This is a genomic window from Pseudonocardia yuanmonensis (genome assembly GCF_039542425.1).
GTDB lineage: Bacteria > Actinomycetota > Actinomycetes > Mycobacteriales > Pseudonocardiaceae > Pseudonocardia > Pseudonocardia yuanmonensis.
The window spans coordinates 285813-342294 of the sequence record NZ_BAABIC010000001.1; the positions used below are offsets into that span (position 1 = coordinate 285813).

The window sequence follows — 56482 nt, forward strand, 5'->3', positions numbered from 1 at the left end:
CCGGAGCGGAACGTCCCCCCAGGAGCTCAACGGCCGCGCGGAGCCGCGCCGCACCCGCACGGTGGAGCACACCGAACCCGCGGTGCGGAAGGCCCGCACCCCACGCCCCCGCTACGGCGAGGTGCGGCTCCGCGACGCCCGACAGCTGGACCTGTTGATCCTCGCCGTCGTCGAGGACCGGCCGGAGAACGGGCGCGTGGTGCACCGGATGCTCCGCGAGCGCAGCGACGGCGTGTTCCAGCCCTCGCTGCAGGGCACCTACCACCGGCTGCACCGGCTGAAGAACGACCGGCTGATCACGCTGGGTCCCGCCCGGCGCAACTACCGGCTCACCCCGCTCGGCGAGCGCATCCTGGCCTCCCGTCGTCGCGAGTGGGCGGCCTTCGCGCACGGCGTCGACCGCGTCGTGGGGCGCCCCGACTCCTGACCCGGCCCGGGGTCCTGACGCACCACCCGCGAGGACCCGCCCGACTCCCGAGGCGGTGATCCACCGTTCGGAAGCGGAGCGTCCAGATCGAGCGTCCTGCTGCCGGGCCGTGGATCTTGGACGTCGGCCGACCGCGCCGACGTCGGCCCGACGCGCCCGGTGACCACCGCCCCCTCCGCGGCGTAATCTTCCGACCATGCCGCGTTACGAGTTCCGCTGCCGCGAGTGCACCACGACCTTCGAGGTCGACCGCCCCATGGCCGCGGCCTCGGATCCCGCCGACTGCCCGCACGGTCACAGCGACACCGTCAAGCTGCTCTCGACCGTCTCGCTCGGCGGGCGCGCCGGCGCCGCCCCGGCCATGGCCCCGATGGGCGGCGGAGGCGGCTGCTGCGGCGGGGCCTGCGGCTGCGGCTGACCGCGGCGCCGCCCCGCGCGGCGTCGACCACGGCCGTCCGACGCCCACCCACCGCGCCCACACCGGCCTCATTGCACCGCGAGATCAGCGCGGGCTCACCGCGGGATCAGCGTGTTCTGCCGCGCCACGATCCACCACCGCCCCTGCTCCCGCACGAGCACGTACAGCGCCGACATCGTGTGGTCGAGGTCGATCGGCGTGCCCTCGGCGTCCACGGCGCGGGCCAGCTTGCGCACGAGCGCGACGTCCGGGCGCACGAACGTGACGTCGTCGATCTCGTAGCGGGCGTACTGGTCCTTCAGGAACCCGCGCACGGCCTGCGTGTGCACCTCGCGCAGCGCGTCGAGGCCGGCGGTCGCCCTTCCGTTCACGCCGACCGCCACGGCGTCGGCGGCGAAGTGTCGGGTCATCAGCTCGGCGTCGTTGGTGTTCAGCCCCGTCTCGACGTCCGCGATCACCTGCCGGAGCGCGGCCAGGTCGGCGGAGTGGTCGGCGTCGTCGGAGACCGTCGGAGCGGTGGTCACGGAAGTCATGACGACACCCTCGGACCTCGACCCGACTCGAGGTCAAGACCTTCCCACATGCACGAACGGCACCCTCGCTCACTAGGTATGAGCGAGAGTGCCGTTCGTGCAGGGGAAGCGGCTAGGCCAGGACGATCTTGCCCAGCTCGGCGGGCGAGGCCAGCAGCGGGTGCTGCGGGAGGACCCGGACCGTGTAGCCCGCGAGCCCCGCGTGCGGCAGCGGGACCACGGCCTCGAACCGGTCAGCGCCGTCCGTGGCGCCCACGTGCTTCATCGCGACCCGTACTGTGTCGTCGAGCTCGTCCGCCTCGTCCACCCGGCCGACGATCGTCTCGACGGTCACGTCGTCCGGCGAGAGGCCACCGAGGTCGACGGCCGCGCGCACGGTCATCGGTGCCCCGACGACCGGGGTGTCCGGCAGCCCGGACGCGTCGACCCCCGTGACCTGGACCTTCGTCCACGCGGTGTTCAGCTTCTCCCGGTAGGACGCGATCTCCTTCGCCCCGCCGAAGTCCGAGGCCGTGACGGTCCGGGCGGCCTCGGCGGCGGGCGCGTACCAGTTCTCGACGTACTCGCGCACCATCCGGGTCGCCTGCACCTGCGGGCGCAAGGTCTCCAAGGTGTGCCGGACCAGGGCGGTCCACTTCGGCGGCACCCCGGCGTCGCGCTCGTAGAAGGCGGGCGCGACCTGGGTGGCGAGCAGCTCGTAGAGCGCCTGGGCCTCGAGGTCGTCGCGCTTGTGCGGGTCGTCGATGCCGTCCGCGGTCGGGATGGCCCAGCCGTTCCGGCCGTCGTAGAGCTCGTCCCACCAGCCGTCCCGGATGGAGAGGTTGAGCCCGCCGTTGAGCGCCGACTTCATCCCGGACGTGCCGCAGGCCTCCAGCGGGCGCAGCGGGTTGTTCAACCAGACGTCGCAGCCCCAGTACAGGTAGCGGGCCATCGACATGTCGTAGTCCGGCAGGAACACGATGCGGTGCCGCACGGCCGGGTCGTCGGCGAACCGGACGATCTGCTGGATGAGCGCCTTGCCGCCGTCGTCGGCCGGGTGGGACTTGCCCGCGACGATCAGCTGCACCGGCCGGTGCGGGTCGAGCAGCAGGTCGCGCAGCCGGCTCGGGTCGCGCAGCATCAGGGTGAGCCGCTTGTAGGTCGGCACCCGGCGGGCGAAGCCGACGGTGAGCACGTCCGGGTCGAAGACGTGGTCGGTCCAGCCCAGCTCGGGGGTCGACGCGCCGCGCTCCAGCCAGGCGGCCCGGACGCGGCGGCGGACCTCGTCGACCAGCCGGGCGCGCAGGGCGTTGCGCAGGCCCCACAGCTCGGCGTCGCCGACGTGGTCGAGGGCGGCGGCGGAGCGTGCGGAGCCGATCCCGGACGCAGGCCCGGGCTCGCCGATCAGGGCGGCCACGTCCGGGGACTCCCAGGTGTGCCCGTGCACGCCGTTGGTGACCGAGCCGATCGGCACCTCCTCGGCGTCGAACCCGCGCCAGAGGCCGCCGAACATGCCGCGCGAGACCTCGCCGTGCAGCTTCGAGACGCCGTTGGCGCGCTGCGCGAGCCGCAGCCCCATGTGCGCCATGTTGAACATGGCCGGGTCGTCCTCGGCGCCCATCGCGAGCAGCCGGTCGGTCGGCAGGCCGGGCAGCAGCGCGTCCGTGAGGTAGCGGCGCACCAGGTCGACGGGGAAGCGGTCGATGCCCGCGGGCACCGGCGTGTGCGTGGTGAAGACCGTGCCGGCCCGCACCGCGGAGAGCGCCTGGTCGAAGTCCAGGCCCTTCGCGGACCGCAGCTCGCGGATGCGCTCGAGGCCGAGGAAACCGGCGTGGCCCTCGTTGGTGTGGAAGACCTCCGGCTCCGGGTGGCCGGTCGCGGCGCAGTAGGCCCGCACCGCCCGGACGCCGCCGACGCCGATCAGGATCTCCTGCTTGATGCGGTGGTCCTGGTCGCCGCCGTAGAGCCGGTCGGTGACGGTCCGCAGGTCGGCGTCGTTGGCCTCGATGTCGGCGTCGAGCAGCAGCAGCGGGACCCGGCCGACGGCCGCCTGCCACACGCGCGCGGCCAGCGTCCGGCCCTCGGGCATGGCGACCTCGACGATCACCGGCGCCCCGTCGGCGTCCGTGAGCAGCTGCAGCGGCAGGCCCTGCGGGTCGAGGACCGGGTAGTGCTCGAGCTGCCAGCCGTCGAGCGAGAGCGACTGGCGGAAGTACCCGGACTGGTAGAGCAGCCCGACGCCGATCAACGGCACCCCGAGGTCCGACGCCGCCTTGAGGTGGTCGCCGGCCAGCACGCCCAGGCCGCCCGAGTAGTTCGGCAGCACCTCGGACACGCCGAACTCCATGGAGAAGTAGGCGATCGCGTCCGGTCTCCCCGCCCGCCCGAGCCCCTCCTCGCCCTGGTACCAGCGGTCCTCGCCGAGGTACCGCTCCAGGTCGGCGGCGAGCCCGGCGACGGTGCCGACGAGGTCCGCGTCCTCGGCCAGCTCGGTCAGCCGGGCGGTCGGGATCTCGCCCAGCAGCCGGACCGGGTCCTCCCCCGCGCGCTCCCACGCCGCGGGGTCGAGCGAGGCGAACAGCTCGCGGGTGGCCGGGTGCCAGCTCCACCGCAGATTGGTCGCCAGGGTCTGCAGCGGGGCCAGCCGCTCGGGCAGCTGGGCACGGACGGTGAAGCGGCGGAGGGCTCTCACGGGGCCGCACAGTAGTACGGGATCGGTTCGGTGACCGATCCAGCTCCAGGTCAGGTGGCCTGCTGATCCAGTCGGTCGAGCACCGGCGCGGCACTGAACCGGTCGTGCCGGAAGGACTCCGGACCCAGCGGTGGACCCGGTTCTCGGCGAAGGCCGGCAGTGCCGCGAGCACCGGCTGGGCGCTCCGGTATCCGGCGACGTCCTCCTCCGTCGCGTCGACGAAGGAGAACGACGCGTCGCCGGAGGCGCTCGCGTTCTCCGCCGCCACCTCGGCTGGACCTGCCGGCGCTGGGTCCTGCCCCGGCTGGGCCGGCGAGCAGCGCGCCCTGACCGCGGCACCGGGCACCTGCCGAGGCCGTGCTCGCCCGCGTCGGGGCCCGGCTCGCCGCCGCCGCACCGCTGACCCGGGCGCTCGATCGGGTGGAGCGTGAGCGGCTCGCGGAGCTCCTCGAACGGGTGATCATGCACCCCGACGCACCAGCGGCCGGACACGCAGCGCAGCCGCGCCGACCGCTCACCGACGGGCGCTCGCCGGGCGGTCGCGACGGGTCGGTGAAGAGCATGTGAACCTGTGTCGCCACGCCCGGTCCCGTTACGCGCAGCGGTGGACGGGGTAGGTACGGTTGTGACGCACGCGATGCCGGGCGTCCGCGTGCGAATCCGACCAACGAACTGCGGGGGTGGACGTCGATGACGGGTCGGCTGGGGATCGATGACGTCAGTCCCGCGGTGGGCGACGGCCGTCATCCCAGCAAGGCCGTGGTCGGCGAGGTGATCCCGGTCCGCGCCACCGTCTGGCGCGAGGGGCACGACGCCGTCGCCGCCAACGTGGTCTGGAAGCGGCTCGGCGCCACCGCGCAGGCCGAGCACGTGCGGATGCTGCCGGACGGGGTCGGCACGGACCGCTTCGTCGCCACCGTGGTGCCGGACGAGCCCGGGCTGTGGACCTTCCGGGTGGACGCCTGGAGCGACCCGTGGGCCACCTGGCGGCACGCCGTCGAGGCCAAGCTGAGGGCGAACCAGAGCGCGGACGAGCTGGCCAACGACTTGGAGACCGGCGCTCGGCTGCTGCAGCGCGTGGGCCGCCGCCCCAGCGAGCGCGCCAACCGCGACCTCCTCTTCGGCGCCGCGAACGCCCTCCGCGACACCGCGCTGCCGCTGCACGCCCGCGTGGCCCCGGCGCTGTTCCCGGCCGTGCACGCGATCATGACCGAGCGGCCGGTGCGCGAGCTGATCACCCGCGGCCGCACCCAGCAGGTCTACGTCGACCGCGAGCGGGCGCTGTTCGGTTCCTGGTACGAGTTCTTCCCCCGCTCCACCGGGGGGCGGGACGAGACCGGCCGGGCCGTGCACGGCTCGTTCGTCACCGCGGCCAAGGAGCTCGACCGGATCGCGGCCATGGGCTTCGACGTCGTGTACCTCCCGCCGATCCACCCCGTCGGCACGGTGCACCGCAAGGGCCGCAACAACTCCGTGCACGCCGAGCCGGGGGACGTCGGCTCCCCGTGGGCCATCGGCAGCAAGGACGGCGGGCACGACGCGATCGACCCCGAGCTCGGCACGATCGACGACTTCGACTCCTTCGTCGCCCGCGCCAAGGACCTCGGCATGGAGGTCGCGCTCGACTTCGCGCTGCAGTGCGCGCCGGACCATCCGTGGGTCGAGGCCCACCCGGAGTGGTTCACGGTGCGGCCGGACGGGTCGATCGCCTACGCGGAGAACCCGCCGAAGAAGTACCAGGACATCTACCCGATCAACTTCGACAACGACCCGGCCGGGCTCTACGCCGAGGCGCTGCGGGTCGTGCTGCACTGGGTCGAGCACGGGGTCCGGATCTTCCGGGTGGACAACCCGCACACCAAGCCGCCGAACTTCTGGCACTGGCTGATCTGGCAGGTCAAGGCGCGCTACCCCGACGTGCTGTTCCTGGCCGAGGCGTTCACCCGCCCGGCCCGGCTGTTCGGGCTCGCGCGGCTGGGCTTCACCCAGAGCTACACCTACTTCACCTGGCGCACGGAGAAGGAGGAGCTGGCCGAGTTCGCGCTCATGCACGCCGAGCGCGCGGACGAGTGCAGGCCCAACCTCTTCGTGAACACCCCGGACATCCTCCACGAGTCGCTGCAGACCGGCGGCCCGGCGATGTTCGCCATCCGCGCAGTCCTGGCCGCGACCATGTCCCCGACCTGGGGCGTGTACTCCGGCTTCGAGCTGTTCGAGGGCACCCCGGTCAAGCCGGGCAGCGAGGAGTACCTCGACTCGGAGAAGTACGAGCTGCGCCCGCGGGACTTCCAGGCCGCGCTCAACGAGGGCCGCTCGCTCGAGCCCTTCCTCGGCCGGCTCAACGAGATCCGCCGCGCGCACCCGGCGCTGCAGCAGCTGCGCGAGATCCACTTCCACGAGGTGGACAACCCCGACCTGCTCGTCTACTCGAAGCGGGACCCGGGCACCGGCGACACGGTGATCGTGGTCGTCACGCTCGACTCGCACGAGATGCGCGAGGGGTTCGTCCGGCTCGACATGCCCGAGCTGGGCCTGGACTGGCAGGACCAGTTCACGGTCACGGACGAGATCACCGGGGACATCTTCCGCTGGCAGGAGCGCAACTACGTGCGACTGCAGCCGCTGGAGAACGTCGCGCACATCCTGCGCGTGCACCGGGGCTGACCCCACCTCCTCCTCGACGACGCCGGTTCCGCTCCGCGGGGCCGGCGTCGTCGCGTTCTCGGGAACTCGTGGCGAAACGTGATATCACTTTGCTATGGTGAGCATGTCACGAAAGGAGCCCGCCGTGTCCGACTCCCCCGCCGCCCCGCCCGTCCTCCCCGCCCCCGACCTCCCCGACATGCCGCAGCCGCGCGTCGAGGAGCGCCCGCTCACCGGGGCCGGCGGCTTCGGCATGCTCGCCGTGGTGGTGGTGCTCGTCCTCGGCGGCATCGCCCTGCTGGCCCTGACCGCCGTGCTCGGCCCGCTCGCCACCGGGCTGGGTGCCACGGCACTCGTCATCGGCCTCGTCCTGGCCGGTGGCCTCACCGCCGTCGCGCCGGGCGAGGCGCGCGTGGTGCAGCTGTTCGGCCGCTACCTCGGCACGATCCGCACCAGCGGCTTCCGCTGGCTCAACCCGTTCACGCAGCGGCGCAAGATCTCCACCCGCATCCGCAACCACGAGACCGAGCTGGCCAAGGTCAACGACGCCGACGGGAACCCGATCGAGATCGCCGCGGTGGTCGTCTGGCAGGTCCGGGACACCGCGAAGGCGAGCTTCGAGGTCGACGACTTCGTCGAGTTCGTCGCCATCCAGTCCGAGACCGCGGTCCGGCACATCGCGACCAGCTACCCGTACGACAACCAGGGCGCGCCCGGCCTGTCCCTGCGCGACAACGCCGACGAGATCACCGGGCGGCTGTCCACGGAGATCGCGGCGCGGGTCGAGTCGGCCGGCGTCGCCGTGATCGAGTCCCGCATCACCCGGCTCTCCTACGCCCCGGAGATCGCCCAGGCGATGCTGCGCCGCCAGCAGGCCGGTGCCGTCGTCGCGGCGCGGGAGAAGATCGTCGACGGCGCGGTGGGCATGGTCAAGCAGGCCCTCGACCGGCTCAGCGAGCAGGACGTGGTGGACCTCGACGAGGAGCGCAAGGCCAGCATGGTCAGCAACCTGCTGGTGGTGCTCTGCGGCGACCGCGACACCCAGCCCGTCGTCAACACGGGCTCGCTCTACTCCTGAGCCGGATGCCCGCCGAGCGCAAGAAGATCCTGCTGCGCCTCGACCCGGCCGTGCACGACGCGCTCGTCCGCTGGGCCGACGACGAGCTGCGCAGCACCAACGCCCAGATCGAGTTCCTGCTCCGCCGGGCGTTGGCGGACGCCGGCCGGCTGCCGGGCGGCGCCGCGCCGATGCGCCGGCCCGGGCGACCCCGCCGGGAGGAGCGCGAGCCCGGGCCGGACGACTGAGCCCCATCGACCCCGGAGGAGACCCCGTGCCGACCACCCCGATCTCCCTGCCGGAGCGGCTCTACCTGCTGGGTTACGACCCGCAGCGGAAGCGGTTCACCGGCTCCGGCGAGCGCGGCTGCCTGCTCCGTGCCGCGGCCCTGACCGAGCTGCTCGCGGCCGGGGCGCTGCGCGACGAGGGCGGCAAGGCCGTCGCCGTCCCGCGCGCGACGCCGCCCGCGGACCCGCTGCTCGCGCAGGTGCTCGAGGAGGTCGCCGGGGACACCCGTCCGCGGTCCTGGCAGCACTGGGTGCGGCGCCGCGCCCGGCACGCCCCCGGCCTGGTGCGCGACCGGCTCGCGGCGGCCCGCTGGCTGCGCGTCGAACCGCACCGTGTCCTCGGGATCTTCCCCGGCCACAGCGTGACGGTGCGGGACACCCGGGCGGTCCGGAGGCTCGCCGACTCCGCCCGGGCGGCCCTGCACGGCACCCGGCCCGAGGAGGTGGCCGAGGCCGACGCGGCCGCCGTCGCCCTGGCCGCCGCCGCCCGCCTCCGCACGGTCGTGAGCCGGGCCGACGGGAAGCGGCGCCGGGACCGCATCGACGCCCTCACCGCCCGCACCGGCCCCGTCCCGAAGGTCCTGCGCAAGGTGGTCGACGCGAGCCGAGCCGCCACCGTCGCCGCGTCGTCCGGCGGCGGGTGAGGATCAGTTGACCCGCTTCTCCCGGCCCTTCCAGAAGGGCTCGCGCAGGGCGTACTTCTCGATCTTCCCCGTGGCCGTGCGCGGGAGCGCGTCCGTGAACTCCACGCGCCTCGGGCACTTGAACCCGGCCAGCCGCTCCCGGCAGTGGGCCACGAGGTCGTCGGCAGTGGCCGTGTCGTCCTCGAGGACCACGATCGCGGTGACGAGCTCGCCCCACGTGTCGTCGGGGATGCCGATGACCGCCGCCTCGCGTACCGCGGGGTGCGCGGTGAGGGCGTCCTCGACCTCGATGGAGGACACGTTCTCGCCCCCGCTGACGATCACGTCCTTCTTCCGGTCGGAGATCGTGAGGTAGCCGTCGGCGAGGCTGCCGCCGTCGCCGGTGTGGAACCAGCCACCCGCGAGGGCGCGCGCCGTCTCCTCCGGCTTGTCCCAGTAGCCGTCGAGGTTGTGGTTGGTCCGGGTGAGCACCTCGCCGTCGTCGGCGACCCGGAGCCGGACGCCCAACGCCGGGGCCCCGGCCCGGCCGAGCCGGCGGGCCCGGCGCAGCGGGTCGAGGTCGCGCCACTCCGCCCGCATCCGGTTCACGGTCAGCAGCGGGGAGGTCTCGGTGAGCCCGTAGATCTGGACGAACTCCCAGCCCAGCTCCTCGTCCGTCCGCTCGATCAACCGGGTCGGCGGCGGCGCCCCGGCCACGACCACCCGGACCCGGCCCCGCCCGGGCACGGGGCCGTCCCACGCCGACGCCGCGTCCAGGACCGCGGAGACGACGGCGGGCGCGCCGCACAGCAGGGTCACCCCGTGCCGGTCGATCCGGTGGAGGATCTCCGCGCCGTCGACCTTGCGGAGCACCACGTGCCGGCCGCCGACGCCGGTCAGCGCGTACGGCAGGCCCCACCCGTTGGCGTGGAACATCGGCAGCGTGTGCAGCAGGACGTCGTCGTCGGTCAGGGCGAGGTGCAGCCCGAAGACGACGGCGTTGAGCCACAGGTTGCGGTGGGTGAGCTGCACGCCCTTCGGGCGCGCGGTGGTGCCCGAGGTGTAGTTGAGCGTCGCGGTCGCCGACTCCGCGATCGGGTGCTCGATCGGCTCGTGGGCGCGGTCGAAGATCGTGTCGTCGTCCTCGCCGAGGACCAGGACGTGCTTCGCGGTCGTCGCCTCCCGCAGGTGTGCGAGCTCGGGGTCGAGGAGCAGGACCTCGGTCCCGCTGTCGCGGACGATGTGGTCCACCTCGGGCGCGGTGAGCCGGAAGTTGACCGGGACCAGGACGCGGCCCCACCCGGACACCCCGAAGAAGGAGACCAGCAGCCGCGCCGCGTTCTGGGACACGATCGCCACGCGGCCGCCGGCCGGCACACCGAGCCCGTCGAGTCCGGCCGCCTGGGCGCGGGCCAGCCGCGCCACGTCCCGGTAGGTCACCGCTCCCCAGGACGGCGCGGGCTGCCGGGGCTCGTCGACGATCCCGACCCGGTCGGGGTAGACGAGCTCGGCCCGGTCGAGGAAGTCCCGGACGGCCAGGTCGACGAACATCGCGATCACATCCCTCTCGTCGCGGACGGCCGCGACGCTCGCGCCCTCGCGCCCGACACGACCAGGGCCGGACGGCCCGGCGGTCGCGGCGCGCTCCGACCTGAGAAACCGGGCCGGCCCGGATAGAGTCCGCAACCGATGAGTGAGACGGTCGAGACGGACAGCGGCGAGGTCGTCGTCAACGAGCCCGGTGCCGAGGACTACGCACACGCGCGCGCCCTCGAGGTGGACTCGGAGTGGTTCAAGACCGCCGTGTTCTACGAGGTCCTCGTCCGGGCGTTCGCCGACTCGAACCGGGACGGCTTCGGCGACCTGCGCGGGCTCACCGAGAAGCTGGACTACCTCCATTGGCTCGGGGTGGACTGCCTCTGGCTCCCACCCTTCTACGACTCGCCGCTGCGGGACGGCGGGTACGACATCCGGGACTTCCGCGCGGTGCTGCCGGAGTTCGGCACCGTCGACGACTTCGTCGTGCTCCTCGACGAGGCGCACAAGCGCGGCATCCGGGTGATCACCGACCTCGTCATGAACCACACCTCGGACCAGCACCCCTGGTTCGAGGCCTCGCGGCGGGACCCCGAGGGCCCGTACGGCGACTTCTACGTCTGGTCGGACGACGACACCCGCTACCCCGAGGCGCGGATCATCTTCGTCGACACCGAGTCCTCGAACTGGACCTACGACCCGGTCCGCGGGCAGTTCTACTGGCACCGCTTCTTCTCCCACCAGCCGGACCTGAACTACGACAACCCGGCCGTGCAGGAGGCGATGATCGACGTCCTGCGGTTCTGGCTGGACCTCGGGATCGACGGCTTCCGGCTCGACGCCGTGCCCTACCTCTACGAGCGCGAGGGCACGAACTGCGAGAACCTCACCGAGACGCACGCGTTCCTCAAGCGCTGCCGCAAGGTGATGGACGACGAGTACCCGGGCCGGGTCATGCTCGCCGAGGCCAACCAGTGGCCGTCGGACGTCGTGGAGTACTTCGGCGACCCGGCCGTCGGCGGCGACGAGTGCCACATGGCGTTCCACTTCCCGCTGATGCCGCGCATCTTCATGGCGGTCCGCCGCGAGAACCGCTTCCCGATCTCCGAGATCCTGGCCCAGACGCCCGCGATCCCGTCCAACGCGCAGTGGGGCATCTTCCTGCGCAACCACGACGAGCTCACGCTCGAGATGGTCAGCGACGAGGAACGCGACTACATGTACGCGGAGTACGCCAAGGACCCGCGGATGAAGGCGAACATCGGCATCCGCCGCCGGCTCGCCCCGCTGCTGGAGAACGACCGCAACCAGCTCGAGCTGTTCACGGCGCTGCTGCTCTCGCTGCCCGGCTCCCCCGTCCTCTACTACGGCGACGAGATCGGCATGGGCGACAACATCTGGCTCGGCGACCGGGACGCGGTCCGCAGCCCGATGCAGTGGACCCCGGACCGCAACGCCGGGTTCTCGATGTGCGACCCGGGCCGGCTCTACCTGCCGATCATCATGGACCCGGTGTACGGCTACCAGGCGGTCAACGTCGAGGCGCAGTCGAACTCGTCGACGTCGCTGCTGCACTGGACCCGGCACATGATCGAGATCCGGAAGCGCCACCACGCCTTCGGCCTCGGCGACTTCCACGAGCTCGGCGGGTCCAACCCGTCCGTGCTGGCGTACACCCGCACGGACGGGGAGGACACCGTCCTGTGCGTGAACAACATGAGCCGGTTCCCGCAGCCGGTCGAGCTCGACCTCTCGGCCTGGGAGGGGCACGTGCCGTGGGAGCTCACCGGTGGGGTGCCCTTCCCGCGGATCGGCCAGCTGCCGTTCCTGCTGACCCTGCCGGGCCACGGGTTCTACTGGTTCGCGATCAAGCCCGCGGAGGACACCGCATGACGGCGCTCGCCGAGGAGCTCCCCACCCACCTGCCCGACTACCTGGCGCGCCAGCGCTGGTTCCCGGCGAAGGGCAGGCCGGTCGAGAACGTCGCCGTCGCCGGCGCGACCGGGCTGATCGACGAGGGGGAGCTGCTCCTCGACCTGTGCCTGGTGCGCGTCGCCTTCGCCGACGCGAGCGCGCCCGAGCACTACCAGCTGCTGGTCGGGCGGCGGCACCAGCCGGCGCCGGACCTGGAGTACGCCACGATCGGCACGGTGGGCGACCGGATCGCCTACGACGCGATGTGGGACCACGAGGCGACCGCCTTCCTGCTCGACGCGATCCGGGAGGGCCGCACCTACGGCGACGTCCGGTTCGTGCCCGAGCCCGGCGCCGACATCCCCGTCGGGGTCCCCGGGCGCATCCTCGGGGTGGAGCAGTCGAACACCTCGGTCGCCTACGGGGACCGGAGCATCTTCAAGCTGTTCCGCCGGGTCGCGCCCGGGCTGAACCCGGACCTGGAGCTGCACCGCGCGCTGCGGTCGGTGGGCAGCGAGCAGGTGGCGTCCCTGCAGGGCGCGATCGAGGGCACGCTCCCGCTCGACGGGAGCACCGAACCGGCCACGCTCGGCATGCTGCAGGACTTCAAGTCCAACTCGGCCGAGGGCTGGGCGATGGCCCTGACCAGCGTCCGGGACCTCTTCGCCGAGGGCGACCTGTACGCCAACGAGGTCGGCGGCGACTTCGCCGGCGAGGCGCGGCGGCTCGGCGAGACCGTCGCCGTCGTGCACAAGGAGCTGGCCGAGGCCCTGGGCACGAGCACCCGGGCGGCCGACGAGCTGCGGGCCGCGCTGACCGCCCGGCTCACCGAGGCCGCGGCACAGGTGCCGGCGCTGGGCGGGCACGTCGACGGCATCCGCGCCGTGTACGACGCGCTGACCGGCGAGATCCCCACCCAGCGGGTGCACGGCGACCTGCATCTCGGGCAGACGCTGCGCACCCCGCGCGGCTGGCTGCTGATCGACTTCGAGGGCGAGCCGTCGGCGCCGCTGACCGAGCGGACCCGGATGGACTCCCCGCTGCGGGACGTCGCCGGCATGCTGCGGTCCTTCGACTACGCCGTCTACCACCAGGTCACCCAGGCCGACACCGACGAGCACGAGCAGCAGCAGCTCTTCCACCGTGCCGACGAGTGGGCCGTGCGCAACCGCTCCGCGTTCTGCGACGGCTACGCGTTCGCCGCCGGCCGGGACCCGCGCGCGGAGGCCGCGGTGCTGCGGGCCTACGAGCTGGACAAGGCGGTCTACGAGGTCGTCTACGAGACCCGCTCCCGTCCGAGCTGGGCCACCATCCCGCTCACCTCGATCGCCCGGCTGGTCGAGGAGGCGCAGGAGAAGGGCGTGGACACCGCCGACCCGGAGTCGGACCCGCACATCTCGCTCTAGGGGACGAGATCGTTCCCGGGCCGCCCGAAAGCGGGCCGGACGAGGTTTAGCCAAGAGCCACAACCCGTTCGGCGGACCACAGTGGGCGCGTCCCGACCGTCCGCAATAGGGTTTCCGGGTGGCACACGAGGACACCCGCACGATCGACCCCTGCCCCCCGGACCAGGCGACGACCGACCGGCTCCTGGGTGGTGCCCACCACAATCCGCACGGGGTGCTGGGCGCGCACCCGATGGCCGGCGGCGGCACAGTCGTCCGCGTGCTGCGCCCCCACGCCGCCGAGGTGTGGGTGCTGCGGGGCGGCGACCCGGACGACGCGCACCCCCTGGTCAAGGTGCACGACGCCGGCCTGTTCTCCGGCGTCGTCGACGGGACCGGCTGGGACTACACGATCCGCGTCCGCTACGGCGACCGCGTCGACGTCACGGACGACCCGTACCGCTGGCTCCCGACCCTGGGCGAGGTCGACCTCCACCTGATCGGCGAGGGCCGCCACGAGCGGCTCTGGGACGTGCTCGGCGCGCACGTGCGCACCTACGACACCTCCTCCGGCCAGATCACCGGCACCAGCTTCGCGGTGTGGGCGCCGAACGCGCAGGGCGTGCGCGTGACCGGCGACTTCGACGGCTGGGCGGGCTGGGCGCACCCGATGCGCTCGCTCGGCGGCGCCGGCGTCTGGGAGATCTTCGTGCCCGGCGTGGGCGTCGGGACGCGGTACAAGTACCGGATCCTGGGTCGGGACGGGGTGTGGCGCGACAAGGCGGACCCGCTGGCGTTCGCCACCGAGGTCCCGCCCGCCACGGCGTCCGTGGTCACCACGCGGAGCCACGAGTGGGGCGACGAGGAGTGGATGGCCGCGCGGGCCGTCCGCCAGCCGCACGCCGAGCCCATGAGCGTCTACGAGCTGCACCTCGGCTCGTGGCGGCAGGGCAACGGCTACCGCGAGATCGCCGACCAGCTCGTCGAGTACCTGGGCGAGACGGGCTTCACGCACGTCGAGCTGCTCCCGGTGGCCGAGCACCCGTTCGGCGGCTCCTGGGGCTACCAGGTCTCCGGCTACTACGCGCCGACCTCCCGCTTCGGCACCCCGGACGACTTCCGGTACTTCGTCGACACGCTGCACCGCCACGGCTACGGCGTGATCGTCGACTGGGTGCCGGCGCACTTCCCGCGGGACGAGTGGGCGCTGGCCCGGTTCGACGGCTCGCCGCTCTACGAGCACGCCGACCCCCGCCGCGGCGAGCAGCCGGACTGGGGCACGCTCGTGTTCGACTTCGGCCGTCGCGAGGTGCGGAACTTCCTGGTCGCCAACGCGCTGTACTGGCTCGAGGAGTTCCACATCGACGGGCTGCGGGTCGACGCCGTCGCCTCGATGCTCTACCTCGACTACTCGCGGTCGGACGGGCAGTGGTTGCCCAACCAGTACGGCGGCCGGGAGAACCTCGACGCCGTCTCCTTCCTGCAGGAGATGAACGCGACCGTCTACCGCGAGCACCCGGGCGTGGTGACGATCGCCGAGGAGTCCACGGCCTGGCCGGGCGTCACGCGGCCCACCTACATGGGCGGGCTCGGCTTCGGGTTCAAGTGGAACATGGGCTGGATGCACGACACGCTCGACTACACCGGGCGCGACCCCATCCACCGCAGCTACCACCACAACCAGATGACCTTCTCGCTGATGTACGCGTTCAGCGAGAACTACGTCCTGCCGATCAGCCACGACGAGGTCGTGCACGGCAAGGGCTCGCTGTGGACCCGCATGCCGGGCGACGACTGGAACAAGGCCGCCAACGTCCGCGCGCTGCTCGCCTTCATGTGGGCGCACCCGGGCAAGCAGCTGCTGTTCATGGGCCAGGAGTTCGGCCAGGTCCGCGAGTGGTCCGAGGAGCGCTCGCTGGACTGGGACCTGCTGGCGGACCGGCTGCACGGCGGCATCAAGTCGCTGGTCGGCGACCTGAACCGCACCTACCGGGAGCACCCGGCGCTGTGGACGGCCGACCACTCGCCCGAGGGCTTCTCGTGGATCGACGCGAACGACGCCGCGGGCAACGTCCTGAGCTTCCTGCGGCAGGGCACCGACCACGACGGCCGCCCGGCGGTCCTGGCGTGCATCGCCAACTTCTCCGGCCAGCCGCACGAGAACTACCGGGTCGGGCTGCCGTTCGCGGGTCGCTGGCGGGAGCTGGTCAACACGGACGCGGAGAGCTACGGCGGCTCCGGGGTGGGCAACCTCGGCGCCGTCGAGGCGGAGCGGGTCGTGTGGCACGGGCGGCCCGCGTCGGCCGTGCTGCGGCTGCCCCCGGCGGGCGTGGTGTGGCTGGTGCCGGCGGAGACCGGCGGCCCGGTGCACCCGAAGCGGCCCGTCCGGTCCGCGGCGACCGAGCCGGCCGTCGAGGCGCCGCCCGCCGGCGCGGCGCACTCCCCCGACCTGGCGCGGGGCGTTCCGCCGGCACCGGAGATCGGCCCGGCGGACGAGGACTCCCGGGACATCTGAGCTCGTCGACGGCGAACGGCACTTTCGCTCACTAGGTATGAGCGGAAGTGCCGTTCGTGGGTCGTGAGCGAGGGTGCCGTTCGCTCAGTAGGTCTGAGCGAGGGTGCCGTTCGTCCGGGCGGGGGTCGGGGCGCTCGGGGCGGCGCGGAGCAGGGTGATCCAGTAGGCCAGGAGGATCGCGCAGTAGAGGCTGCGGCCCAGCGGCGTCCACGGGTCCGCCGGGGTCCAGAGGTCGCCCCAGGACACCGGGACCAGCGGCAACGCCAGCAGCGCGGCCACCCACGCCCGGCGCACGCTCCCCGCGGCAGAGGCCGACACCACCGCCAGGACGCCCGGCCACAGCAGCAGCACGTAGTTGTGCCAGGAGATCGGCGACATCAGCAGGCCCGCGGCGATCACCGCCCAGGGCGCGGTGCCGGCGGGGTCGACCGTTCCGGTCCGGGTGCGCCGTGCGAGCCAGACGAGCGTGCCGATCAGCACGGCCGCCCCCAGCACCGTGCCGACGGCCGACGGCAGGCCGAGCCGCAGCGCCTCACCGGGCAGGGCGGCGTTGTCCAGGACGTCCGGCACCGGCTCGCCGAACCCGATCCGCAGCCACTCCAGCGCGCTCGACGGGCCGGCCGCCAGCGCCCCCACGAGCGTGGCGACGACGGCGCCGCCGATCCCCGCCCAGAAGGGCCGCCAGCGCAGCTGGACGGCCGGGAGCAGCAGGACCGGCGCGAGCGAGGGCTTGAGCGCGACGGTGACGCCGTAGAGCGCCCCGGCGAGCAGCGGGTGCCCGCGGCGCTCGGCGACCCAGCCCGCGACCAGCCCGACCAGCAGCAGACCGTAGATCTGGCCGAGGTAGAGCGTGCCGTGCAAGGGCGAGGAGGCGAGCATCGCCAGCGTGGCGCCCGCCGTCCACCACCGGGACAGCCGCAGCTCGCGGCACACCACGAGCACGGCACCGACGACGAGCAGCAGGGTGAACCCGGCGAACACCCGGTAGGCCAGCACGACGTCGAGGCCCGCGAACGGGGCCAGCAGCAGGCTGAGCAGTGGCGGGTTGAGATTGCGCAGCTTCGCGGGCGTCGCGTAGATGTCGCCGCCCTGGGTCAGGGCGACCGCGGAGTGCCAGAAGGTGTCGAAGTCGGCGTGCAGCTCCCGCATGTCCGTCGACGCCAGACCGAGGACCAGCCAGTTGTGGTGCGTGGCGTGCAGGACGGCGGTCAGCGCGAGCGCCGCCGCCGCGAGCACGACCGCGCCGACGCGGGCCGCCGGCCACCGCCGGGCCGGGGGCCGCGGCGGATCCGCGACGGGCTGCGGGCTGGTCGTGGACACGGACGCCGACGGTAGTCGGCGGGCACCGCGTCCGGCCGCCCGCCCCGGCCGGCCCGGGAGCGCGCTCAGAAGAGCGCGCGGGCCAGGGCGCGACGGGCGGTGCTCACCCGCGGGTCGTCCGCCGGGAACAGCTCGAACAGTCCGACGAGGTGGCTGCGGACCTTCTCCCGGTCGTCGCCGAAGGTCCGGCCGACGGTGTCGACCAGGCGCCGGAAGGCCGACTCGGCCTTGTCCAGGGCGACCTCGGCGTCGGCCGCGGCGAGCTGGGCGTCGACGTCGTCCGGTGCGGCGTCCGCCCGGCCGATCGCGGACGGGTCCGCCTGCTCGGCGCGAGCCAGGAACCGGACCTGCGAGAGCGCGGCCTGGGCCATCTCGTTGGCGGGCTCCTGGTCGAGGATCTGCTGGTAGGCGGCCTCGGCCTCGGCGTAGTCGCCGCGCTCGAGGGCGTCCTCGGCCGCGGCGAACCGCGGGTCCTCCGGCTCCTCCTCGGGTTCCGCCCCGCCGCCCGCGGCCGCGCGGCGCTCGCCCTCGGCGATGGCGGGCATGCGGTCGCGCAGCGCGTCGAGGATCCGGGCGATCCAGTCCTTGACCTGCGGCTCGGACAGGGCGCCCTGGAACGCGTCGACCGGCTGGCCCGCGACGACCGCGACCACCATCGGGATCGACTGCACGCCGAAGGCCTGCGCGATCCGCGGATTGGCGTCGACGTCGACCTTGGCGAGGATCCAGGCGCCGCCGCTCGCGTTCGCCAGCCGCTCCAGCACCGGCGAGAGCTGCTTGCACGGCTCGCACCAGGTCGCCCACAGGTCGACGACCACCGGGACCTGCAGGGACGCCTCGAGCACGTCCCGCTGGAAGCCCTGCTCGGTGACGTCGACGACGTACCGGCCACCCCCGCCGTCCGGGGAGCCCGGGGAGCCCGGCGCGCCCTGGGCCGTGCTCCGGGCGCCGCCCGCCGCCTGCTGGCGGGCCGCGGCCTCGGAACGGGCCTTCAGCGCGGAGAGGTCGACGGCGCCCGCCAACGCGGACGACAGGGCCGCCGTCTGAGCTGCCTGACGAGGATCGGGTCGCGACACGCCGTCCATCCTGGCACGATCGCCACCCGGCCCGCCCGTCGCCCACCGCACGGACCGCCGGTCGGTCACGCGGGGCGTGTCGACACGAGCGGGCGCATCCCCATCGGGTTCTGCGGCAGGAAGTCGCCCGCGGCGAGGACCCGCTCGACCAGCGGGCCGGCCAGCGCGACCAGGCGCTCCGCCCGCGCGTCGCCGAGTGCCCGCCAGGCCTCGTCGGCGAGCGCGTCCGTGCGCGCCTCGACCTCGGCGCAGAGGGCCCGGCCGGCGCCGGTCAGCACGGTGTCGGCGACGTCCTCGCCGCCCGGCGCCGGCTCCACCAGCCCCCGGTCGGCGAGCCGGGCCCGCGCCGCCTCCCACTCCTCGACGGTCCAGCCGCGCCGCTCACGCAGCCAGTCCCCCGGCAGCTCCTGCGCCCCCGCGAACACCACGAGCGCCTCCACCGGGTCGATCCCCGCGGCGACCAGGGCCGCGACGTGCCCGTCGCCGCGCTGCTCGCGCAGGATCGTCTGCGCTTGCCAGAGCACGAGGTGCGGGGCGTCCGGCCAGGGCAGGGCCGCGTTGGCCGCGGCCAGCGCCCGCCCGGCCGTCGAGACCGAACCGGCCGCCTCGCGCGCCAGCTCCGCCGCCTCGGCCACCTCGCCGGACCCGGTGAGCTCGCCCAGCGAGCGCCGCAGGGCGGCGTCGACGGCCGCGAGCCGGGCGTCGAGGAGCTGCGCGGGCGACGCGACCGACCAGACCTCGGGCACGGACCGGGCCACGAAGCCCGGGGCGAAGTTGTAGAACAGCGCGGCCACGACCTCGGCCGGCACGGGGCCGAGCGGTGCGGCGCGCTGGCCGAAGTAGCCGCGCCAGAAGCCGCGCACACCCAGGGCCTCACCCGCCGCGCGGGCCTCCGGGGCGAAGTAGGTCACCGCGTGCAACGGCTCCAGGGCCCGCCACAGCCGCCGTGCCCGGTGCTCCCCCTCCGCGGCGTCCGTGCTGGTCGCAGGCCTCGTCCCGGTCGTCATCGCGCCTCCCGTGCTCGATCTCCCCGCGACCGTAGGACGCCCGACCATCGCGGGGCCAGGGCCGCGCGTTGGGCCGATCCGGTGGCGGCGCGCACCCGCGGTTCCCGGACCCGCGACCCCGATCACCGGACCGGCGGAGCACCAGCGGCGGCGCGCACTCGTTGATCCCGGCGAGAGGACGGCACGTCACCGGACGTGCACGCCGGACGGATCCGCCCCGGGCCCGTCCCCCGACCGGAGGATGCGATGAGCCAGGAGAACACCGTCGCCGACCGCCTGCTGGCGGAAGCGCGAAAGAAGACCGCCCGCCGGCAGAGCCCCGCGCTGGGCAAGGTGGCGCTGATCATCGGCATCGTCGCGCTGGTCGCGAGCCCGATCTCGATCGTCGGCTGGGTCGGCGGGCTCGCCGCGATCGGGGTCGGCATCGCCGCGGTGCGCAACCCGGACACCGCGAAGCTCGCCAAGATCGCGATGGGTCTCGGTTTCGCCGCGATCCTCGTCGGCGTGTTCTTCTTCACGCTCAACATCGCCTGACCGGCTACGCGCCGCGGCCGGCAGGGTGCGCCCTGCCGGCCGTCCGCGTTCTCGGAACCTGTCGGAACCTCGCGGGACCTCGCGACGGCGTGCCGAGCCCGGTCGGCGACGCTCAGATGCCGACGAGCAGCTCCGCCAGCTCGGCGGGCCGGGTGAGCATCGGGAAGTGGCCGCCCGGCAGCTCGCGGACCTCGAGGCCCCGGGCGGCGGCGAGCCGGCGGGAGGTCTCCGGGTTCACCACCCGGTCCTCCGCGCAGACCACGGACACCGTCCGCACCGCGGGCCACGCGGTCAGCGGGGTGACCTCCTTGCCGATCGCCCAGGCCTGCGGGCGGAGCTCCGCGATCGCCTCCCGGACGGGGTCCGACGCGCCCAGCTCCTCGGCCACCCCGGCGTAGAGGGACGCCTCGGCCGCCTCCGCCGGCCAGATCGTCGTCCCGCCCGCGCCGCGCTCCTGACCGGGCCCGAACCCCTCAGCCATGATCGTCCGGTCCTCGCGGAGCAGGTCGTCGTGCGCCCGCCCGGGCTCCGGCAGCATCGCCCCGACCAGCACCAGGGCGTGCGCCCGAGGGCCGAGCTCCGCCGCCACCAGCGGCGCGGTGAGCCCGCCCAGCGAGTGCCCGACGACCACGACCGGCCCCTCCGCCGGCGCGGCGGCCAGCGCGGCCGCGGCGTACCCCGCGGCCCCGACCCCGGGCTCGTCGGACGGCAGGTCCGGCGCCGCCGAGGCGCGCCCGCGGGCCCGCAGTTCCGCCTGCAGCGGCGCCCAGCTCGATCCCCGGTGCCAGGCCCCGTGGAGGAGCAGGAAGGCGGGATCAGCCATCCGTGCCGAGCGCCTTCTCGATCCGCTCCACCTTGGCCGAGAGCTGGCCGGTGTACCCGGGCCGGATGTCGGCCTTCAGCACCAGGCTCACCCGCGGGGACCGGGCCTGCACGGCCTCGACCGCGCGGCCCACCACGGCCATCGCCTCGTCCCAGGTCTCGGCCTCGATGGTGGTGAACATCGAGGTGGTCTCGTTGGGCAGGCCGGACTCCCGGACCACGCGGACGGCCTCGGCGACCGCGTCGCCCACGCTGCCGTCGTCCGACGAGCTGCCGGACGGCGCGATGCTGAACGCTACGAGCATGTCGCCAGCCTGCCCCATGATCTCGGGTCGCGGGCGTCCGCCCTGCTAGCGTTCGCGGTCATGGCCGCGCGCGACCCCCTCCCCTTCGACCCGATCGACCGGGCGGCGGAGCTGTGGGCCGAGCGCATCGGGCCGTCGGACACCATGGCGGCCGTCACCAGCGTGATGCGGGTGCAGCAGATCCTGCTCTCCGCCGTCGACGCCGCGCTCAAGCCGCACAATCTCACCTTCGCCCGCTACGAGGCCCTGGTGCTGCTGAGCTTCTCCCGGGCCAAGCGGCTGCCGATGCGGGTGATGGGCGAGCGGCTGCAGCTGCACCCGACCAGCGTCACGAACATCGTCGACCGGCTGCAGGCGGACGGGCTGGTGCGCCGGACCCCGCACCCCACCGACCGCCGCGCGACGCTGGTCGAGATCACGCCCGACGGGCTGGAGCGGCTCGAGCAGGCCACGAAGTCCGTCACCGCCGTCGACTTCGGGCTGGTGGGTCTCGACGCGGAGGGCAAGGCCACGCTCTTCGACCTGCTCGGCCGCATCCGCGCCGCGTCGGGCGACTTCCGCTGAGTCAACGGCGCGACTTCCACTGAGCCAACGGCGCGACTTCCACTGAGCCAACGGCGCTCTCGCTCACATCTAGTGAGCGAGAGCGCCGCTCGCTCACCCGGGTCCGCTCGCTCACCTGGGTCCGCTCGCTCACCCGGGCGGTGAGGCACTAGAGGGAGCCGAGGAGCTCGTCGGCGGCGCGGTAGGGGTCCAGCTCGCCGGCCACGACCTTCTCGGCCAGCGTCTCGAGCGCGGCGCCCCCGCGGACGTCACCGAGCCGTGCGCGGACCTTCTCCAGCCCGATCGCCTCGATCTCGCTCGCCGCCCGGCGACGGCGCCGCCGCGGGCCCTCGCCGGACGACTCGAGCCAGGCACGGTGCTCGTCGATCGCCTCGGCGACCTCGTCCACGCCCTCCCCGCGGGCGGCGACGGTCCGGCACACCGGCGGCTTCCAGGCGTCCCGCCGCTCGCCGAGGGACATCATGTAGCGCAGGTCCCGGACGGTCTGGGCGGCGCCCTCGCGGTCCGCCTTGTTGACCACGAACACGTCCGCGATCTCGAGGATGCCTGCCTTGGCGGCCTGCACGCCGTCGCCCATGCCCGGGGCGAGCAGCACGACCGTGGTGTCGGCGAGCGAGACGACGTCCACCTCGGACTGTCCCACCCCGACGGTCTCGACGAGCACGACGTCGCAACCCGCGGCGTCGAGCACCCGCAGGGCCTGCGGCGTCGCCCAGGCCAGCCCGCCCAGGTGACCCCGGGTGGCCATCGACCGGATGAACACGCCCTCGTCGACCGCGTGGTCGCCCATACGGACCCGGTCGCCCAGCAGGGCGCCGCCGGAGAAGGGCGACGACGGATCGACGGCGAGCACACCGACCCGTTTGCCCTGCTGCCGGAACGCCGCGACGAGCGCGGACGTCGTGGTGGACTTGCCGACGCCCGGTGAGCCGGTGAGCCCGACGACCTGCGCCCGCCCGGTGTGCGGGGCCAGCAGCGCGGCGATCTCGGGCAGGTCCGACGAGCCGCTCTCGACGAGCGAGATCAGCCGGGCGACCGCGCGCTGCTGCCCGTCCAGCGCGCGGTCGACCAGCTCCTGCGGGGACTGCCGGGCCAAGGGATCAGGCCGGGACGCGGAGGATCAGCGCGTCGCCCTGCCCGCCGCCGCCGCACAGCGCGGCCACGCCGACGCCGCCGCCGCGGCGCTTGAGCTCGAGCGCCAGGTGCAGCGTGATCCGGGCACCGGACATGCCGATCGGGTGGCCGAGGGCGATCGCGCCACCGTTGACGTTGACCTTCTCCTCGTCGATGCCCAGCTTGCGCGAGGAGACCAGGCCGACCGCGGCGAACGCCTCGTTGATCTCGACCAGGTCGAGCTCCTTGGGGTCGACGCCCTCCTTGGCGCAGGCCTTGATGATCGCGTTGGCCGGCTGCTCGTGCAGGCTCGCGTCCGGCCCGGCGACCACGCCGTGCGCGCCGATCTCGGCCAGCCAGCTCAGGCCCAGCTCCTCGGCCTTGGCCTTGCTCATCACGACGACCGCGCACGCGCCGTCCGAGATCTGCGAGGACGAGCCCGCGGTGATGGTGCCGTCCGCGGAGAAGGCCGGGCGCAGCTTCGCCAGGCTCTCGCCGGTGGTGTCGCCCCGGACGCCCTCGTCCTGCGCGAACACGATCGGGTCGCCCTTGCGCTGCGGGATCTCGACGGGGGTGATCTCCTCGTCGAACACGCCGTTCTTGGCGGCCTCGGCGGCGCGCTGGTGCGAACGGGCGGCGAAGGCGTCCTGGTCCTCCCGGGTGACGTCGAAGCGGCTGTTGTACTTCTCCGTCGACGCGCCCATCGCGCACTGGTCGAAGGCGCAGAACAGCCCGTCGTGGGACATGCTGTCGATCAGCGTGGCGTCGCCGAACTTCGTGCCCTCGCGGGACTTCGGCAGCAGGTGCGGGGCCTGGGTCATCGACTCCTGGCCGCCCGCGACCACGATGTCGAACTCGCCGGCCCGGATGAGCTGGTCGGCCAGGGCGATCGCGTCGATGCCCGAGAGGCAGACCTTGTTGACGGTGAGCGCCGGGACGTCCATCGGGATGCCCGCGGCGACGGCGGCCTGCCGGGCCGGGATCTGCCCGGCGCCCGCGGTGAGCACCTGACCCATGATCACGTACTCGACCTGCTCGGGGGCCACGCCGGCCTTCTCCAGCGCGCCCTTGATGGCGAAGCCGCCGAGCTGCGCGCCCGAGAAGCCCTTCAGCGACCCGAGCAGCCGGCCGACCGGCGTACGGGAACCAGCGACGATCACGGACTGCGCCACGACGACCTCCAGCAACTGCGTTGGCACACGGGTTTGGCACCTGGGATTGGCACGGACCATACCCGCCGGTCACAGGCCGGGAGACGGGCCGAACGGAGGGGGTGAGCAGCCACACACGGGCCCACGACCGCGAACGAGCATTACATTCCCGGGGCATGACGGCACAGACGGAATCGGCCCACGGCGCGCTCGGATCCCTGCTGACCCAGATCGACCACGTCGGCATCGCGGTCGCCGACCTCGACGAGGCCATCGCCTGGTACCACGACGTGTTCGGCCTGGTGAACACGCACGAGGAGGTCAACGAGGAGCAGGGCGTGCGCGAGGCGATGCTCGCCGCCCCCGGCACCGATCCCGCCTCGAGCACCCGCATCCAGCTGCTGGCCCCGCTGCGCCCGGACTCGACGATCGCGAAGTTCCTCGACCGCAACGGGCCGGGCCTGCAGCAGCTCGCCTACCGGGTCACCGACATCGAGGCCGCGATGGAGGCGCTCAAGGCCAAGGGCCTGCGCCTGCTCTACCCGGAGCCGCGGCGCGGCACCGCGGACTCGCGGATCAACTTCGTGCACCCGAAGGACGCCGGCGGCGTGCTCGTCGAGCTCGTGGAGCCGGCGGCCGGCGGGCACTGACCGGTTGAGCGAACGGCACTCCCGCTCACTCCTACTGAGCGAACGGCACTCCCGCTCACTCCTACTGAGCGAACGGCACTTTCGCTCACACCTAACGCGCGAACGGGCCGTTCGTGCATGACGCAGCCCCTCCGATCAGGCGGTTTCCCCCCGATCGGAGGGGTTGCTTCATTGATCCAGTCGGTGGCCTGCGTCACGATCGCCCCCATCGTCGGAGTGTGCCGACACAATGCCTCGGGTACCATACTGATCGGTAACTGATCGGTATCCCAAGCAAGACACACGACTCACGCCACCGGAGGCCAGGCCGTGCAGGAGATCCTCGACGCCATCCTTGCCGAGCGTTTCGACGCCGTCGGCGAGCTGTCAGTGCCGGACCACTACCAGGCGATGACGGTCCACGCGGACGAGACGGAGATGTTCGACGGCATCGCCACCCGCGACAAGGACCCGCGCAAGAGCCTGCACCTCGACAGCGTCCCGACGCCGGAGCTCGGCCCGGGCGAGGCGCTCGTGGCGGTGATGGCCAGCGCGATCAACTACAACACCGTCTGGACCTCGATCTTCGAGCCGCTGTCCACCTTCGGCTTCCTCAAGCGCTACGGGCGCGAGTCCGAGCTGGCCAAGCGGCACGACCTGCCGTACCACATCGTCGGGTCCGACCTGGCCGGCGTGGTCGTGCGGACCGGCGCCGGGGTCAACGCCTGGAAGCCGGGCGACCGCGTGGTGGCGCACTGCCTGTCCGTCGAGCTGGAGAGCCCGGACGGGCACGGCGACACGATGATGGACCCGCAGCAGCGGATCTGGGGCTTCGAGACCAACTTCGGCGGCCTCGCGCAGCTCGCGCTTGTCAAGTCCAACCAGCTCATGCCCAAGCCCGAGCACCTGACCTGGGAGGAGGCGGCGAGCCCCGGCCTGGTCAACTCCACGGCGTACCGCCAGCTGGTCTCCCGCAACGGTGCGGACATGAAGCAGGGCGACACCGTCCTGATCTGGGGCGCGAGCGGCGGGCTCGGCTCCTACGCCACCCAGTTCGCGCTCAACGGCGGCGCCACGCCGGTCTGCGTCGTCTCCTCGCCGGAGAAGGCGGAGATCTGCCGGTCGATGGGCGCCGAGCTGGTCATCGACCGCAACGCCGAGGGCTACAAGTTCTGGAAGGACCCGCAGACCCAGGACCCGAAGGAGTGGAAGCGCTTCGGGGCCCGGATCCGCGAGCTCACCGGCGGCGACGACCCGGACATCGTCTTCGAGCACCCGGGCCGGGAGACCTTCGGCGCGTCGGTCTACTGCGCGCGCAAGGGCGGCACGATCGTGACCTGCGCGTCGACCTCCGGGTACATGCACGAGTACGACAACCGCTACCTGTGGATGAACCTGAAGCGGATCGTCGGCTCGCACTTCGCGAACTACCGCGAGGCGTGGGAGGCCAACCGGCTCATCGACAAGGGCCTGATCCACCCGACGCTGTCCAAGGTGTACCCGCTCGCCGACACCGGCCAGGCGGCGTACGACGTCCACCAGAACGCCCACCAGGGCAAGGTCGGCGTGCTCGCGCTGGCGCCCGAGGAGGGGCTGGGCGTGACGAACCCGGAGAAGCGCGCCAAGCACCTCGAGGCGATCAACCGCTTCCGCGGGGTCTGAGCACCACCTGAGATCGGCACCGTGGCTCCGTGACGCACCTCCGCGTGCGTCACGGAGCCACACCGCTTCTCCTGCGAGGAGCGACGCAGCGCCTGATTCAGGCGTTATGGCTCCATCCTGCGGATTCGCCGGCACGCCCCACCGCCGCGGGCCACGCCCGGACGGGTGACGGCGCCCACGCGGCAGCGCGCAGGGCCCTCCGCAGATGCGGTAGCCCGGTACGGTGACGCTCATGGTCGGTGAACCGGAGAACCCCCAGCCCGACGCCGGTCTCCAGCCCACGGCAGGGTTCCGGGTCGTCCGCCGCGGTTACGACCAGGACCAGGTCAACGGGCATCTGCACCGGATCGACGCGGAGGTCCGGCTGCTCGCCGCGGACCGGGACGCCGCCGTCGCGCAGGTGACCCGGCTGAGCCGGGAGCTCGACGAGACCCGCAACCGGCTGGAGTCGATGCGCCAGCAGGTGCGCCGGCTCTCCGGGCCGCCGGACAGCGTCCAGGGCCTCAGCGAGCGGATGCGGTCGATGCTCCGGCTGGCCGAGGACGAGGTCGCCGAGACGCGCGCCCGCGCCGACGCCGAGGTGACCCGCCTGCGGGCGGAGTGCGACCAGGAGCTGGCCGAGCGCCGGGCGGAGGCCGAGCGCCGCCGCGAGGCGCTGCTCGCCGAGGCGCGGGAGGAGGCCGAGCGGGTCGTCGCCCGGGCGAAGGCCCTGCAGGCCCAGGCCGCCCAGGACAAGCTGGCGAACGACGAGGCCATCGCCCGGGTCCAGGCCGAGTCGGCCGCCGCGATCGCCGCCGCGAACTCCGCCGCGGCCGCCGAGCGCGAGCAGGTCGAGGAGGACTTCCGGATCGCGATGGACCAGCGGCGCACCGAGACCCTCGGGGCGCTGCAGGCCGAGCGCGCGGCGACCCAGCAGGAGATCGCGCGGCTTCGCGCCGAGGCGGACGAGTACTCCCGGACCACCCGCGCGGCGGCGGACGAGTACGCCCGGGCCACCCAGGCGGCGGCCGACCAGCAGGCCGCCGGAATCGTCGCCGACGCCCGCGGCGAGGGCGACCGGCTGGTCCGCGAGGCCGAGCGCCGCGTCGCACAGCTCACCGACCTGCGCACCCGGGTCGCCGAGCAGCTCGCGCACGCCCGCGCCGCGCTCGTCGCGGACCTCGCGGCGCTGGGTCCGCTCTCCGACGAGAGCGAGCGGACCGGCCGCGCCGACGGCACCCCCGCCGTCGACGGCACCGTTCCGGAGCAGGCCGGCGAGCAGTCCCGCCGCCGCCCGCGCCCTCATCCGGCCCCGGCCCGCGCCTGACCCGTCACCCCTCGGCCGGCCCGTCGAAGGTCACCCGGAGGACGGGCGGACCGCGGCTCAGCGGGGGCGGCGGATCCCCGGCCGTCGGCGGCCGCGCGCGTTCCAGCACGGCAGGTGCCAGTGCCGGCGGTCCTCGACGCCGCCCCACTCCCCCGTCGGCCACGTCACCACGTGCCCGACGCCCGCGGGGATGAGCTGGTCGCAGCCCGGGCAGCGGTAGTCCTTCACCGACGAGCCGCCGGGGACGTGCCGGACGGCCCACTCGCCGTCGGGCCCCGTCTCGGCCCGGGTCACGATGCCGGACGACAGGGGTGCGGGCACGGCGCGGCCCCGCCCCCGTTCCGAGGGGCGGGGCCGTCGACCGCGTGCCATGTGTCCGACGGTAACGGCCGCGGCACCGCGTCGCGGGCGGCGCCGCAGCGCGTCACAGTCCGGCCTCGGCGCGTCACGGATCAGCGCGGCACCGGGAAGCGCCTCACCGATCAGCGCCGCACAGCTCAGCGGGAGGTGTAGTCCCGGAAGCCCTGCCCGGTCTTGCGGCCGAGCCGGCCCGCGGTGACCAGGTGCTCCAGCAGCGGCGCCGGGGCGAAGCCGGACTGGCGGAACTCGGCGAACAGCGACCGCTCGATGGCGAGCGACACGTCCAGCCCCACCACGTCGAGCAGCTCGAACGGCCCCATCGGCAGGGCGCAGCCGGTCTTCATGGCGGCGTCGATGTCGTCGACCGTCGCGTAGTGCGCCTCGAGCATCTTCACCGCGTCGTTCAGGTACGGGAAGAGCAGCGCGTTGACGATGAAGCCGGCGCGGTCGCGGCAGGAGACCGGCACCTTCTTCAGCTTCTGGCACAGCGCCAGCGCGGTGGCCGCCACCTCCGGCGCGGTGTTGATCGTCGACACGACCTCGACGAGCTTCATCACCGGGGCCGGGTTGAAGAAGTGCAACCCGAGCACGTCGGCCGGCCGGTTGGTGGCCGCCGCGCACTCCACGACCGGCAGCGACGACGTCGTGGTCGCGAGGATCGCGCCCGGCTTGCAGATCTCGTCGAGCGCGCCGAACACCGCACGCTTGACCTCGAGCTCCTCGGCGATGGCCTCGACGACGAGGTCGACGTCCGCGAAGTCCTCCAGCGAGGTGGTGCCGGTGATCCGGCCGAGCGTGGCGTCCCGGTCCTCCTCGGTGAGCCTGCCCCGCACCACGGCCTTGTCCAGCGCCTTACGGATCCCGCCGATGGACGCCTCGACCTTGGACTCGCTGCGCCCGCGGACCACGACGTCGAACCCGGCCTGTGCGAACACCTGCACGATGCCGCTGGCCATGGTGCCGGTGCCCACCACACCGACCCGCTGGACCTCCCGCGTCGGCACGTCCTCGGGCACGACCGAGCCCGGGGTCAGGGCGTCGGGCACGACCTTGCTGCTGTGCGGCTTCTCGTAGGTGTAGAAGCCGCGCCCGCTCTTCCGGCCGAGCAGACCGGCGGTGATCATCTGCTTGAACACCGGCGCCGGGGCGTGCATGAGGTTGCGCGACTGCGCGTACATCGTCTCGAGGATCTCGTACGCGGTGTCGAGGCCGATCAGGTCGAGCAGGGCCAGCGGGCCCATCGGGTAGCCGCAGCCGTAGCGCATGGCGGCGTCGAGGTCCTCGCGGCTCGCGTAGCGCGACTCGTACATCCGCGCCGCGTGGTTGAGGTACCCGAAGAGCAGCGCGTTCGCGATGAACCCGGCCCGGTCGCCGATCACGACCGGCACCTTGTCCAGGGTGGCGGCGAAGGCCTTGAGGTCCTCCACCACGTCCGGCTCGGTGACGACCGTGCGCACCAGCTCGACCAGCTTCTGCACCGGCGCCGGGTTGAAGAAGTGCATCCCGACGACCTTGCCCGGGCGCGCGGTGCGCACGGACAGCTCGGTGACCGACAGCGACGACGTGTTCGACGCCAGGATCGTCTCCGGTCCGACGTGCTTGTCCACCTCGGCGAACACGGACGCCTTGAGCTGCAGCGACTCCGGCACCGCCTCGACGACGAGGTCGCACGGGGCCAGGTCGGCCAGCGACGTGGTCGTCGTGATGCGGCCGAGCAGCTCGGCGGCCTGCTCCTCGGTCAGCTTGCCGCGCTCGATCGCCCGCCTCGTCGAGGTCTCCAGGTGCGCCTTCCCGCGCTCGACGGCGGCCGCGTCCACCTCGGCGGCGATCACGTCCAGGCCGTTGCGGGCGAACACCTCCACGATGCCCGCACCCATGGTGCCCAGGCCGACCACGCCGACCGTCCGGAACTCGCGTGCCACGCCGTTACCTCCCGCTGCCTCGAGGGTGTGTACTCGGCGGTAATCCTCTCATCCCGCGCTGCGTGGTAACCCACGCATGAGGTCGGGAACACCCCCTCCGGATGGCGGGTCTACCGCCCGTGACGTGCCCGGACGAGGCCGAGGAGGGTGCTCATGTGCTTCGCGGTGCGGGTGAAGCTGGTGACCGGCACGGGCAGGGCGAACCGCTGGCGGGCGATCGCCTGGGGCCGGGTGAACTCGCGCAGGCCGTCCTCGCCGTGGATGCGGCCGAAGCCGGAGTCGCCGACCCCGCCGAACGGCAGCGACGGGATGCCCGCGAACGCGATCACGCCGTTGACGCTCACCATGCCGCAGCGCAGGCCCTCCGCGATCCGCTCGCCCTCCTTCGCCGAGCCGGTGAACACGCTGGCCCCGAGCCCGTAGCTGGTCCCGTTGGCACGGCGGACCGCCTCGGCGACGTCCGGGACCCGGTTGACGACGATCAGCGGTCCGAAGGTCTCCTCGGTGACGGCGGAGGAGTCCTCCGGCACGTCGACGATGACGACGGGCTCCACGAACGGAGGCTTCACCGAGTCCTCGCCGCCGACGACCGCGCGCCCGCCCTTCTCCAGCGCGTCCCGGACGTGCCGGCGGACGACCTCGGTCTGCGAGGTCATCGTCATCGGGCCGAACTGGGTGCCGGCGCGCAGCCCGCGCGTCTTCGCCACGAGCGCCGCGGTGAACTCCTCGGCGACGGACTCGACGACGTACACCCGCTCGACGCCGACGCAGGTCTGGCCGGCGTTGGACATCCCGCCCCACACGGCGGCATCGGCCGCGGCCTCGACGTCCGCGCCGGCGTCGACAATCAGGGCGTCCTTGCCGCCGCACTCGATGAGCACCGGCGTGAGCGTCTCGGCACAGGCGGCCATGACCCGCCTGCCGGTGGCCGTCGAGCCGGTGAACGCGATCTTGCCGACGCCCGGGGCGCGGCACAGCGCGGCACCGGTCTCGCCGAATCCGGTCACCACCTCGAGCAGCGTCTTCTCCGGCACCGCGTCGGCCAGCGTGCGGGCGAGGATCTCCCCGACGCCGGGGGTGAGCTCGCTGGGCTTGAACACGACGGCGTTGCCGGCGGCGAGGGCGTAGGCGATCGACCCCATCGGGGTGAAGACCGGGTAGTTCCACGGCCCGATGACGCCGACGACGCCGATCGGCGGGTAGCCCAGCGTCGCCGCCTGGTTGGCGCCGAGCAGGCCGGGCGACACCGTCCGCCGGCCGAGGGTCTTCTTCGCGTGCTTGGCCGCCCAGTCCACGTGGTCGATCGCGAGGACGAGCTCGAGCCGGGCGTCGTCGAGCGGCTTGCCGGTCTCCGCCGAGACGACGGCGGCGACCTCGTCCAGTCGCGCGACCAGCGTCTTCCGCCAGGCCAGCAGCCGCTCGCGCCGGCCGTCGAAGCCCAGGGCGCGCCACCACCGCGCGGCCTCCTCGGCCCGGGCGACCGCGGCGAGCACGTCCGCCTCGCCGTGGACCGGGTGGGTGCCGACGACCGCCCCGGTGCGCGGGTCGAGCGAGTCGAAGGTGTCGGTGCTGGTGCTGGCCGGAGCCTCGGTGCTGGCGGTCACGTCGGTCAGGGTAGGGCGGGCGCGAGGGGCCGCGTGTGCCTCCGGCGACCCGGGCGGACCACCCGCGACCGGTGGTCCGGCGGCAGGACGCGGCGCTGCGCGGACCCCTCCTCCGCACAGGGCCGCGCCCGGTGGATCCGCGCCCGGACACGACGCCGCCGTGCCCGCGCGGAGAAGGAACCTATAACGCGTTACAGGTACTCCACAACGCCGTTGCGCTGGGCTAACCTCCGCCGATGACCGAGCGGCGACCCGGGCGGCGCGAGGAGCGCACCGCCGAGACGCGGGCCGCGATCCTCCGCGTCGCCGAGGAGCTGTTCTCCGAGCAGGGCTGGCAGGGCACGAGGATGACGGAGGTCGCGGCCCGCTCGGGTGTCGCGATCGCGACCCTCTACAACCACTTCGGCAGCAAGCACGCGCTGATCGCGCACCTGTTCGTCCCACGGATCGCCGACGCCGTGGCCGCCGTCGAGGAGCGGATCGCCGCCGGCGCGACCCCGCACGAGGTGGTCCGGGTCGCCGTCGGGGAGATGGTGCTCATGCTCAGGGTCCGGCGCACCCTGACCTTCGCGCTGTTCGCGGCGCTGCAGGAGGACGCCATCCGCAACGACGGCCCGCCGCGCGGGCCCGACGACACCCGGGTGATCGCGCAGATCCCGCGGATCCTCGACACCGCCCTGCGGTACGCCGCGGACGTGCTCGGCCTCGACCTCGACGTCGACCGGACCGCCCGCTACCACACGAACGCGCTGCTCCTGCAGGTCCTGACCCGTCCGGACTCGACGGCCGGCGACGTGCGCGACTTCGTCCTGCGCCAGCTCGCCGGGGTGCTGCCGCCGGCTCCCCGGGGGCAGCTCAGAAGAGCCGCAGGTCCTTGGAGTCCAGGCCCCGTAGCGCGTCGTAGTCCACCGTGATGCAGCGGATCCCGCGGTCCTCGGCGAGCGTGCGCGCCTGCGGCTTGATCTGCTGGGCGGCGAACACCCCGGTCACCGGCCCGAGCAGCGGGTCGCGGTTCATCAGCTCGAGGTAGCGGGTCAGCTGCTCCACGCCGTCGATCTCGCCGCGGCGCTTGATCTCGACCGCCACGTGCCCGCCCCCGGTGTCCCGGCAGAGCAGGTCGACGGGGCCGATCGCCGTCATGTACTCGCGGCGGACCAGGGTCCAGCCCTCGCCGAAGGTCTCGGGGTGCGCGGCCAGCAGCTCCTGCAGGTGTGCCTCGACGCCGTCCTTGACCAGACCGGGGTCGACGCCCAGCTCGTGCGAGGAGTCGTGCAGCACCTCGTCGATGGTGATCACGAGCGACTCGTCGGCCTTGTTCCGGACCGTCCAGACGCCCGGCTCCTCGGTGAGCCAGCACGGCGGGCTCATCCAGTTGAGCGGCTTGTAGGCGCGGTCGTCGGCGTGCACGCTGACCGATCCGTCGGCCTTGACCAGCAGCAGCCGCGGGGCCATCGGCAGGTGTGCGGTGAGCCGGCCGACGTAGTCCACCTGGCAGCGGGCGATGACGAGGCGCACGGGCCGTCACCCTAGAGGGGCGTTGCGGTCCGCCAGCGCCCGGCCGTGCTCGGCGAGCATCGCGCGCAGCTCGGGCGGGTCCAGGCCCTCCACCTCGCCGCCCAGCGCGACCAGTTGGCTGGCGGCGACCCGCAACGACTCGACGTCGAGCAGCACCTCGCGCCAACCGTCGGCGTCCGGTTCCCCGGCCGCCGCGACGGCCGTGTGGGCCGCCTCCGGGTCCGTCACGTGCGGCAGGGCGCGCAGGCCGACGGGCGAGAGCCGGAGCCGCACCTTCTCCCGCAGCATCGACGCGGCGAACCGCCCCGCCGACTCCGCCCACCAGGTCGGCAGGTCGAAGTCCGTCGGCCGCTCGAACGTCACCTCCAGCGGCTCGGCCTCGGCGATCCGGGCCGCCCGGTAGGTCCGGACGTCCCCGTCCACCCCGGCGACCAGGTACCAGACCCCCGCCTTCAGCACGAGGCCGAGCGGCTCGACCTCGCGGTGCACGTTCCGTGGCCCGTAGACGATCCGCACCCGGCGCTGCTCCCACAACGCCTCGGCGAGCACGGCGAGGTGCGTGACCTCGGCGGGGTTCTGGAACCAGCCCGGTGCGTCCAGGTGCACCCGCTCGGCGACGACGCGGGCGTGCGCGCGCAGGCCCTCCGGCAGGGTCGCGAGGATCTTGGCCTGGGCCCCGGCCAGCGCCGCGCCCAGGCCCAGCTCGGCGAGCAGCTGCGGCGCGCCCATGGTGAGCATCGCCGCCGCCTCCTGCGCGGTCAGCCCGTCGAGCCGGGTGCGCCAGCCCTCGACGAGCCGGATCCCGCCACCGGGCCCGGGCTCGGTCCAGATCGGCACGCCCACCTCGGTCAACGACGCGACGTCCCGGTAGATCGTCCGCTCGGAGACCTCCAGCTCGGCGGCCAGCTCGGCCGCGGTGGCCGAGCGGCGCCGCTGCAGCACGAAGAGCAGGGCCATCAGCCGGGACGCGCGCACGGGGTCGATCGTCGCAGGTGGGAGGCTGGCCGTGTGGAGACCCTCTCGACCCGGCAGGTCTACGCGAACGACTGGATGACCGTCCGCGAGGACGCCGTGCGCCGCCCCGACGGCACGGACGGCGTCTACGGCGTGATCGACAAGCCGACGTACGCCCTGGTGATCCCCCGCGACGGCGACCGGCTGCACCTCGTGGAGCAGTTCCGCTACCCGATCGGCCTGCGGCGCTGGGAGTTCCCCGCCGGCACCGCGCCGGACCGCGCCGCCCAGGACCCCGCCGAGCTGGCCGTCCGCGAGCTGGTCGAGGAGACCGGGCTGCGGGCGGGGCGGATGGAGAAGATCGGCACGCTCGACGTCGCTCCCGGCATGTCCAGCCAGCGCGGGCACGTCTACCTCGCCACGGAGCTCACCGAGGGCGAGGCGCAGCGCGAGCACACCGAGCAGGACATGCGGCAGGCCTGGTTCGGCATCACCGAGTTCGAGGCGATGATCGCCGACGGCGCGATCACGGACGCCCAGTCCGTTGCCGCCTACATGCTCCTGGTCCTGCACGACCGCCGCACCCGGTGAACCGCGCCCCGTGACCCGGGCGAACGGCACTCTCGCTCACACCTACTGAGCGAGAGCGCCGTTCGCTCACCCCTCGAGAGCTACAGGCGGACGGGGAGGGCGGCGAGGCGGCGCGAGCCCGGGACGGGCTGCCACACCAGTTCCTCGGGCGGGACGGCGAGCTCCAGGGACGGGAAGCGGGTGAACAGCGCCCGCAGCGCCACCTCCCCCTCCTGCCGGGCCAGCGCGGCGCCGAGGCAGTAGTGCGCGCCGTGGCCGAACCCGAGGTGCCCCTCCCCGCGCTCGGTCCGCCGTGCGACGTCGAACGCCTCGGCGTCGTCGAACTCGCGGGGGTCGCCGTTGGCGGACAGCAGGATCGGCTGCACGGCCGCACCGGCCGGGATCTCCACCCCGCCGATCTCCACCGGCTCGGTCGCGTACCGCACGCGCACCATGCTGACGGGTCCCCAGAGCCGCATCAGCTCGTTCACCGCCGTCGGCCACAGGGCGGGGTCGGCCTGCAGCCTGGCGAGCTGGTCGGGGCGGCTGAGCAGCGCGGCGACCGAGTTCGCGATCAGGTGCGCGGTCGTCTCGTGCCCGGCGAAGACCAGGGCGAGCACCATCGTGACCAGCTCGAAGTCCGAGAGCCGGTCGCCGTCCTCCTGCGCGCGGATCATCGCACCGAGCAGGTCGTCCGTCGGCTGGGCGCGGCGGCGCGCGACCAGGTCCCGGATGTGGTCGACGGTGGCCCGCATCGCGCCGGGCACCCGGGCCGGGTCGGTCGACACGAGCTCGCGCCCCCAGACGTGCCAGTTCGCACGGTCCTCCTCCGGGATCCCGACGAGCTCGCAGATCACCGTGATCGGCAGGGGGTAGGCGTAGGCCTCGACCAGGTCGACCGGTTGCTCCGCGGTCGCGAGGCCCGCGAGCAGCTCCGCGGTGATCTCCTCGACGCGCGGCCGCAGGTCGCCGACGCGGCGGACGGTGAACGCCCGGGAGACGAGCTTGCGCAGCCGGGTGTGGTCGGCGCCGTCCGCGTCGAGCACGCTGCGGGTCATGTAGTCCGTGAGGTCCGGCGTCAGGCCGATCGCGGCCATCAGCTCCTTGCGGGTGTCCCGGCCGCCGGGGGCGTTCGCCGGGTCGTTGACGAACCGCGGGTCGCTCAGCACCGCGCGGACGTCGGCGTAGCGGGTCACGAGCCACAGCGGGGCCTCGTCGGCGCCGTAGCCGAACCGGCTGCGCAGCACGGGCGCCTGCTCGCGGAGGCGGCCGAACGCGTGCCAGGGGTCGGCGAGGAGTTCCGGGTCGGTGAGGGCGGGCGCGTCGAGCACGGCCATGGTGGTCACCTGGTTTCGCTCAGGGTGGGTAGAACGTCGAGCAGCGAGCGGAAGAGCGCCGCGCACTCCGCCGCGCACTCGTGCGTGAGCGGTGCGCCCGGGATCTCCAGGGCGCTCCGCAGGGCGTGTTCGAGCAGGTCGGCACGGGCGTCCGGGTCCGCCGGCCCGGGCGCGGTCGGCATGCCGTCGAGGAAGAAGAAGCCGGTGGTGACAGCCGTGAAGAGGTGCATCTGCGCGTCGATCGGCAGGTCGGTGGGCATCCGGCCCGCCTCGCGCAGCAGCCCGAACCAGCGCCGGCCGACCTCGGTGCGCTTCGCCGTGAGGTCGCCGAGGGCGTCGGCGGCCTCGTGGGCGAGCCGGCCGAGCACCTCGGGGTCGCCGAGGTAGAGCGGCCGGGTCACCGGGTCGTCGAGCAGCTCGCGGTAGATCGACCGGACGGCGCGGGCGGGCAGCGCCTCCGCGGGATCGGCCTCCATCCGGTCGGCCATCCGCGCGGTCACCGTGCGGTGGCTGCGCAGCAGGACGGCGAGGAAGAGCGCCTCCTTGGTGCGGAAGTGCAGGTAGACCGTGCCCTTCCCGACCCCGGCGCGGCGCGCGACCTCGTCGATCGTCACCCGCTGGTAGCCCCACCGGACCAGCAGGTCGGCGGCCGCGTCGAGGAGCCGGTCCTCCCGTGACCGCGTGACTGAAACTGCCGATCCGGTCATGCGGTCACGGTAGACCCGTTCCGCCCGCCCGTCCAGCTACCGTTGGACCCATGGGTTACGAGCACCTCCTGGTCAAGCAGGACGGGGAGACCGTCCGCATCACGATGAACCGCCCGGAGCGCCGCAACGCCCTCTCCGAGGACCACCTCCGCGAGCTGCTCGACGCGTTCGAGACCGCCGGCAGCAGCGACGCGACCGGGATCGTGCTCGGCGCCGAGGGCAAGGCCTTCTCGGCCGGGCACGACTTCGCCGACGTCGCCGCGCGGGATCTCAAGGGCGTCCGCGAGCTGCTCACCCTGTGCACCGAGGTCATGCAGACGATCCAGGCCGTGCCGCAGGTGGTGGTCGCGAAGGTCCACGCCATCGCGACGGCGGCCGGCTGCCAGCTCGTCGCGACCTGCGACCTCGCCGTCGCGGCCGAGTCCGCGGCCTTCGCGCTGCCCGGCGGCAAGGGCGGCTGGTTCTGCCACACCCCGGCGGTCCCGGTGGCGCGCAACGTCGGCCGCAAGCGGCTGATGGAGCTCGCCCTGACCGGCGACCCGATCGACGCCCGCACCGCCGCGGACTGGGGCCTGGTCAACTACGTCGTGCCGGACGCCGAGCTCGACGCGAGGACGGACGAGCTGCTCGCCCGCGCCACCCGCGGCAGCCGGTTCGGCAAGGAGGTCGGCAAGCAGACGCTCTACGCGCAGCTCGACCGCCCGGAGGCGGACGCCTACGCGATCGCCGTCGAGGTCATGGCGGCGATGTCGCACTCCGCGGGCGCGAAGGAGGGCATGGCCTCGTTCCTGGAGAAGCGCAAGCCCGTCTGGCCGGACTAGGGGCAGCCGTTACCCTTCGGCGCGATGCACCTGGTCTCCCGACGATCGCTCCTGGCCGGGGCGGCCGCGCTCGGAGGCGCCGCCGCGCTGGGTGCGTGCGGGTCACGCGCGGGCTCGGCGCTGGAGCGCATGCGGGCGGACGGCGTGGCGCGCATCGGTATCGCGGGCGAGCGGCCCTACGGCTACTCGGCCACGGACGGCACGGTCACCGGGGAGGCGCCCGAGGTCGCCCGGGCCGTCCTCGCCGGGCTCGGGGTCGGCGGGATCGAGGCGATCCAGGTCCCGTTCCGCGACCTGCTCGACGGGCTGGTGGCCGAGCAGTTCGACATCGTCGCCGCCGGCACCACGATCACCCCGACCCGGTGCGCGCGCGTCGCCTTCTCCCGGCCGGACTTCCTGGCGCCGCTGGCCTTCCTCGTCCCCGCGGGCAACCCCCACGGCATCCGGACGTTCGACGGCGTGCGGCGCGCGGGGATCACCCTCGGGGTGCTGACCGGGTCGGCGGAGGAGGAGTTCGCGCGCGCGGCCGGCGTCCCGCCCGAGGCGATCCGCACCTACGACGGGCAGAGCACGCTGTTCCGTGCGGTCGCCGGCAACGAGGTCCCGGCCGCCGCGCTGACCCGCATCTCCCTGCTCGACGAGCTGGCCCGCAACCCGGGCACGCCGGTGCAGGTGACCCCCGGCGTCGCCGCCCGGGTCGACGCGGACGGGCGGCGGGTCTACCCGGTGGGTGCCTTCGCCTTCCGCCCCGCCGACGCCGACCTGCGCAGCGCCTTCGACGCCGGCCTCACCGAGCTGCAGACCTCGGGTCGCTGGCTCGAGATCGTGCGGCCCTTCGGGTTCGACGCCGAGAACCTCCCGCCCGCCGGCCTCACCGCCGAGGCGATCTGCGCAGGTCAGCCCGGGTCGTGAGGGGCGACTGCCCCTCCAGACGGCAGTTGCCGCGCACGGGTCAGTGGGCGAGCACGGCCTGCAGGAAGTCCTTGGTGCGCTGGTGGTCCGGCTCGGTGAAGAGCTTCTCCGGGGGCGCGTCCTCGAGCACGCGGCCGCCGTCGAACATCATCACCCGGTGCGAGAAGTCCCGCGCGAACCCCATCTCGTGGGTCACGCAGAGGATCGTGATGTCGGTGGTGTCGCCGATGTCCCGCAACAGCTTCAGCACGCCGGCGACGAGCTCGGGGTCCAGCGCCGAGGTCACCTCGTCGAGCAGCAGCACGTCCGGGCGCATCGCGAGCGCGCGGGCGATCGCCACGCGCTGCTGCTGACCGCCGGAGAGCTGGGTGGGGTGGGCGTCGATCTTCTCCTTGAGCCCCACGAGGTCGAGCAACTCCTCGGCGCGGGCGTTCGCCTCGTCCTTCGACAGCCCGAGCACCCGCGTCGGGCCCTCGCAGAGGTTGCCGCGCACGGTCATGTTCGGGAACAGGTTGAACTGCTGGAAGACCATCCCGATGTGCTTGCGGACGTCGCGCAGGTACTTCTCGCGCGGCGGGCCGAGCTTCCCGCCGCGCTCCTCGTGGGACAGGTAGCGACCGCCGACGGAGATGGTGCCCTCGTTGCACTGCTCCAAGGTCATGAGCAGGCGCAGGATCGTCGTCTTGCCCGAACCCGAGGGGCCGATCAGGGTGACGTGCTCCCCCGGCGCCACGGTGAAGCTCAGGTCCTTCAGCACGACGTTCGACCCGAAGCGCTTCTCCACGCCGTCGAACACGATCATGGGTTCGGAGGTGTCAGGCGGTGACACGGCGGCGCTCCAGTCGTCGGACCAACATGGACGCCGGGTAGCTCAGCAGCAGGAAGAGCAGGCCGGCGATGGTGTAGGGCTCGGTGTAGCGGAAGGTCAGCGAGCCGAGCTCGCGCGCCTCGTTGACGACCTCGACCACGCCGATCGCGAGCAGCAGCGGGACCTCCTTGAACATCGAGATCACGTAGTTGCCCAGCGCCGGCAGGACGCGCGGGACCGCCTGGGGCAGGATCACGCCGGTCCACACCCGCAGGCGTGGCAGGGAGAGCGCGGTGCACGCCTCCCACTGCCCCTTCGGGATCGCGTCGATCCCCGCGCGGTAGACCTCGGAGGTGTAGGTCGCGTAGTGGACGCCGAGCCCGACGACGCCGACCACGAACGCGCTCAGCGTGACCCCGAACTGGGGCAGCACGAAGAACAGGAAGAAGACCTGGACCAGCAGCGGGGTCGAGCGCACCACCTCGACGAAGGCCCACAGCACCTGGTCCAGCACCGGGATGCGCAGGCGCCGCAGCACCGCGAACACCAGCCCGAGCAGGAGCGCCACCACCGAGCCGAGCAGCGTGATCTCGATCGTCGTGACCAGCGCCAGGAGCAGGTCCGGCAGGATGTCGAACGCGTAGTTCCAGTCCCAGACGGGCATCAGGCCGCGACCCCCTCGGTCCCCGTCGGTCCGGCAGCCCGCGCCGCCGCCCGCGCCGCGCGGGAGGGCCGGCGGCCGAGCCGTGCCGAGGCCACCCGCTCCAGCAGCCGCATCACCAACGTGATCAGCGCGGCGAGCACCAGGTAGATCACGAAGGTCACGCCGAAGATCAGCAGCGTGTCGGCGCCGAAGTTCGGGATCAGCACCTCACGCGCCTGCCGGGTCACCTCCGGCACGGTGATCAGGGCGAGGATCGCCGACGACTTCAGCAGCTGGATGAACAGGTTGTTGAAGGGCGGCAGCATCTCCACGAAGGCCTGCGGCAGGATCACGCGGCGCATCCGCTGCGCCGGCGAGAGGCTCAACGCGATCGCGCCCTCGTACTGGGCGCGGGGCACCGAGCGGACCGCGCCGCGCACGATCTCGGCGCCGTACGCGCCGTGGTTGAGCCCCAGCACCACGATGCCGGCGAACAGCGGCAGCAGCTGGAACCCCACCAGGACCGGCAGGACGAAGTAGATCCAGAACAGCTGGACGACCTCGGAGGTGCCGCGGAAACCCTCCACGTACACCCGCGTCACGCCCCGCACCGTGCGCGACGGCGAGAGCAGCAGCAGGCCCGCGGCGACCGACAGGACGATCGTCAGGAGCACGCCCCCGAGCGTCGCGATGACGGTCTCGGGAATGCCGTCGGACAGGACGCCGACGATCTGCGGGAGGTTCTCCACCGTGGACCCGTGCCGTGCTCAGGCGGCCGCGCAGAGCTTCTCGGTCGTGACGTCCGCGCCCGGCAGGTTGTCCTGGGTGAACCCGAAGGGCGTGACGATCTGCAACCACTGTCCGCTCTGGTGCAGCTTCGTCAGCTCGCCGTTGAAGGCGTTGACGAGGTCGGTGTCGGCCTTGCGGAACACGAAGGCGCCCGCGGAGACCGTCTGCTTCCCGTCGATCGTGGGGAAGAACCCCTTGGTGACCTCGACGTTCGAGCCGGGGTTCTTGGCGACGACGTCGTTGAGCGAGATGTTCGTGAGCGCCGCGGCGTCGACCCGGTCCGCGGTGACCGCCTGCAGCAGCGTGTTCTGCGAGTCGAAGACCTGGATCTGGCTGTCCGGCACGCCGCTCTTCTGCGCGTACCCCTGCTCGACGGCGCCGGAGAGGACCGCGAGCCGGAGGTTCTTGTTCTTGATGTCCTCGAAGGTGGACACCCCGTCCGGGTTGCCCGTCGGCACGAGGAACGCCGTGGGCGCGGTGTAGTCCGGGGTGGAGAAGGCCGCGTTCTGGCAGCGCTGCGCGTTGATGAACATGCCCGCGGTGACCATGTCGAACTGGTTGGCGTTGAGCGCCGGGATGAGCGACCCGAAGTCCACGGTGGTCGCCTGGATGTCGTTGATCCCCAGGTTCTTCAGCACCGCGCGGCCGACCTCCACCGACTCGCCGGTGACCTTGCCGGTACTGTCCGTGAACCCGTAGGGCGCCTCGTTGGCGATGCCCACCTTCATCGTGCCGGCGGACCTCGCGCGCTCGAGCGTGCCGCCCGCGCCGGCGCCCCCCGTGCTGGTCTGCGTGCAGGCCGACAACAGGGCCGGGCCGCCGAGGGCCACGGCCCCGGCGATCGCGCTGCGGCGGAAGAACTCTCGGCGGGTCCACGAATTTCCGGACATGGCAGGCACCCCTTCGGCTGTCGACGGCGTCGTCTCGAGCAGGCCGGACCGGGCACACCCCCTGCGCCGGTGACCGGCAACGGAGATCGAACGTAGGTGGTCGATCATGACTGGTCAAAGGCTGGCGGCGACTACGCACGGTCGTTACGCGACTGTGACGAACGGCGACGTACCGCACTGACCGGGAGCGGCGGCGGTTCCGGAGAGTGATCGGTGCGCGTCGCGGCGCGGTGACCCGGCCGTGATCGCCGGGATACGGGAGGATCACGCCATGGCACTTCGCATCGCGGGCCTGCCCCTCCCGGGCCCCTCGGACCTGGTCGACGGGGCGCGGGCGGTCGCCGGGTGGACGGGCGAGGCCGTCGGCGTCGCGGCCGGGCTGCCGGAGCGCACCGCGGGGCTGCTCGACGAGGTCGCCACCCTGCTCGCCCGGGTCAACGGGATCGCGGGCCGGGTCGAGGGCCTGCTCGACCGCGTCGACGGCGTCGCGGACCGGGCCGACGGGCTGATCGGCCGGGTCGAGCGGGTCGCGGGGACCGCGGAGGACCTCGTCGCGCGGGTCGACCGGACCGCCACGGACGCCACGGCGCTGATCACGCGGGTCACCAGGACCGCGTCGGACGCGGAGGCGCTGGTCGCCCGGGTCGGCGCGGTCGCCGAGGAGGCCGAGGGGCTCGTGGCGGGGGTCCGCGGCACCGCGGGAACGGCCGACGAGCTCATCACGCGGGTCGCCGCGACCGCCGGCTCCGCGGACGAGCTCATCACCCGGGTCACCGCGACCGCCGGGTCGGCCGACGAGCTGATCACGCGGGTCGGCGGGACGGCCGAGTCGGCCGAGGAGCTCATCACGCGGGTGGGCGGCACCGCCGAGTCGGCCGAGGAGCTGATCACGCGCGTCGGCGGCACCGCCGAGTCGGCCGAGGAGCTCATCACGCGGGTGGGCGGCACCGCCGGCTCGGCGGACGAACTCATCACCCGGGTCACCGCGACCGCCGGGTCGGCCGACGAGCTCATCACGCGGGTCGCCGCGACCGCCGGGTCGGCGGACGAGCTCATCACCCGGGTCACCGCGACCGCCGGGTCGGCCGACGAGCTGATCACGCGGGTCTCCGGGACCGCGGGCTCGGCGGACGAGCTGATCACGCGGGTCAGTGGCACGGCCGGCTCGGCCGAGGAGCTCATCACCCGGGTCGGCGGGACCGCCGGGTCGGCCTCGGAGCTGATCGAGCGGGTCCAGGGCACCGCCGCGTCCGCGGAGGAACTCGTCGCCCGGGTCGGGACCGTCGCGGGAGACGCCGAGCGGATCGTCCGATCGGCCGGTTCCGTCGCCGACGACGCCCGCACGATCGTCGCGGGCGCGGGCTCGGTCGCCGACGACGCCTCCGAGCTGGTGCAGCGGGCCGCCGCCGTCGCCGACCGCGCGGACCACCTCGTCGGCGACGCCTCCGGGCTCAGCGAGCAGGCCGGCGCGCTCCTCGCGACCTACCGCCCCATCGCGGAGCGCGCCGCCCCGCTGGCCACGCGGTTCGTCGACGAGTTCTCCGAGGAGGAGCTGCACGCGGCGATCCGCATGGTCGACCAGCTCCCCGCGCTCACCGAGCACCTGGAGAGCGACATCATGCCGATCCTCGCGACGCTCGACCGGGTCGGCCCGGACGTCCACGAGCTGCTCGAGGAGCTCAAGGGCGTGCGGCAGGCCATCAACGGCATCCCCGGCTTCGGCTTCTTCCGCCGCCGCGGCGAAGACCGCGAGGAGGCCTGACCCGCTCGCCCTCCGGCGACCAGCGCCCGTCCTCGGCACACCGACAGACCGGCACACCCGACGGACCGGCACACCCCGGCGGTGCCGGCACACCCCGGCGGTGCCGGCACACCCCGGCGGTGCCGGCACACCCCGGCGGTGCCGGCATACCCCGATGGCGCGCGACCTCCGGCGTCGCCGACGCACCCGACGGGGTGCGACCTCAGACGCCGCCAGCACACCCAGCGGTACCGGCACGCGCAATGGCGCGACCGCCGGCATCGCCGCACAACCCGACGCGCCGCGCCACACCCCGGCGGCGCCGATACGCCCGACGGCGCGCGACCTCCGACGTCGCCGGCATAGTCCGGCGGTGCCGGCAGGCCCGACGGAGCGCGACCTCCGACGTCGCCGGCACACCCCGACCTGCCGCGGCACATCGCGACGGCGGCGGCACACCCTTCGTGACGTGACCTCACACCCGCCGGGTTCGTCGCACACGCCGTCGACCGGGTGTGTCACGGCCGACGTGGTGTGCGAGGTGTCCGGGTCAGCAGCAGGCGGCGTCGGGCAGCCGCACCGGCACGGAGCAGCGGGCAGCCGGCGATCTCGCGCCACTCGAACCAGGCCGGCTCGCACACCCGCTTCGGCGTCCCACAACCCGTCGACGGGTTGTGCCGCGTCTACTTCAGGTGTGCCGCGCCGCCACGGCCGGTGTGCCATACCCCGGCGGGTGCGTGACGCCCTGCCGGGTGTACGAGGCCTTGCCGCGTGCGCGAGGCCCTGCCGCGGGCACGACGCCCTGCCAGGTGCGCGACGCCCTGTCGGGTGCACGAAACCCTGCCCGGTGCGGGCCGGCCCGATGCGTGGCCCTGCCAGGTGCGGGAGCCCCTGCTCGCTGTATGTAGCCCTGCCGGGTGCACGAAGCCTCGCCGGAAGTGCGACGCCCTCACCGTTGTGGCGCACTCGGGCGGATGTGCGACGTCTCCATCGGCGTGCCGGGCGGGGCCGCTGCGCCCGGTGGATGTGGAACGCGGCAGGACGCCCCAGGCAATCCGCAGCACCGCGACGGTCGGAGCACCCCATGATCCACGCCCGAGCAGGAGAACAGTCGGATTCCGGACGTCCCGTTGCCCCATCGTGGATCACTCGACCACGAGTGAGGAGGCCCGAGCCTCTCGCACACCCCGGCACGACATGCGCGAACGGCACTCTCGCTCATACCTACTGAACGAGAGTGCCGCTCGCTCCCCTGCCTCGGGGTTCAGTCCAGCCCGTGCTCCCGGCGGACCAGGGTGACGATCTCGTCCATCATGTCGGTGAGCTGGTAGTCCTTCGGCGTGAAGACGGCGGCGACGCCCTTCTCCTTCAGCGCCTTCGCGTCCTCGGCCGGGATGATGCCGCCGACGATGACCGGGACGTCGTCCGCGCCCTGGGCCCGCAGGCCCTCGACGACCGCCGGCACGACCTCGAGGTGCGAGCCGGACAGCACCGACAGGCCGACGACGTGCACGCCCTCCTGCACCGCCGCCGCCACGATCTGCGCCGGGGTGAGGCGAATGCCCTGGTAGACGACCTCGAAGCCGACGTCGCGGGCGCGCACGGCGACCTGCTCGGCGCCGTTGGAGTGCCCGTCGAGGCCCGGCTTGCCCACGAGCATGCGCAGCCGCGAGCCCAGCTCCTCGCCGGTCGCCCGGACCCGCTCGCGCACCTCCGCGATCTCCACCGCGGCCTCCCCGCCTGCGACGGCAGCCGACACCCCGGTCGGCGCCCGGAACTCCCCGAACACCTCGCGCAGCGCCCCGGCCCACTCGCCGGTGGTGACGCCCGCCTTGGCGCAGTCGATCGAGACCTGCATGAGGTTCTCGTCGGTCTTGGCCGCGTCCTGCAGCCTCGTCAGCACCTCGGACACCGCGGCCTGGTCCCGCGACGCCCGCCACTGCTGGATCGCGGCGACGGCGGCGGCCTCGGTCGCCGGGTCGACGGTCTCGATCGCGGCGGCGTCGCCCTGCAGCGGGCTGGGCTCGGTCGTCTCGAACTTGTTCACGCCGACCACGACGTCCTCGCCGGACTCGATCCGACGGCGTCGTTCGGCCAGGGCCGTGACCAGCTCGCCCTTCATGTAGCCGTTCTCGACGGCCGCGACCGCCCCGCCCATCTCCTGGACCCGGTCGATCTCCGCCTGCGCGGCCTCGACGAGCTCGGACACCTTGGCCTCGATGACCCTCGAGCCCTCGAAGATGTCCTCGTACTCGAGCAGGTCGGTCTCGTAGGCGAGCACCTGCTGCATCCGCAGCGCCCACTGCTGGTCCCACGGCCGCGGCAGGCCGAGCGCCTCGTTCCAGGCCGGCAGCTGGATCGCGCGGGCGCGGGCGTCCCGGGACAGGGTCACCGCGAGCATCTCCAGCACGATCCGCTGGACGTTGTTCTCCGGCTGGGCCTCGGTGAGCCCCAGCGAGTTGACCTGCACGCCGTAGCGCAGCCGCCGCTGCTTCGGGTTCTCCACGCCGTAGCGCTCGCGGGTGATCGTGTCCCACAGCCGGCCGAGGGCGCGCAGCTTGCACATCTCCTCGACGAACCGCAGCCCGGCGTTGACGAAGAACGAGATCCGCCCGACGACGTCCCCGAACCGTTCCTGCGGCACCTGACCCGAGTCGCGCACCGAGTCCAGCACCGCGATCGCGGTGGACAGCGAGTAGGCCAGCTCCTGCGCCGGCGTCGCGCCCGCCTCCTGCAGGTGGTAGCTGCAGATGTTGATCGGGTTCCACTTCGGGATCTCGGTGACCGACCACGCCACCATGTCCGTGATCAGCCGCAGGCTCGGGGCCGGCGGGAACACGTAGGTCCCGCGGGACAGGTACTCCTTGACGATGTCGTTCTGCGTGGTGCCGGCGAGCTTCGCGCGCACCTCGGCGTGGTCCAGCCCCGAGGCCTCGGCCTGCTCCTCGGCGACGGCGACGTACAGCGCGAGCAGCCACATCGCCGGTGCGTTGATCGTCATCGAGGTGTTGGCCTCGGCGACCGGGATGCCGTCGAAGAGCGTCCGCATGTCGCCGATGTGGCTGACCGGCACCCCGACCTTGCCCACCTCACCCTTGGCGAGCTCGTCGTCGGGGTCGTAGCCGGTCTGCGTCGGCAGGTCGAACGCGACGGACAGGCCGGTCTGGCCCTTGGCGAGATTGCGCCGGTAGAGCGCGTTGGACTTCTCCGCCGAGGAGTGACCGGCGTAGGTCCGGATCACCCAGGGGCGGTCGCGCTCTCGGTCGGTCGGGTACGGCACCGGACACCTCCACGTCGAAGACCCCCGGATCGTACTGGCCGGTAGCCTCCGCCACCCCCGACGAACGGACGTCGTCACACCTGTCTGGGTGGAAAAGTACGCGATCTGCGCGGCAAAGTACGCACTCGACCGATCAAGCCGTCGCAGGCCCCTCCGGTCGGAGGGGCTCGAGGCTCGGGTCCGATGCAGCGTGGGAGATCAGGAGGTCGGCGTAGACCCCGGGATGGGTCAGGTGCGGGAGGTGGCCCGCACCCGATACCTCCGCCACGCGGGCGCCGGGAAGCCCTTCGGCGAGTGCGCTCATGATCGCGCGCATGTACGGCACGGCGTGTTCGCCGCGTGTGAGCAGGCGCTGTCAGACCCGGTGGTACTTCGCGTCGAAGAAGCAGAAGATGCCGTAGGCCGCGATGCCCAGCGCGACCAGACCCAGCAGCACGACGCCGAAGGGCTGGCCGGCGAGGGTCTTGAGCGCGCTGTCGAGGCCGTTGGCCTTGGCCGGGTCGAAGGTGAGGGCCGCGGACACGATCAGGCCGCCGAGCACACCGATCGCGATCCCCTTGGCAATGTAGCCGACCTGCCCGGTCCGCTCGTCGACCTTGCGGGCGTGCGGGTGAACACCGGCGAGGTCCTGGTCCTCGGTGAACTTCTTCTTCGCGCCGTGCCAGATCATCACGCCGCCGCCGATGACCACGCCGATGCCGACGAGCGCGACGATGACCTGTCCGCCCGGCAGGCCGAGCACGCCGGCGGTCGCCTGGCTGCCGCCGCCGCCCTGCGCGCTCCCCTGCACCGCGGCCCGGACCGTCAGGACCGCCAGCGCGGCGTACACCACGGCCTGTCCGGCGCTGACCAGGCGCTTGACCAACTTCTTCTTGCCGTCCTCGACGTAGCCGAAGCCGAACAGCGCGGTGGACAGCCGCCACAGCACCACGGCCACGAACCCGACGAACAGCACCCAGAGCAGCACCCGACCGAAGGGCTGCTGCGCGAGCGTGGTCACCGCGCCGCGCTGGTCGGCCTCGCCCCCGCCCCCGCCCAGGGCGATCTGCAGCGCGAGCCACCCTATGAGGAGGTGCAGCACACCATTGGCGGCGATCCCCAGGCGGGCGCCCTTGCGGACGGGTTCGCTGCGGGCGGCCCGAGCGGCGTGCCGGTGGGCGTCGCGGGCCGCCGTGCCGACGGACCCGGCGACCTCGCCCACGGCCCCGCCGACGCCGGAGCCCGCCGTCCGGTCCGACGTCTCCGACGGCTCCTGCCTGCGCCGCGGCGTCTGCCCGGGGTCACGCTGCCCCGAGGTGCGGGACGATCCGGCCGGGCTGACGTCGGTCATGGGAACCTCCGCGATCACGCGTCCGGGCGAGGGGCCACCCGGGGGTGACGCGGACTGTGGCACGCCGGGACGCTCCCGGCATCCCGGACTGCTCCGGAAGGAGGAACGGGCCGCGCTATCGGTCGGGGTCGACCGACACCCGCCGGATGTCCGCACCCAGCGACGCCAGGTTCTCGACGAACCGGGGGTAGCCGCGGTCGATGTGGTCGACGTCCCAGACCTCGGTGACGCCGTCGGCGCACAGCCCGGCGAGCACGAGGCCCGCGCCGGCCCGGATGTCGCTCGCCCACACCGGGGCGCTGGAAAGCCGCTCCACCCCGCGCACGACGGCGTGGTGCCCGTCCGTGCGGGCGTCGGCGCCCAGCCGGATCATCTCGTCGACGAACCGGAACCGCGCCTCGAACACGTTCTCGGTGATCATCGAGGTGCCGTCCGCCACCGCGGACAGGGCGATCGCCATCGGCTGCAGGTCGGTGGCGAAGCCCGGGTACGGCAGCGTCACGAAGTCGACGGCCCGGGGCCGGCCGGACATGGACACCGAGAACCCGTCCGTGCCGGTGCGGGTCTCGGCGCCCGCGCTGCGCAGCTTGTCCAGGACAAGGTCCAGGTGGTGCGGGTCGACCCCGCGGACCGTGACCTCGCCGCGGGTCATCACCGCGGCGAAGGCCCACGTCGCGCCGACGATCCGGTCGCCGATCACGCGGTGGGTGGTCGGCCGCAGCTCCGGGACGCCGTGCACGGTGAGCGTCGACGAGCCGACGCCCTCGAGCTCGGCGCCCATCTGCTGCAGCATCACGCACAGGTCCACGATCTCGGGCTCGCGCGCCGCGTTGTCGATGACCGTGGTCCCCTGGGCCAGCACGGCCGCCATCAGGATGTTCTCGGTGGCCCCGACGCTCGGGAAGTCCAGCCAGATCTGCGCGCCGTGCAGGTCGTCCGCCTGGGCGACGACGCGGCCGTGCTCGATCTCGGTGGTCGCGCCCAACTTGCGCAGGCCGTTGGCGTGCATGTCCAGCGGGCGCGAGCCGATCGCGTCGCCGCCGGGCAGCGGGACGACGGCCTTGCGGCAGCGGGCGACCAGCGGGCCCAGCACGCACACGGACGCCCGCAGCCGCGACACCGAGCGGTAGTCCGCCTGGGCCCCCGGCTCGGCCGGCACGTCGATGGTGACCCGGTCCCCCGCGACCTCGACCGTGCAGCCGAGGCTGCGCAGCACGTCCGCCATCAGCGGGACGTCGAGGATCTCGGGACAGTTCGTGATGGTCGTCGTGCCCTCGGCCAGCAGCGCCGCCGCCATGAGCTTCAGCACGCTGTTCTTGGCCCCGACGACGTCGACCGTCCCGGACAGCCGGGCCCCGCCGCGGACCGCGAAATGCTCCGTCACGACGCCCGACGGTATCGGCTCCCGGCTCAGCCGCCCGCCTCGGGCCCACCCGGCCGCCACAGCACGTCACCGTTCGGGTTCGCGGCGCGACAGAGGATGAAGAGCAGGTCGGAGAGCCGGTTGAGGTACTTGGCGGTCAGCGGGTTGGTCCGCTCGGCGTCCGTCTCCAGGAGCGCCCAGACGCTCCGCTCCGCCCTCCGCGCGACCGTCCGGGCCACGTGCAGGTAGGCGGCGCCGGGCGTGCCGCCGGGCAGGATGAACGACGCCAGCTTGGGCAGGTCGGCGTTGAACTCGTCGCACCAGCCCTCGAGCCGGGTGACGTACTTCTCGTCGATCCGCAGCGGCGGGTACTCCGGATCGGAGACGATCGGCGCGCACAGGTCCGCGCCGACGTCGAACAGGTCGTTCTGCACCTGCCGCAGCGGCACGAGGAGGCGTTCCTCCAGCTGTCCGACCGTCACGGCGACGCCGACGGCCGCGTTGCACTCGTCCGTGTCGGCGTAGGCCGCGAGCCGGCGGTCCGTCTTCGGGACGCGGCTGAAGTCGCCGAGCGCGGTGGTCCCGTCGTCGCCGGTCTTGGTGTAGATCCTGGTCAGGTGCACGGCCATGCGTCGAGCCTAACCCCGCGCCCCGACCGGGAGGTCCGCCCCAGCGGCACACCCTGGCCCGACGGCGAGGGCGGTCAGCTGGCCTGCCGGTAGCCGGTGCGGCCCGGCGGGGTGGCCTCGAGCCAGGCCAGGAAGCCGGTGAGGACGTCCCGGTCCATGGCCAGCTCGACGTCCTCACCGTGGTCACGGCAGCGCAGCACCGCGGTGGCGTACGGGATGGCGAAGGACTCCTCGGGCAGCGGCTCCCGCCGGTCCACAATCTCGACCTCGGTGCGGTCGATCGCGACGGTCGGCCCGAGCCGGAAGCTCGTGAGCCGGTACCAGGCGAACTCGTCCCCGCGGTAGCGCCCCACGCCGAAGTGCCAGTCCGTGACGGCGAAGCGGCGGCGCAGACACAGGTCCACGCCGCCGCCCCGCATGAGTCTCACCCGCCGCACGGCGAGCCAGCCCAGCAGCAGGCACGCGAGCAGCAGCACGGCCCCGACCACGATCGCCACGGTCCCGGCCACTGCTGCCCGACGCTCCCGCCTGTTGTCCGGACTTACTGCCCGGCCGTGGCGGCCTCGGCCGCCCGGAGCCGTACCTCGGCCCGCTTGCGCGCGGCCGCGCCCTCCTCGTCCGAGCCGTCCGCGCGGTCGAGCGCGGCGCGGGCCCGGCTCACGTCGATCTCGTCCGCCAGCTCGGCGAACTCGGCCAGGATCGACACGCGCTCCGGCGAGATCGACAGGAAGCCGCCGTGCACGGCCACGGTGAGCGGCGAGCCGTCCACCGGGTCGATCCGGACGACGCCGGCCTCCTCGAGCTGCGCGAGCGTGGGCTCGTGGCCGGGCATGATGCCCAGCTCGCCCTCGGTCGTGCGGGCGAGCACGAAGCTCGCCTCGCCCGACCAGATCCGCCGCTCGACCGCGACCAGCTCCACGGTCATCTCAGCCAATTGACCCGCTCCTTCGTCGCGAGTGGGCACATGCGGTCAGCCCTCGAGCTTCTTGCGGTTCTTCTCGAGGTCCTCGAGACCACCGCAGAGGAAGAAGGCCTGCTCCGGCACGTCGTCGAACTCGCCCTTGGCGATCTTGTCGAACGACTCGATGGTCTCCTTGAGGGGGACCGTCGAGCCCGGCTGGCCGGTGAACTGCTCGGCGACCAGCAGGTTCTGCGACAGGAAGCGCTCGATCCGGCGGGCCCGGCCGACGAGCTGCTTGTCCTCCTCGGACAGCTCGTCGATACCGAGGATCGCGATGATGTCCTGCAGGTCGTTGTACTTCTGCAGGATCCGCTTGACCTCGTTGGCGACGCGGAAGTGCTCCTCGCCGATGTACTGCGGGTCGAGGATCCGCGAGGTCGAGGTGAGCGGGTCCACCGCCGGGTAGATGCCCTTCTGCGAGATCGGGCGGGAGAGCTCCGTCGTCGCGTCCAGGTGGGCGAACGTCGTGGCCGGCGCGGGGTCGGTGTAGTCGTCCGCGGGCACGTAGATCGCCTGCATCGAGGTGATCGAGCGGCCGCGGGTCGAGGTGATCCGCTCCTGCAGCTCGCCCATCTCGTCCGCCAGGGTCGGCTGGTAACCCACCGCGGAGGGCATGCGGCCCAGCAGCGTGGAGACCTCGGAGCCGGCCTGGGTGAACCGGAAGATGTTGTCGATGAAGAGCAGCACGTCCTGGTCCTGCTCGTCGCGGAAGTACTCCGCCATCGTCAGCGCCGACAGGGCGACGCGCATACGCGTGCCCGGCGGCTCGTCCATCTGCCCGAACACCAGCGCGGTGTCGTTGATGACGCCGGACTCGGTCATCTCCGTGATGAGGTCGTTGCCCTCACGGGTGCGCTCGCCGACGCCGGCGAACACCGACGTACCACCGAAGTTCTTGGCGACACGGGTGATCATCTCCTGGATGAGCACCGTCTTGCCCACGCCGGCGCCGCCGAACAGGCCGATCTTCCCACCCTGCACGTACGGGGTGAGGAGGTCGATGACCTTGATGCCGGTCTCCAGCATCTCGGTCTTGCCCTCGAGCTGGTCGAAGTTCGGCGCCTTGCGGTGGATGCTCCACAGGTCGCCGGTCGGCCGGAATCCCGGGTCGTCGAGGCAGTCGCCGAGCGCGTTGAACACGTGCCCCTTGACCTGGTCGCCGACCGGCACCGAGATCGGCCGGCCGAGGTCCTCGACCAGCTGGCCGCGGACGAGGCCGTCCGTCGGCTGCATGGAGATCGCGCGGACGAGATTGTCGCCCAGGTGCAGGGCGACCTCCAAGGTCAGCGTCTTGGCCAGGTCGCCGAACTCCACCTTCACCTGGAGGGCGTTGTAGAGATCCGGGACGAAGTTGCGCGGGAACTCGACGTCGACGACCGGGCCGGTGACCCGGACGACGCGGCCCGTTGTCGTGCCGGCGGCCGTGTTCTCAACGGTGGCGGTCATCAGCTCTCACTTCCTGCGCTGACGAGAGCGTCGGCGCCACCGACGATCTCGCTGATCTCCTGGGTGATCTGGGCCTGACGGGCCTGGTTGGCCTCCAGCGTCAGGGTACGGATGAGTTCGTTGGCGTTGTCCGTCGCGGCCTTCATGGCTCGCTGCCGGTTGGCCGACTCCGATGCCGCCGACTCGAGCATCGCCGCGAACAACCGTGCCCCGACGTACTTCGGCAGGAGCGCGTCGAACAGCACGTCCGCGCTCGGCTCGAACGCGTAGAGCCGCGCCGGGCCGTCGCCCGCCGACGGGCCCGACTCCCCCGGCCGGACACCCGTCGCGCCGCCGGTCTCGGTCTCGGACGTCGTCGCGTCGACGCCGTCGCCCTCACCGACGTACTCGACCTCCATCGGTGCCATCCGCCGCGCCTGCGGCACCTGGGTCACCATGTTGCGGAACTGCGTGTACACCAGGTGCAGTTCGTCGACGCCGCGGACGCCGTCCTCGCCGGCGCCCTCCTCGGTGTCGTCCGCCCCTGCCATGAACGCCGCGACGAGGGTGCGCGCCACCTCGGCGGCGTTCGCGTAGGTCGGCTGCTCGGAGAATCCGGTCCAGGAGTCCTCGATCTTCCGCCGGCGGAACCGGTAGTAGTTCACCCCCTTGCGCCCGACCACGTAGAGCACCGGCTCCTTGCCCTGCTCGCGCAGGAGCGTCTGGAGCTGCTCGGCCTCCTTGAGCACGTTGGCGTTGTACCCACCGGCCTGACCGCGGTCGCTCGTCACGACGAGGACCGCGGCCCGCTTCGGGTTCTCCCGCTCGACGAGGAGGGGGTGGTCGAGCGCCGAGTTGCTGGCCAGCTCGGTGAGCGTGGCCGTCATCTGCTCGGCGTAAGGCTTGGCCTCCTCGACCCGCGCCCGGGCCTTCGCGATCCGGGAGGTCGCGATGAGCTCCATCGCACGGGTGATCTTCTTGATGGACTGCGTCGACCTGATCCGCCGCCGCAGCACACGGATCTGTGCCGCCATCGGTCCCTACCCGTCAGCTCGAAGCCGGCGCCGGCTTGTTGACCCGGACCGTCTCGTGGTCGACCTGGTCCTCCTCGAGGGCCTCGGCCTGGGGCTCCTTGACGACCGAGGACCCGTCCGACGCGGTGAAGTTCCGCTTGAAGTCGTCCACCAGGCCCTTGAGCCGGTCGACGTTCTCGTCCTTGAGCAGCCCGGTGTCCCGGATCTCGGCGAGGACACCCTCGTGGTTGCGCCGCAGGTGGTCCAGGAACTCGGACTCGAAGCGCGCGACGTCGGCGACCGGGACCGAGTCCAGCTGGCCCGAGGTGCCGAGCCAGATCGACACGACCTCGTCCTCGACCGCGAACGGCGCGTACTGCGCCTGTTTGAGCAGCTCGACGAGGCGCTCGCCGCGGCCCAGCGCGGCGGCCGACGCGGCGTCGAGGTCCGAACCGAACGCGGCGAAGGCCTCCAGCTCGCGGTACTGCGACAGGTCCAGACGCAGCGAGCCGGACACCGACCGCATCGCCTTGATCTGCGCCGAGCCGCCGACCCGGGAGACCGAGATGCCGACGTTGATCGCCGGCCGGACGCCCTGGTTGAACAGGTCCGACTCGAGGAAGACCTGGCCGTCGGTGATGGAGATGACGTTCGTCGGGATGTAGGCCGACACGTCGTTCGCCTTGGTCTCGATGATCGGCAGGCCGGTCATCGAGCCCGCACCGAGGTCGTTCGACAGCTTGGCGCAGCGCTCCAGCAGGCGGGAGTGCAGGTAGAAGACGTCGCCCGGGTAGGCCTCGCGGCCCGGCGGACGGCGCAGCAGCAGCGAGATCGCGCGGTACGCCTCGGCCTGCTTCGACAGGTCGTCGAAGATGATCAGGACGTGGTTGCCGCCGTACATCCAGTGCTGGCCGATGGCCGAGCCGGTGTAGGGCGCGAGCCACTTGAAGCCGGCCGGGTCGGACGCCGGCGCCGCGACGATCGTCGTGTACTCGAGCGCGCCCGCGTCCTCCAGCGACTGCCGGATACCGGCGATCGTGGAGCCCTTCTGGCCGATGGCGACGTAGATGCAGCGGACCTGCTTCTTCGGGTCGCCCGACTCCCAGTTCTGGCGCTGGTTGATGATCGTGTCGACGCAGACCGCGGTCTTGCCGGTCTTGCGGTCGCCGATGATCAGCTGGCGCTGGCCGCGGCCGATCGGGGTCATCGCGTCGATGGCCTTGATGCCGGTCTGCAGCGGCTCGCGGACCTCCTGGCGCTCCATCACGGAGGCGGCCTGGAGCTCCAGAACGCGGCGGCCCTCGGCATCGATGTCGCCGAGCCCGTCGATCGGGTTGCCCAGCGGGTCGATGACGCGCCCGAGGAACTTGTCGCCGACCGGCACCGAGAGGATCTCGCCGGTCCGCTTGACCGACTGGCCCTCCTCGATACCGCCGTAGTCCCCCAGGATCACGGCGCCGATCTCGCGCGCGTCGAGGTTCAGCGCGACACCCCGCACGCCCCCTTCGAACTCGAGGAGCTCGTTGGTCATCGCCGAGGGCAGGCCCTCGACGTGGGCGATGCCGTCACCGGTGTCGGAGACGGTGCCCACCTCTTCGCGGGAGGTCCCGGTCTCCAGCGACGAGACGTAGCTGGAGATCGCACTCCGGATCTCCTCCGGGGAGATCGTCAGCTCTGTCATGGCTGTCGTCTGTTCCTTCTCTTCGAAACGTGGGGCGGTCAGCTCGGGATCGACCGGCGGGCCGCGGCGAGCTTGCCGGACACGCTGCCGTCGATGACCTCGTCGCCGACCCTGATGACCATGCCGCCCAGCAGGCTCTCGTCGAGCTCCACCTGCAACGCGATGTCCCGTCCGTACAGGCGCGAGAGGGAGGCGGTGAGCTGCCGCTCCTGCGCCTCGCTCAGGACGACCGCCGTGCGCACGTAGGCGACGGAGCGGTTGCGCCGGGCCGCGGCGAGCTCGGACAGCTCCTCCGCGGCGACGTCGAGGTGCCGGGACCGCGGGGTCCGCACCAGGTCCCGCAGCAGCGCCGCGGTGACCGGGTAGACCTTCGTGCCCAGCACCGAGTCCAGCAGCTGGACCCGCTTGTCCGCCGGCACGTCCTCGTCCGAGAGCAGCGCCGTGAGCTGCGGCTCGCGCTCCAGGATGCGGCCGAACCGGAACAGCTGGTCCTCGACGTCGTCGAGGGCGCGCTGCTTCTCGGCCGCGGCCAGCAGCCCGGTCCGGGCCAGCGCCTCGGTGGCCTCGACCAGGTCGGCCGGGCCGGACCAGCGGGCGCCGGCCAGGTCCGCGACGGTCTCGAGGGTGGCCGGTGCGACCTTCCCGTTCAGCACGGCCCGGACCAGGCGGCCGCGCTGCTCGGCCGTGGTGGCGGGGTCGGAGAACGCCCGGCGCAGGCCGCGCTCGGCGACCAGCAGCCGGGTGACGGCGTAGAGCTCCTCGCCCAGCTTCTGCCGATCCCCCGCGGCGAGCGGGCCGAGCCGGGTCTCGAACCGCTCCGAGACCTCGGCCAGCGACTCGCGGCTGGTGGCGGCCAGGACGAGCGCCATCAGCGCGCCCCGGTCGTCTGGCGCGGGGCCATGTCGTCGAGCTGCGACAGGAAGCTGTCGACGGTGGCCGACCGGCGCGCCGGGTCGGCGAGCTCCGACCCGAGGATGCGCTCGGCCAGCTCGGCCGACAGGCCGCCGATCTCACCGCGGAGCGAGCGCTCCGCGGCCGCGCGCTGCGCCGTGACCTGCTCCTCGGCACGCGCCCGGATCCGCGCGGCCTCCTCCTCGGCCTCGGCACGCAGCTCGGTCTTGATCTGCTGGCCCTCGGCCCGGGCGTCGTCGCGGATGCGCGCCGCCTCGGCCCGCGCACCGGCGAGCTGGTCCTCGTACTTCTTCTTCAGGGCGTCGGCCTCGGCCTGCGCCTGCTCCGCCCGCTTCAGACCGCCCTCGATCTGGTCGGTGCGCTCCGCGTACAGCTTCTCGAACTGCGGGAACACCGTCCTCGCGAGGACCCAGAACAGCAGGCCGAAGGCGACGAGACCGACGATGATCTCGGCGAGGTGCGGGACGAGCGGGTTCAGCTCCTCCGCGGCGATTGTCATGGTGTGCTCCTCCGCGTCACCTGTGGTTCAGGGGGTGCGTCAGAGGGCGAAGGCGAGCACCAGGCCCAGAATCGCGAGGGCCTCGGAGAGGGCGAAGCCGATGAACGCGATGCCCTGGAGCTGCCCGCGGGCCTCCGGCTGGCGGGCGACGCCGTTGATGAAGGCCGCGAAGACGATGCCGACGCCGATACCCGGGCCGATGGCCGAGAGGCCGTAGCCGATGGCGTTCAGGTTACCGGTGATCATTGCGCTTCCTTTCGATCCGGGTCCGCGGCCGTCCCGCGGTTCCGAAGGGTCTCTGGGGTGGGACTCGACGGG

The 56482-nt window shown here is 73.0% G+C and carries 52 protein-coding genes; 19 read left to right on the plus strand and 33 right to left on the minus strand.

All coding sequences use genetic code 11. The annotated features are described in order from the left end of the window. Positions 1 to 61 precede the first annotated feature (61 nt). Together ABD990_RS01300 and ABD990_RS01305 are read left to right on the plus strand one after the other, a co-directional pair. A complete protein-coding gene (locus ABD990_RS01300) occupies positions 62 to 427 on the plus strand; it encodes a PadR family transcriptional regulator (protein ID WP_345377753.1) in 366 nt (121 codons plus the stop codon). A gap of 196 nt (positions 428 to 623) precedes the next feature. Further along, positions 624 to 845 (plus strand): FmdB family zinc ribbon protein, encoded by a 222-nt coding sequence (locus ABD990_RS01305; RefSeq protein WP_345377754.1) that lies wholly within the window; start codon positions 624 to 626, stop codon positions 843 to 845. A 95-nt stretch (positions 846 to 940) separates the two neighbouring features. Here the strand turns inward: ABD990_RS01305 and ABD990_RS01310 are convergent, their stop codons facing one another. Both ABD990_RS01310 and glgP read right to left on the minus strand, forming a co-directional pair. Beyond that, positions 941 to 1378, minus strand: coding sequence for an SgcJ/EcaC family oxidoreductase (locus ABD990_RS01310; protein ID WP_345377755.1), 438 nt, complete (start codon positions 1376 to 1378; stop codon positions 941 to 943). A gap of 112 nt (positions 1379 to 1490) precedes the next feature. Continuing rightward, complete coding sequence (glgP, locus tag ABD990_RS01315; RefSeq protein ID WP_345377756.1) at positions 1491 to 4049, minus strand: alpha-glucan family phosphorylase; 2559 nt, start codon at positions 4047 to 4049, stop codon at positions 1491 to 1493. A gap of 690 nt (positions 4050 to 4739) precedes the next feature. Here glgP and ABD990_RS01320 point away from each other — a divergent pair. The 4 genes from ABD990_RS01320 (at position 4740) to ABD990_RS01335 (ending at position 8680) form a co-directional block, all read left to right on the plus strand. Next, positions 4740 to 6713 carry an alpha-1,4-glucan--maltose-1-phosphate maltosyltransferase gene (locus tag ABD990_RS01320; protein WP_345377757.1) on the plus strand — a complete coding sequence of 658 codons (1974 nt, stop codon included), beginning with the start codon at positions 4740 to 4742 and terminating at the stop codon, positions 6711 to 6713. A gap of 178 nt (positions 6714 to 6891) precedes the next feature. Continuing rightward, entirely contained in the window at positions 6892 to 7770 is an 879-nt protein-coding gene (locus ABD990_RS01325; RefSeq protein ID WP_345378004.1) for an SPFH domain-containing protein, read from the plus strand. Between the two features lie 5 nt (positions 7771 to 7775). Further along, the gene (locus tag ABD990_RS01330; RefSeq protein ID WP_345377758.1) at positions 7776 to 7997 is read left to right on the plus strand and encodes a type II toxin-antitoxin system antitoxin; all 222 of its coding nucleotides are present in this window, start codon (positions 7776 to 7778) and stop codon (positions 7995 to 7997) included. A 26-nt stretch (positions 7998 to 8023) separates the two neighbouring features. Then, complete coding sequence (locus ABD990_RS01335) at positions 8024 to 8680, plus strand: GOLPH3/VPS74 family protein (protein ID WP_345377759.1); 657 nt, start codon at positions 8024 to 8026, stop codon at positions 8678 to 8680. Between the two features lie 3 nt (positions 8681 to 8683). On the opposite strand, the gene ABD990_RS01340 is transcribed toward ABD990_RS01335, so the two are convergent. After that, positions 8684 to 10210: a class I adenylate-forming enzyme family protein gene (locus tag ABD990_RS01340; RefSeq protein ID WP_345378006.1), complete on the minus strand. Its 1527-nt coding sequence runs from the start codon at positions 10208 to 10210 to the stop codon at positions 8684 to 8686. 138 nt (positions 10211 to 10348) lie between these two features. On the opposite strand from ABD990_RS01340, the gene treS reads away from it, so the two are divergent. The 3 genes from treS (at position 10349) to glgB (ending at position 16009) form a co-directional block, all read left to right on the plus strand. Beyond that, positions 10349 to 12088, plus strand: a complete 1740-nt coding sequence (gene treS, locus ABD990_RS01345; RefSeq protein WP_345377760.1) for a maltose alpha-D-glucosyltransferase — start codon at positions 10349 to 10351, stop codon at positions 12086 to 12088. Next, positions 12085 to 13515: a maltokinase N-terminal cap-like domain-containing protein gene (locus tag ABD990_RS01350; protein ID WP_345377761.1), complete on the plus strand. Its 1431-nt coding sequence runs from the start codon at positions 12085 to 12087 to the stop codon at positions 13513 to 13515. Before treS ends, ABD990_RS01350 begins: the two co-directional genes overlap by 4 nt. 118 nt (positions 13516 to 13633) lie before the next feature. Further along, the gene (gene glgB / locus ABD990_RS01355) at positions 13634 to 16009 is read left to right on the plus strand and encodes a 1,4-alpha-glucan branching protein GlgB (RefSeq protein WP_345377762.1); all 2376 of its coding nucleotides are present in this window, start codon (positions 13634 to 13636) and stop codon (positions 16007 to 16009) included. 84 nt (positions 16010 to 16093) lie between these two features. On the opposite strand, the gene ABD990_RS01360 is transcribed toward glgB, so the two are convergent. From ABD990_RS01360 to ABD990_RS01370, 3 genes are all read right to left on the minus strand, one after another. After that, entirely contained in the window at positions 16094 to 17329 is a 1236-nt protein-coding gene (locus ABD990_RS01360; RefSeq protein ID WP_345377763.1) for a glycosyltransferase family 87 protein, read from the minus strand. A 65-nt stretch (positions 17330 to 17394) separates the two neighbouring features. Next, on the minus strand, positions 17395 to 18414 hold the full coding sequence (locus ABD990_RS01365; protein ID WP_345377764.1) for a tetratricopeptide repeat protein: 1020 nt from the start codon (positions 18412 to 18414) through the stop codon (positions 17395 to 17397). Positions 18415 to 18470: 56 nt separating this feature from the next. Then, positions 18471 to 19412: an SCO6745 family protein gene (locus tag ABD990_RS01370; RefSeq protein ID WP_345377765.1), complete on the minus strand. Its 942-nt coding sequence runs from the start codon at positions 19410 to 19412 to the stop codon at positions 18471 to 18473. A 246-nt stretch (positions 19413 to 19658) separates the two neighbouring features. Here ABD990_RS01370 and ABD990_RS01375 point away from each other — a divergent pair, with 246 nt between their 5' ends. After that, positions 19659 to 19946 (plus strand): hypothetical protein, encoded by a 288-nt coding sequence (locus tag ABD990_RS01375; protein ID WP_345377766.1) that lies wholly within the window; start codon positions 19659 to 19661, stop codon positions 19944 to 19946. A gap of 112 nt (positions 19947 to 20058) precedes the next feature. On the opposite strand, the gene ABD990_RS01380 is transcribed toward ABD990_RS01375, so the two are convergent. Together ABD990_RS01380 and ABD990_RS01385 are read right to left on the minus strand one after the other, a co-directional pair. Beyond that, positions 20059 to 20769: an alpha/beta fold hydrolase gene (locus ABD990_RS01380; protein WP_345377767.1), complete on the minus strand. Its 711-nt coding sequence runs from the start codon at positions 20767 to 20769 to the stop codon at positions 20059 to 20061. Further along, positions 20762 to 21073, minus strand: a complete 312-nt coding sequence (locus tag ABD990_RS01385) for a thiamine-binding protein (protein WP_232870520.1) — start codon at positions 21071 to 21073, stop codon at positions 20762 to 20764. The genes ABD990_RS01380 and ABD990_RS01385 overlap by 8 nt, the downstream gene beginning before the upstream one ends. Positions 21074 to 21133: 60 nt before the next feature. Here ABD990_RS01385 and ABD990_RS01390 point away from each other — a divergent pair, with 60 nt between their 5' ends. Further along, entirely contained in the window at positions 21134 to 21637 is a 504-nt protein-coding gene (locus ABD990_RS01390; RefSeq protein WP_345377768.1) for a MarR family winged helix-turn-helix transcriptional regulator, read from the plus strand. Positions 21638 to 21785: 148 nt separating this feature from the next. On the opposite strand, the gene meaB is transcribed toward ABD990_RS01390, so the two are convergent. Next, a complete protein-coding gene (meaB, locus tag ABD990_RS01395; RefSeq protein WP_345377769.1) occupies positions 21786 to 22733 on the minus strand; it encodes a methylmalonyl Co-A mutase-associated GTPase MeaB in 948 nt (315 codons plus the stop codon). A 4-nt stretch (positions 22734 to 22737) separates the two neighbouring features. After that, positions 22738 to 23922, minus strand: coding sequence for an acetyl-CoA C-acetyltransferase (locus tag ABD990_RS01400; RefSeq protein WP_345378007.1), 1185 nt, complete (start codon positions 23920 to 23922; stop codon positions 22738 to 22740). A gap of 155 nt (positions 23923 to 24077) precedes the next feature. On the opposite strand from ABD990_RS01400, the gene mce reads away from it, so the two are divergent. The 3 genes from mce (at position 24078) to ABD990_RS01415 (ending at position 27498) form a co-directional block, all read left to right on the plus strand. Further along, positions 24078 to 24551, plus strand: a complete 474-nt coding sequence (gene mce / locus ABD990_RS01405; protein WP_345377770.1) for a methylmalonyl-CoA epimerase — start codon at positions 24078 to 24080, stop codon at positions 24549 to 24551. Positions 24552 to 24860: 309 nt separating this feature from the next. Continuing rightward, positions 24861 to 26192: a crotonyl-CoA carboxylase/reductase gene (gene ccrA / locus ABD990_RS01410; RefSeq protein ID WP_345377771.1), complete on the plus strand. Its 1332-nt coding sequence runs from the start codon at positions 24861 to 24863 to the stop codon at positions 26190 to 26192. 232 nt (positions 26193 to 26424) lie between these two features. After that, a complete protein-coding gene (locus ABD990_RS01415) occupies positions 26425 to 27498 on the plus strand; it encodes a coiled-coil domain-containing protein (RefSeq protein WP_345377772.1) in 1074 nt (357 codons plus the stop codon). Positions 27499 to 27555: 57 nt separating this feature from the next. Here the strand turns inward: ABD990_RS01415 and ABD990_RS01420 are convergent, their stop codons facing one another. The 3 genes from ABD990_RS01420 to ABD990_RS01430 form a co-directional block, all read right to left on the minus strand. Then, positions 27556 to 27870 (minus strand): hypothetical protein, encoded by a 315-nt coding sequence (locus tag ABD990_RS01420; protein ID WP_345377773.1) that lies wholly within the window; start codon positions 27868 to 27870, stop codon positions 27556 to 27558. 125 nt (positions 27871 to 27995) lie between these two features. Next, positions 27996 to 29780 carry a 3-hydroxyacyl-CoA dehydrogenase family protein gene (locus tag ABD990_RS01425; protein ID WP_345377774.1) on the minus strand — a complete coding sequence of 595 codons (1785 nt, stop codon included), beginning with the start codon at positions 29778 to 29780 and terminating at the stop codon, positions 27996 to 27998. A gap of 110 nt (positions 29781 to 29890) precedes the next feature. Beyond that, positions 29891 to 31384 carry an aldehyde dehydrogenase family protein gene (locus ABD990_RS01430; protein WP_345377775.1) on the minus strand — a complete coding sequence of 498 codons (1494 nt, stop codon included), beginning with the start codon at positions 31382 to 31384 and terminating at the stop codon, positions 29891 to 29893. A 236-nt stretch (positions 31385 to 31620) separates the two neighbouring features. On the opposite strand from ABD990_RS01430, the gene ABD990_RS01435 reads away from it, so the two are divergent. After that, positions 31621 to 32298, plus strand: a complete 678-nt coding sequence (locus ABD990_RS01435; RefSeq protein ID WP_345377776.1) for a TetR/AcrR family transcriptional regulator — start codon at positions 31621 to 31623, stop codon at positions 32296 to 32298. Here ABD990_RS01435 and nucS read toward each other — a convergent pair. Both nucS and ABD990_RS01445 read right to left on the minus strand, forming a co-directional pair. After that, positions 32240 to 32899: an endonuclease NucS gene (gene nucS / locus ABD990_RS01440; protein ID WP_345377777.1), complete on the minus strand. Its 660-nt coding sequence runs from the start codon at positions 32897 to 32899 to the stop codon at positions 32240 to 32242. The two genes, ABD990_RS01435 and nucS, sit on opposite strands and share 59 nt — an antisense overlap. Before the next feature lie 6 nt (positions 32900 to 32905). After that, positions 32906 to 33874, minus strand: a complete 969-nt coding sequence (locus tag ABD990_RS01445) for a helix-turn-helix transcriptional regulator (RefSeq protein ID WP_345377778.1) — start codon at positions 33872 to 33874, stop codon at positions 32906 to 32908. A 33-nt stretch (positions 33875 to 33907) separates the two neighbouring features. Here ABD990_RS01445 and ABD990_RS01450 point away from each other — a divergent pair, with 33 nt between their 5' ends. Then, positions 33908 to 34444, plus strand: coding sequence for an NUDIX domain-containing protein (locus ABD990_RS01450; RefSeq protein ID WP_345377779.1), 537 nt, complete (start codon positions 33908 to 33910; stop codon positions 34442 to 34444). 80 nt (positions 34445 to 34524) lie between these two features. Here ABD990_RS01450 and ABD990_RS01455 read toward each other — a convergent pair whose 3' ends face one another. Beyond that, positions 34525 to 35760, minus strand: coding sequence for a cytochrome P450 family protein (locus ABD990_RS01455; protein WP_345377780.1), 1236 nt, complete (start codon positions 35758 to 35760; stop codon positions 34525 to 34527). Positions 35761 to 35765: 5 nt separating this feature from the next. Beyond that, complete coding sequence (locus ABD990_RS01460) at positions 35766 to 36467, minus strand: TetR/AcrR family transcriptional regulator (RefSeq protein ID WP_345377781.1); 702 nt, start codon at positions 36465 to 36467, stop codon at positions 35766 to 35768. 50 nt (positions 36468 to 36517) lie between these two features. Here ABD990_RS01460 and ABD990_RS01465 point away from each other — a divergent pair, with 50 nt between their 5' ends. Both ABD990_RS01465 and ABD990_RS01470 read left to right on the plus strand, forming a co-directional pair. Further along, positions 36518 to 37288 carry an enoyl-CoA hydratase-related protein gene (locus tag ABD990_RS01465; RefSeq protein WP_345377782.1) on the plus strand — a complete coding sequence of 257 codons (771 nt, stop codon included), beginning with the start codon at positions 36518 to 36520 and terminating at the stop codon, positions 37286 to 37288. Between the two features lie 24 nt (positions 37289 to 37312). After that, positions 37313 to 38200 (plus strand): transporter substrate-binding domain-containing protein, encoded by an 888-nt coding sequence (locus ABD990_RS01470; RefSeq protein WP_345377783.1) that lies wholly within the window; start codon positions 37313 to 37315, stop codon positions 38198 to 38200. A gap of 40 nt (positions 38201 to 38240) precedes the next feature. Here the strand turns inward: ABD990_RS01470 and ABD990_RS01475 are convergent, their stop codons facing one another. The 4 genes from ABD990_RS01475 to ehuB are packed head-to-tail and all read right to left on the minus strand — an operon-like array spanning position 38241 to position 41330. Next, positions 38241 to 39002, minus strand: a complete 762-nt coding sequence (locus ABD990_RS01475; protein WP_345377784.1) for an amino acid ABC transporter ATP-binding protein — start codon at positions 39000 to 39002, stop codon at positions 38241 to 38243. Between the two features lie 13 nt (positions 39003 to 39015). Continuing rightward, entirely contained in the window at positions 39016 to 39672 is a 657-nt protein-coding gene (ehuD, locus tag ABD990_RS01480) for an ectoine/hydroxyectoine ABC transporter permease subunit EhuD (RefSeq protein WP_345377785.1), read from the minus strand. Then, the gene (ehuC, locus tag ABD990_RS01485) at positions 39672 to 40400 is read right to left on the minus strand and encodes an ectoine/hydroxyectoine ABC transporter permease subunit EhuC (protein WP_345377786.1); all 729 of its coding nucleotides are present in this window, start codon (positions 40398 to 40400) and stop codon (positions 39672 to 39674) included. The genes ehuD and ehuC overlap by 1 nt, the downstream gene beginning before the upstream one ends. A gap of 18 nt (positions 40401 to 40418) precedes the next feature. Next, positions 40419 to 41330, minus strand: a complete 912-nt coding sequence (gene ehuB / locus ABD990_RS01490; RefSeq protein ID WP_345377787.1) for an ectoine/hydroxyectoine ABC transporter substrate-binding protein EhuB — start codon at positions 41328 to 41330, stop codon at positions 40419 to 40421. A gap of 271 nt (positions 41331 to 41601) precedes the next feature. Between ehuB and ABD990_RS01495 the strand changes: the two genes are divergently transcribed. Then, positions 41602 to 43092, plus strand: a complete 1491-nt coding sequence (locus ABD990_RS01495; protein ID WP_345377788.1) for a methyl-accepting chemotaxis protein — start codon at positions 41602 to 41604, stop codon at positions 43090 to 43092. Positions 43093 to 44335: 1243 nt separating this feature from the next. Here the strand turns inward: ABD990_RS01495 and ABD990_RS01500 are convergent. The 12 genes from ABD990_RS01500 to atpE all read right to left on the minus strand — a co-directional run bounded on the left by ABD990_RS01500 (position 44336) and on the right by atpE (position 56410). Further along, positions 44336 to 46351, minus strand: a complete 2016-nt coding sequence (locus ABD990_RS01500; protein ID WP_345377789.1) for a protein meaA — start codon at positions 46349 to 46351, stop codon at positions 44336 to 44338. A gap of 355 nt (positions 46352 to 46706) precedes the next feature. After that, a complete protein-coding gene (locus ABD990_RS01505; protein WP_345377790.1) occupies positions 46707 to 47681 on the minus strand; it encodes a DUF1206 domain-containing protein in 975 nt (324 codons plus the stop codon). Between the two features lie 115 nt (positions 47682 to 47796). Beyond that, positions 47797 to 49065, minus strand: a complete 1269-nt coding sequence (murA, locus tag ABD990_RS01510) for a UDP-N-acetylglucosamine 1-carboxyvinyltransferase (RefSeq protein WP_345377791.1) — start codon at positions 49063 to 49065, stop codon at positions 47797 to 47799. Between the two features lie 26 nt (positions 49066 to 49091). Beyond that, positions 49092 to 49673, minus strand: coding sequence for a cob(I)yrinic acid a,c-diamide adenosyltransferase (locus ABD990_RS01515; RefSeq protein WP_345377792.1), 582 nt, complete (start codon positions 49671 to 49673; stop codon positions 49092 to 49094). Positions 49674 to 49747: 74 nt separating this feature from the next. After that, positions 49748 to 50182, minus strand: coding sequence for a DUF2550 domain-containing protein (locus tag ABD990_RS01520; RefSeq protein ID WP_345377793.1), 435 nt, complete (start codon positions 50180 to 50182; stop codon positions 49748 to 49750). A 32-nt stretch (positions 50183 to 50214) separates the two neighbouring features. Then, the gene (locus tag ABD990_RS01525; RefSeq protein ID WP_345378008.1) at positions 50215 to 50598 is read right to left on the minus strand and encodes a F0F1 ATP synthase subunit epsilon; all 384 of its coding nucleotides are present in this window, start codon (positions 50596 to 50598) and stop codon (positions 50215 to 50217) included. A 45-nt stretch (positions 50599 to 50643) separates the two neighbouring features. Then, on the minus strand, positions 50644 to 52080 hold the full coding sequence (gene atpD, locus ABD990_RS01530) for a F0F1 ATP synthase subunit beta (RefSeq protein WP_345377794.1): 1437 nt from the start codon (positions 52078 to 52080) through the stop codon (positions 50644 to 50646). Beyond that, positions 52080 to 53093, minus strand: coding sequence for a F0F1 ATP synthase subunit gamma (locus ABD990_RS01535; protein WP_345377795.1), 1014 nt, complete (start codon positions 53091 to 53093; stop codon positions 52080 to 52082). Before ABD990_RS01535 ends, atpD begins: the two co-directional genes overlap by 1 nt. A 13-nt stretch (positions 53094 to 53106) precedes the next feature. After that, complete coding sequence (gene atpA / locus ABD990_RS01540; RefSeq protein ID WP_345377796.1) at positions 53107 to 54753, minus strand: F0F1 ATP synthase subunit alpha; 1647 nt, start codon at positions 54751 to 54753, stop codon at positions 53107 to 53109. A 38-nt stretch (positions 54754 to 54791) separates the two neighbouring features. Beyond that, positions 54792 to 55622 (minus strand): F0F1 ATP synthase subunit delta, encoded by an 831-nt coding sequence (locus ABD990_RS01545; protein ID WP_345377797.1) that lies wholly within the window; start codon positions 55620 to 55622, stop codon positions 54792 to 54794. Next, a complete protein-coding gene (locus tag ABD990_RS01550; RefSeq protein WP_345377798.1) occupies positions 55622 to 56164 on the minus strand; it encodes a F0F1 ATP synthase subunit B in 543 nt (180 codons plus the stop codon). The genes ABD990_RS01545 and ABD990_RS01550 overlap by 1 nt, the downstream gene beginning before the upstream one ends. Before the next feature lie 39 nt (positions 56165 to 56203). Beyond that, the gene (gene atpE, locus ABD990_RS01555; protein WP_037044700.1) at positions 56204 to 56410 is read right to left on the minus strand and encodes an ATP synthase F0 subunit C; all 207 of its coding nucleotides are present in this window, start codon (positions 56408 to 56410) and stop codon (positions 56204 to 56206) included. Between the last annotated feature and the right edge of the window lie 72 nt (positions 56411 to 56482).

Bases quoted from the DNA above. Each gene is read 5' to 3' on its own strand.
- ABD990_RS01305 (WP_345377754.1), top strand. From the start codon at position 624: ATGCCGCGTTACGAGTTCCGCTGCCGCGAGTGCACCACGACCTTCGAG.
- ABD990_RS01310 (WP_345377755.1), bottom strand. From the start codon at position 1,378: ATGACTTCCGTGACCACCGCTCCGACGGTCTCCGACGACGCCGACCAC.
- ABD990_RS01320 (WP_345377757.1), top strand. From the start codon at position 4,740: ATGACGGGTCGGCTGGGGATCGATGACGTCAGTCCCGCGGTGGGCGAC.
- ABD990_RS01325 (WP_345378004.1), top strand. From the start codon at position 6,892: ATGCCGCAGCCGCGCGTCGAGGAGCGCCCGCTCACCGGGGCCGGCGGC.
- ABD990_RS01330 (WP_345377758.1), top strand. From the start codon at position 7,776: ATGCCCGCCGAGCGCAAGAAGATCCTGCTGCGCCTCGACCCGGCCGTG.
- ABD990_RS01340 (WP_345378006.1), bottom strand. From the start codon at position 10,210: ATGTTCGTCGACCTGGCCGTCCGGGACTTCCTCGACCGGGCCGAGCTC.
- treS (WP_345377760.1), top strand. From the start codon at position 10,349: ATGAGTGAGACGGTCGAGACGGACAGCGGCGAGGTCGTCGTCAACGAG.
- ABD990_RS01350 (WP_345377761.1), top strand. From the start codon at position 12,085: ATGACGGCGCTCGCCGAGGAGCTCCCCACCCACCTGCCCGACTACCTG.
- ABD990_RS01365 (WP_345377764.1), bottom strand. From the start codon at position 18,414: ATGGACGGCGTGTCGCGACCCGATCCTCGTCAGGCAGCTCAGACGGCG.
- ABD990_RS01370 (WP_345377765.1), bottom strand. From the start codon at position 19,412: ATGACGACCGGGACGAGGCCTGCGACCAGCACGGACGCCGCGGAGGGG.
- ABD990_RS01375 (WP_345377766.1), top strand. From the start codon at position 19,659: ATGAGCCAGGAGAACACCGTCGCCGACCGCCTGCTGGCGGAAGCGCGA.
- ABD990_RS01380 (WP_345377767.1), bottom strand. From the start codon at position 20,769: ATGGCTGATCCCGCCTTCCTGCTCCTCCACGGGGCCTGGCACCGGGGA.
- ABD990_RS01385 (WP_232870520.1), bottom strand. From the start codon at position 21,073: ATGCTCGTAGCGTTCAGCATCGCGCCGTCCGGCAGCTCGTCGGACGAC.
- ABD990_RS01390 (WP_345377768.1), top strand. From the start codon at position 21,134: ATGGCCGCGCGCGACCCCCTCCCCTTCGACCCGATCGACCGGGCGGCG.
- mce (WP_345377770.1), top strand. From the start codon at position 24,078: ATGACGGCACAGACGGAATCGGCCCACGGCGCGCTCGGATCCCTGCTG.
- ABD990_RS01415 (WP_345377772.1), top strand. From the start codon at position 26,425: ATGGTCGGTGAACCGGAGAACCCCCAGCCCGACGCCGGTCTCCAGCCC.
- ABD990_RS01420 (WP_345377773.1), bottom strand. From the start codon at position 27,870: ATGGCACGCGGTCGACGGCCCCGCCCCTCGGAACGGGGGCGGGGCCGC.
- ABD990_RS01435 (WP_345377776.1), top strand. From the start codon at position 31,621: ATGACCGAGCGGCGACCCGGGCGGCGCGAGGAGCGCACCGCCGAGACG.
- ABD990_RS01455 (WP_345377780.1), bottom strand. From the start codon at position 35,760: ATGGCCGTGCTCGACGCGCCCGCCCTCACCGACCCGGAACTCCTCGCC.
- ABD990_RS01460 (WP_345377781.1), bottom strand. From the start codon at position 36,467: ATGACCGGATCGGCAGTTTCAGTCACGCGGTCACGGGAGGACCGGCTC.
- ABD990_RS01465 (WP_345377782.1), top strand. From the start codon at position 36,518: ATGGGTTACGAGCACCTCCTGGTCAAGCAGGACGGGGAGACCGTCCGC.
- ABD990_RS01470 (WP_345377783.1), top strand. From the start codon at position 37,313: ATGCACCTGGTCTCCCGACGATCGCTCCTGGCCGGGGCGGCCGCGCTC.
- ABD990_RS01475 (WP_345377784.1), bottom strand. From the start codon at position 39,002: ATGATCGTGTTCGACGGCGTGGAGAAGCGCTTCGGGTCGAACGTCGTG.
- ehuD (WP_345377785.1), bottom strand. From the start codon at position 39,672: ATGCCCGTCTGGGACTGGAACTACGCGTTCGACATCCTGCCGGACCTG.
- ehuB (WP_345377787.1), bottom strand. From the start codon at position 41,330: ATGTCCGGAAATTCGTGGACCCGCCGAGAGTTCTTCCGCCGCAGCGCG.
- ABD990_RS01495 (WP_345377788.1), top strand. From the start codon at position 41,602: ATGGCACTTCGCATCGCGGGCCTGCCCCTCCCGGGCCCCTCGGACCTG.
- ABD990_RS01505 (WP_345377790.1), bottom strand. From the start codon at position 47,681: ATGACCGACGTCAGCCCGGCCGGATCGTCCCGCACCTCGGGGCAGCGT.
- ABD990_RS01515 (WP_345377792.1), bottom strand. From the start codon at position 49,673: ATGGCCGTGCACCTGACCAGGATCTACACCAAGACCGGCGACGACGGG.
- ABD990_RS01525 (WP_345378008.1), bottom strand. From the start codon at position 50,598: ATGACCGTGGAGCTGGTCGCGGTCGAGCGGCGGATCTGGTCGGGCGAG.
- atpD (WP_345377794.1), bottom strand. From the start codon at position 52,080: ATGACCGCCACCGTTGAGAACACGGCCGCCGGCACGACAACGGGCCGC.
- ABD990_RS01535 (WP_345377795.1), bottom strand. From the start codon at position 53,093: ATGGCGGCACAGATCCGTGTGCTGCGGCGGCGGATCAGGTCGACGCAG.
- atpA (WP_345377796.1), bottom strand. From the start codon at position 54,753: ATGACAGAGCTGACGATCTCCCCGGAGGAGATCCGGAGTGCGATCTCC.
- ABD990_RS01545 (WP_345377797.1), bottom strand. From the start codon at position 55,622: ATGGCGCTCGTCCTGGCCGCCACCAGCCGCGAGTCGCTGGCCGAGGTC.
- ABD990_RS01550 (WP_345377798.1), bottom strand. From the start codon at position 56,164: ATGACAATCGCCGCGGAGGAGCTGAACCCGCTCGTCCCGCACCTCGCC.
- atpE (WP_037044700.1), bottom strand. From the start codon at position 56,410: ATGATCACCGGTAACCTGAACGCCATCGGCTACGGCCTCTCGGCCATC.